Source organism: Gammaproteobacteria bacterium (assembly GCA_013214945.1).
Classification (GTDB): Bacteria; Pseudomonadota; Gammaproteobacteria; order Enterobacterales; family Psychrobiaceae; genus Psychrobium.
Genome location: JABSRT010000031.1, coordinates 1 through 45,360, shown reverse-complemented (window position 1 = coordinate 45,360; position 45,360 = coordinate 1). Strand labels below are relative to the sequence as shown.

The window sequence follows — 45,360 nt, the reverse complement described above, 5'->3', positions numbered from 1 at the left end:
CGATAAAGTCGAAAACACCGCCTATATTGTCTGTGCTGCCATCGGTTAATATATCATTGGGATCGAGTTGAGCACTCGCATTGTCGCTAAGTGACGCGATATTGCCTAGTTGCAAACAGCTCCCAAGCTCTCCTTCAACTAGGAACTGCTGTTGATTATCACCTGTTTGAGACAACATACTTTGAGACAATGCAGTTTGAGGCAGTATATTGCATGCGGTAATTGTATCTTGATAATCGGGAATGCCGTCACCGTCTTGATCAAAGTAACCCTCTTCGTTATCGGCAATGCCATCGCCGTCACTGTCCATTGTTGTTAGGGTAGGTAATGTATCAATTATTTTGACCGAGACAAAATCAGTGTTACTTAGCCCTTGAACATCGGTTACCGTAACGCTAACACGGTACAGACCCTTGCTTAAACTGGCAGGATCGAAGATATAAATTAGCTCATCTGACGATTGGTTAGTTAGGGAGAGGTCACTGTCGCTCCAGTCGATAACATGTTCATTGTCTGAGCTAGAATCGGGATCTGTAAACGACAAATTCACCGTTACTAAGCCATCAACTTGCGTTACGGTGAGTGTCTGAATACTGTTTTGTATTGCGCTCAGCGCAACCCTAGGAGCAATGTTTTCTTGTGAGATCAAAATCTGCTGACTAACTTTTTGACCTCGATTTAAACTGGGATCCAAAGTTATAATAATATCTTTATTGGGCTGCTCGTTCTCTGCGTTATTTTCTACATCGGTCTGACTATCGCGCAGTATATTAAAGCTTATCTCTGCTTCAGTGCCTGACTCAACAATAATATCGCCATCAGACAAATCATGATCTAAACCTGTCGTAGCACTGCCACTAACCGTATAAGGAATAGTGAGCGGATAAACTGGCGAGTGACCATTAAGCAAGACTTTAATGGTGACCCGCTCACCTTCAACCACCGTCTGATCTTTATCGAGCGATATCAGCGGACGAATATTTACCTGCTGCTCTGCACGGGCTGTGCGCCCCGCAGCATCTTTGGTTGTCCAAACGGCAACATTATTGCCGGGTTTATAAAAAGGTGTGCCATCAAGTAACACGGGTAAAGAGTTGCCCAAATAGTCAGTGGCGCTGGCAATGCCTAAATTAACTCGGGTATAAAGCGCGGTTGCATCGAACGATATTGCCTCAGGTAGACTCAGTTGAGGTGGTTCCTGTGATTCAAGTTCATTAGTGATTGGCGCATCGTTGCTATTGCTAATATTCAACGTAACAGTTGCGGCCTCGCCTAAAGCACCAAAACTGTCTGCAACCTGATAGCTAAAGCTATCACTGCCATTAAAGTTGGTCCGTGGGCTGTAATTAATTTTGCCGTCAACGACTTGTGCCTGACCGTTAGTAGGTTCATTAAGAATAACTAAAGAACCAGCATCTAACTGATCATCGACATCAATATCACTATCATTTTTTAATACATCGACCAATACAGGGCTATCTTCTTGAGATAACGCCAGATCATCATTGAGAGTTGGCAAATCGTTGACAGCATTGATAGAAATAGTGACAAGTGTACTAAGCGAGGTTGCACCCTGAAAATCAGCAACCTGATAGGTAAAGGTATCGGTGCCATTAAAATTGGCAAAGGGGGTATAAGTAATAACGCCATTGATGGTATCAACGCTGGTTTGACCATTAGTTGGTTGATTAAGTACCACAATACTAGAGGCAATTAAGAAACCCTCAGCATCGACATCATTGTCCAGAACCGCAATAACAATAGTGCCATCTTCATCAAGGCTGGCGGTATCTTCTATGGTGAGCGGGGGATTATTGATATAGGAGCCGTCTGAATTACCCTCAGACTCACTTTCAGACAACAAGGTTGCACCGTTAAGATCGAATTTTCCTAGGCTAATATCATCACTATTGACCAGTTGTTCGGTGATTTGATAACTAAACACTAAAGCTGATGTGCCACTGCCGCTGACATATTGCGCAATAATCTGTTTATTGCCAATAGTTAAGTGAAGTAAAGGTTGTCCTGTTACCGTGATATTATTAGCAAAGTTAACCGTAAAGTTAAGTACATCGCCAGTAAAATAACCGCCTGAATTTGGCATATCAACACTGACTATCTGTAATAAACTGATAAGATTAAAGGTGATTTTACTGGTGTCGCCAATATTGTTTAAGGGTAAATCATGCCAGTCACTAAACAGATAAGCACCCGTATCACTAACAAAACCACCATCGGACTCAAGTGCAACAAGTTCAATACCATTACGATCTATATCGTCTAAGGTCAAACTATAGTCAAATTTCCAGCTGGTTTGTGCGCCGCTAGCTGATGCATAATTTGCTAGTATTTCTCTTTCATTATCAAGTTTAATCCGTAACTTGGTACTGGCAGGATCTGAGGTCTGAACCGCCTGATCAAAATGCACCGTAAAGCTAATGCTATTACCGGTCACATAATCCCCAGCCACAGGCACGTCAACAGAAGTGACTTTGGGAATAATTGCTTCACCGACTAAAACCGCTGATGAATTATTACTAAGCAAGGTAACCTTAGACGTCAGGCTATTATTAACAAAATTAGTGTTTGCTACGGTTAATACATGACTGCCAACACTGTTATCTTGCGTTCCATCTAAGGTGCCGAATATGGTGGCATTATTAAGTTGAAAACTTTCGATCTTAATGCCGTCAGTATCAATATCGAAGTTGTTGATAGGGTAGTTAAAGTCAATACGGCCCTGACCGGCCGCAACAGCGTTGATAACATGAAGAGTATTATTAATATTGATTGTAAGCTGGGGCGTCCCCCCAGTTATTGCCACCGTTGAAATTCCTCTCCAGCGCAGGCTAAAAGTGAGCATATCACCGGGTAAATAAAGGTCATTATCGGGGAAATCGGCTATATTGCTATGTTCAATAAATACTGCTGAGAGATTAGCAACCTTGTCGACATTTAATTTTTCGTCACCGTTGGTTACTCCAAAGCTGCTCACTTCAAATTGATAAAAGCCATTAAAACCAATGTTGCCATCAAAATCAAAATCTTTAGCGGTCGGGGTATATGAAAATGTCACTTTATTAGCACTAATGCTTTGATATTCGGCATACGCGAGACCAGAATCGAGCGCCAAAATTAAATAAGAAGTGCTATCTTCAGCAGGGGTGTAGTTAATGCTCTCAGAAAAAGAAACCACAAACTTCAAAGAATCATTACTATTATAAGTGCCATTAGCCGGGCCACTAATGCTGGTGACAGCGGCCAAACTAGGCAAAGAAATGAATAATAAGAGGGAAAAAAAGTGAGAAATAAAGCGATTAACCAATGACACCTGATTTGTCACCGGCGTTATTAAGGATCTAGATCTGAAAAATGCGGTAAAAAACGCGATGAGCATATCTAAATCCCTTTATGATTATTTTTCTTTTGCCTTAGGCGCGATAACCTGACCTTTACTAAGACGAAAAGCACCCGACTCAATAGCCTTAAGCCCTTGTTTTGGCGCTTTTGCTAACTTGTCTCTGCCATTGTTAAGCGTTGCTTTGTATTTATCATGTTTGGCTTTTGCGAGAGCTAACACTTGATAATGATATTGGCCATCGACAAATCCGGTTTCATGGCTGAAGTTACCATTTTTATCACTCAGAATTAGTCCGTCTGCAGCATTTAACGTCACGGAATGATGATTAGCTGGTAACGCTGAAATAGTAATACCATTAGCGCCACCTGTTACCGTAGCGGCCATTGCAGGCATCGTCGGAAATAAAAAGGAAATAATAGAAAGGTGAATTATTGTCTTAAAAAAAATTACTTTTTTAAGACTGCTTTCCTTGCAATACATTAACTACTCCATTGTGTGTTTTTTCAGCGACCTAACATAATCTACACTACATGTTTTTTAAAATCAACAAGATAAAATTAGTGCGTTTAATTTAATAAAGTGTAATACTTCTGAAACGCTTGGAGCAGGCACAAAAGTTACCGAACCTAAAGGCACTGGAGTTATGGATGATGAATAAAAAGCTATTATCGGCGAGTACTGTACTTTGTGGTATTTTAGCGCTCGGTGGCATGTTAACGGTGAGTGGCCAGGCCAAAGCCGATCAACAAATACAAGATGACCTTATTGTTGACGGCAGCATCTGCGTTGGTTTGGATTGTGTCAACGGGGAAGATTTTGGTTTTGATACCCTAAGGTTAAAAGAAAATAATCTGCGAATAAGGTTTCAGGACACCAGCTCGTCAAGCTCTTTTCCAACCAGAGACTGGGAAATTACCATCAATGATTCTGTTAACGGTGGTGCAAATTATTTTGCTATTAAGGATGTAGACGCTGGTAAAGTTCCTTTTACCATACTTGCTGACGCTCCTAATAACAGTCTTTATGTGAGCTCTACTGGTCATGTCGGTTTTGGTACAACAACCCCGCTTGTTGATTTAAATGTAAAATCTGGCAATACCCCGACGTTAAGACTGGAGCAAGATGGCAGCTCAGGTTTTGCCGCACAAGCTTGGGATGTCGCGGGCAATGAAACTAACTTTTTTATCCGCGATGTTACCAATGGCAGTAAATTGCCATTTAGATTGTCACCAAATGCACCAAATTCCAGCATCCATATTGCAGCTAATGGTGATATCGGTTTTCAGACATCGACGCCAGATGGACAATTTGATGTCGCTCATAGTGCTGATGCCAACAATCATGCTTTTTTGATAGGTACAAATAGTGCTGTTGGTATAAATATTGATAATGGACAGATCCCTCAGGCTTGGTTAGATGTGCAGACTACCGGAGGTGTATCTAGGTTTGCAGTTGCATTTGATGGTAACGTTGGTATTGGTACAGTGAGTCCTACTGGGCGTTTTGATGTGAGAGATGTTGACAATACCCGATCCTATTTTAATGTAGATGCAACTGGCAATGTTGGTGTTGGCACAAATACACCTGAAGGCCGGTTTGAAATAAAAAGCACTGACGGCCTAACATCATTATTAAAGGTAGCTGAGGCAGGAGGACTAGTCGTCCCTGGCAATGATTGTACAACTGTTGATGACGTCACAACATGTACTGCAAGTGACATCGCAAGCATTACTTTAGCGAAATGGAAAATAGGAACAGTGAAACAAACCATAGGATCAGGAAGAAATGTGGTTGAAACTGGCTTTGATAATTTAGCTTTCTCATATGATGGTACCGAGGTATTAACCTTAACTCATACTGGTCTGTTGATTCAAAATGACTTATGCGAGGCTAGTGTTAATATTAATTGTGTTGCTAATATCGTATCCAGTAAATACCTGAAAAACATTTTCTCCCCGGTAGACGGCGCTGATATTCTTGACAAAGTCAGCTCACTGCCCATTTCAGTTTGGTCTTATAAAGAAGACGATGCTATTTTGCACATCGGGCCGATGGCCGAAGATTTCCATGCGACTTTTGGCTTAAATGGTGATGTCACCGACAAAATTGCGATAGTCGATGCGTTGGGGGTGGCGTTAGCGTCAATTCAGGCGTTACATAGCGAACTTAAACAAAAAGAGCTGGATATTCAGGCATTAAAACAAGATGTTGAAGAAATAAAACGACTATTGCAACAGCGCTAGTTCAACAGTCGTTAACATCGTATTCAGAATATATTGACGTCCAAAGGATAGTTTGATGCAACAGTTCCACTTTATCTCCGGGTTGCCCCGTTCAGGTTCAACCTTGTTGGCGGGGATTTTACGCCAAAATCCCGACTTTTATGCCGCGATGTCGAGCCCGGTCGCCTCTTTAGTCAATGGTTGCTTAGAGCAAATTGGTGCCAGTGGTGAGTTTTTTACTTTTTTTGATCAAGATAAGCGTAAAAATATCTGTCACGCTTTATTTAATGCCTATTATCAGGATAAAGATGACTACGCCACTATCTTTGATACCAATCGAATTTGGACCGCACGCTTACATCAGTTAGCAGAGTTATATCCTGATTTTAAAATGATTTGCTGTGTCCGAAATCCGGCTTGGGTAATGGACAGTTTTGAACGGATTTATCGTAAAAATCCTTTTGAATACAGCCGGATGTTTAATCCACAAACTCGGCAGACCGTTTATTCACGCTGTGACTCTCTGATCAACGGGGCTGGTATAGTCGGCAGTGCCTGGACCGCATTAAAAGAAGCCTATTATGGTGATTTTTCGGACAGGTTATTGTTAATTGATTATGACTTACTGGCGCAACACCCTCAGCGTACCCTTCAGTTACTTTATCAATTTATTGATGCGCCTTTATACGATGGCCATGATTTTGACAATGTACTCTATGAAGAAAATGAGTTTGATCAAACACTAGGTATTAAAGGCTTACATAGCGTTAAACGCAAAGTTGCCTTTAAGCCTCGGCGTAGTATTTTACCGCCAGATTTATTTCAAAAATACAGTGAAATGGTATTTTGGCAAGACAGCAGTGGTACCGCTGCCAGTGTGATTGCTGCAAAAACATAAGCCAGCGTATCAACGCAGCTAAGTAGTAACAAGGAAACGGTTGTTTTGGTCGAACCAAAGCACCGTGTAAGTCAAGGAGTAAGAAATGATAATGAACAAGAGTTTTCTAAACAGTATTACCGCTGCAATGTTGCCGTTAGGTCTGTTTACACCCGTTGCCCCTGCCATGGGCTATTACTCCTCTTTGAAGCCAATTATCGCAGCGCCTATGATGGTACCCACGTCGCGTAATGGTTTATCTGGCTCGCCGTCATTGCCGACAGCGCCGGTAGCAACACTCAGTGATTACGATTTTCCGCCAGCCCGGCTTTTAAGCCGCGCTACCCTGATACCACAAGTAGCAAAAAAATCAGCGAGCGAAATGCATAGCGAGCTAGAACTCGTTGCGGGTAATATTATTCGGGAATTAATCATTATTGATGCAGCCGTGCCCGATAAACATCTGTTTTACCAAAAACTTAAACCAGGGGTCGAGATTAGAGAGATTCAGTCTGACAGCAACGGTCTTGATCAATTAACAAATATTTTATCGCAATACCAAAATCTCGATGCCTTGCACCTGGTATCCCACGCCGATGATGGGGTGCTTTACTTGGGTAACAGCCAAGTCACAGAGCAACAGTTAACACAGCAAGTCGATGCGTTATCAGCCTTGGATAATGCCCTGAAAGATGGCGCCGACGTATTATTATACGGCTGTAACCTGGCTAAAGGAGATGCCGGTAAAAGCTTGCTGCAACTTATTTCCAGCGAGACTCATACCGATGTTGCCGCGTCCAATAATTTGACCGGAACAGCTCAATTGAACGGTGATTGGGAGCTGGAAATTCAGCAAGGAAATATTGAAACCCGACACCCGTTTAGTGAGCTAGCGCTAAAAGATTTTGATGATATTCTAGACTTTACCACTAGCTACAACGGTAATAATTTTTGCGATAATAATAGTAGTAGTTGTACAACGCCAGTCACTTACGGTGATTTAAGCCTGAGCGCCGAGAGCGGCAAAGTAAATGCCTTCAGCTCGAATAGCTTGTATAGCAACGATCCGACTACGACTAAATCTAAGGAGGTATTTACTTTTACCATTGGTGATACCAATGCCTTATCTAGCTTTCAGTTAGACTCCATCTCGCTTACCACCTTTACTGGCGGCGATGCCTGCGAGATTGTTATTGAAGGGTTTTATGCCGCTGATAATTCGGCAGGATCAAATATTTTTACCAAAACGGTGGGTAATAACGGCGCGGCGACAATAACGAATCTGACCGGTAAGGCATTGAACAAGTTTACTGTTACGATCTGTCCTAATGCAGAGGGAGCTTCAGGTAACCACGGTATTTCTGGTTTTACGTTATCTAATCATGTTGCAGCTTCTGCCGATACTGCTCCAACCGCCAGCGCTGTCAGTTTTTCAGGAGCGTTACAGGCCGGAGAGCAGTTAGCCGGCGCTTACACCTATTTTGATACTGACAGTGATACGCAATCCGATACTACCTTCCAGTGGTATGCGTCCGATAATGCCAGCGGCACCAACAAACTGGCCATTGTCGGTGCAACAAATCAAACGTTCACCTTAACGGCGACTCAGGTTGGTAAATATATCAGCTTTGAAGTGATTCCCGTTAATGCCAATGCCTCCGGTTCGGCGGTGACAAGTACGATAAATGAAACGGCTGTTATAGCAGGTAACACTGCACCGACCATATCTGGTGCTCCCGCCAGTGTTACCGTAACCGAAGATGAACCAAGCAACGTTAATCTTTCAGCGATGGCCTTTAGCGACGCCAATGGCGATGATCTGACGGTCACCTTGACAGCTGATGCGGGCACAATAGCTGCCGCAGGTGGCAATACCACGATTGATGGTGTCACCATTACCAATTCCGGTACAGCAACGATGACGCTGACAGGCACTGCGGCAAACATCAATACGTATTTAGATACCGTCACTAACATCCAATACACCACGGCTGCAAACGATACCACCACTCGCAATATTACGGTTAAAGCGAATGACGGAACCGCTGATTCAACCATTAGTAACATCATTGTAAATATCACTAACATTGCCGACATAACGTCAAATAGCGTTCCTGCCGATGGTACCTTTAGTGAAGGCGCTAATTTAGATTTTACCGTCACCTTTGATGAATCGGTAACCGTCACAGGCACCCCGCGCATATCCCTTGATATTGGTGGTACAACCAAATTTGCAACATACCTATCGGGCAGTCCGGGCACAACCCTGACTTTCCGTTATACCGTTGAATCAGGTCTTTCAGATGCTAATGGTATTACGGTCACTAATACCATCGATCTAAATGGCGGCACAATTATTGATACCGATGGTGGTGGCTCCGGCGCTGATCTCACTAACATTAATTTTGCCAGCACTACGGGTATTTTAATTGACAGTGTTGCTCCAAGCTTCGACGTCACTGCGTCTATCGGCAGCATCACAGCCACAGGTGCAACACTGTCAGTTGATTTAAACGAAGACGGCACCGTGGATTACGTCGTGGTTGCTGATGGCGCAGATGCTCCTACTTCAGCACAAGTAAAGGCAGGTAACAACAGTACCGGCACAGGCGCAATAACCTCTGGTAGTTTCACGACTTCCACGACCTCAGGCAGTCAAGCTTTTGCTGGTTTGGCAGGTAATACTCCATATGATATTTATGTAGCTGCTGAAGATAATGTAACGTCAACGAATCTTCAGGCCACCGCCACCAAGGTTGATTTCACAACAGCCAATACCACACCAACCATAATAGGTGCGCCAACGAGTATCACGGTAATCGAAGATGTACCGAGCAATGTTGATCTTTCGGCAATTACTTTTAGCGACGCCGATGATGACGCGCTAACGGTCACCTTAACAGTAGGTGCAGGCACCATCGCCTCTGCTGATGGCGATGACACAGTTGGTAGTGTCACAATTACCAATTCCGGCACAGCAACGATGACGCTGGCAGGCACTGCGGCTGACATCAATACGTATTTAGATACCGTCACTAACATCAAATACACCACGGCTGCAAACGATACTGACCCCGGCAACCTGGGCATAAAAGCCAACGATGGCACAATTGATTCTCCAACCAGAAACGTGACGATAAACATCACTGACATTGCAGATATAAGCTCAAATACGGTTCCCACCNATAGTACTTTTGGTANTGGCGCTAATNTAGATTTCACCGTCACCTTTGATGAAGCGGTAACCGTTACTGGCGTCCCAAGAATACTCATTACTATTGGTGGCGAAACTAAATATGCCACCTATTTTTCGGGTGATTCGACGACAACACTCACTTTCCGCTATGTCGTTGAAGCTGGCCTGACCGATGCCGATGGTATTGCTATGACGAGTTCGATAGACCCTAATGGCGGCACCATTATTGATACCGATGGCGATGGCTCGGGCGCTGATCTCACTAACATTAGCTTTGCCAGCACGACGGGTATTTTAATTGACAGTGTTGCCCCAAGCTTCGACGCCACTCCGTCTATCAGTAGTATCACTGCCACAGGTGCGACACTGTCAGTTGATTTAAACGAAGACGGCACCGTGTATTACGTAGTGGTTGCCAATGATGCAGATGCTCCTACTTCAGCACAAGTAATAGCAGGTAACGACAGTACCGGCACAGGCGCAATAACCTCGGGTAGTTTCACAACTTCCACTACCACCGGCAGTCAAGATTTTGCTGGTTTAGCAGGTAATACTCCATATGATATTTATGTGGTTGCTCAAGATAATGCAATGTCAGCGAATGTTCAGGCCACCGCCACCAAGGTTGATTTCACAACAGCCAATACCACACCAACCATAATAGGTGCCCCGACGAGTATCACGGTAATCGAAGATGTACCGAGCAATGTTGATCTTTCGGAAATTACTTTTAGCGACGCCGATGATGACGCGCTAACGGTCACCCTAACAGTAGGTGCAGGCACCATCGCCTCTGCTGATGGCGATGACACAGTTGGTAGTGTCACAATTGCCAATTCGGGTTCAACAGCCATGACGCTGACAGGCACTGCGGCTGACATAAATATTTACTTGGATACAGCAAGTAACATCAAATACATCACAGCTGCAAACGATACGGTCTCCGGCAACCTGACCATAAAAGCCAACGATGGCACAATTGATTCTTCAATCAGCAACGTGACGATAAACATCACTGACATTGCAGATATAAGCTCAAATACGGTTCCCACCTATAGTACTTTTGGTAGTGGCGCTAATCTAGATTTCACCGTCACCTTTGATGAAGCGGTAACCGTTACTGGCGTCCCAAGAATACTCATTACTATTGGTGGCGAAACTAAATATGCCACCTATTTTTCGGGTGATTCGACGACAACACTCACTTTCCGCTATGTCGTTGAAGCTGGCCTGACCGATGCCGATGGTATTGCTATGACGAGTTCGATAGACCCTAATGGCGGCACCATTATTGATACCGATGGTGATGGCTCGGGCGCTGATCTCACTAACATTAGCTTTACCAGCACTACGGGTGTGATAGTGGATGCATTGGCTCCAACGATCACCAATGTAACTATTCCCAACTCAGCCCACAAAGTGGGCGATGCCGTTACTGTTTCTATTGCGGCCGGTGAAGCCGGCCTTACCCTAGTGTCAGGTTCGGTCAATGGTGTCGGTGTTACTAGTTTTACTGACCTTACTGGAGGTAATTACTCGGCAACCTATACCATTTTTGATGGTGGCACTGATGTCGCCCCAGCCAGTAATGTCGCCGTTAGCTTCACCCTTACGGACAGCAGTGGCAATACCAGCAGCGCATTTAGCACGACGATTAACCAAGTTAGCGATGCGATTTATGCCAATCTGCCGGATATCAATTTAACCAGCAGCAGCGGCACTATTGCCGAAGATGGTGGCAGTGCAACTCTTACCGGAACTATTAGTGGTAGCCTTAATAATCAGTGGCCATCCACTATTACGGTCAATTTAGCCTATACCGGTACCGCAACGCCAGACACCGATTTCAGTAAATCTGACAGTTTTATTATTTCAGCGCTCAGCAACTCCGGCAATACCACGGTGACAGGCGTTGCTGATACTCACTATGATGCCGCTTCAGCAGAAAGCATCATTGTTAATATCGATAGCCTGTCACTAGGTAATGTAGGCACACCCAATCCGCAAACAATTAATATCACCGATGCTGAATCTGCGCCGAGGGTCACGCTGACAACAAGTAACGCCAGCATTGCAGAAAATGGTGGCACATCGAGCATTACCGCCGCATTAAGCAACCCCACTTATGCTGATGTTAGTGTAAACTTAACCTATAGAGGCTCAGCGGCCACCGATGGCAGTGATTACGCTACGCCCAGCAGTTCAATCATTATCAGCGCGTTAGGTCTTAATAATACAGCGGCAACAGGTATTACTGCGGTGGATGATGCCACCGCAGATGGCGACTTGAGCATATTGATTGAGGTTGACTCAGTCAGCGGTGGTAGCGCAACTGAAAACGCTGTCCAGCAACAAACAGTGACCATTACCGATAACGATGACCTTACGCCACCTGCTTTAACGGGCAGCACCCCTGGCCATAACGCCGTTAATGTCGCGATTAGTAATCCGGTGATTGGCTTAACCTTCGACAAGAATGTTGAGGCAGGAACGGGCAACATCAGTCTGATCCGGTTAAGTGATAGTAGTATTGTTCAGGCGCTGGCCGTTGATGGCTCTGATGTCACTCTGGTCAATGGGGATATTATCGCTAACTTTAGCATTACCCTGTTACCACAGGAACAATACGGTGTAAGAATCGACAATACGGCGGTCACCGACATGGCCGGCAATGCTTATGCGGGATTAGTTGAAACGGAACTCAGTTTTACTACGTTTAATACGGGGCCTGTTTCAGGTGATGATGTCGCCACTGTCGATGAAGACGCCAGTGTGCTGATAGATGTGCTGGCAAATGACAGCGACAGCGAAGGTTTGTTACAACCATCGAGCACCACTGTGGTAATTGCGCCGCTGAACGGTCAGACCAGTATTAATACTGCTAACGGCGTTATTACCTACACCCCGAATACCCACTATAACGGCAGTGATTCCTTTACCTATACAGTGGCCGATCAGTCGGGCGCAGTATCAGCGCTTGCGTCCGTGACTATTATCGTTAATGGTATTAATGATTTACCGACAGCGGTTAATGATTTAGTGATCACGACCGAAGATACCGATGTTAGATTCAGTATTTTGGATAATGACAGCGATATCGATGCCAGTGGCAATTTGGCGGTTAATACTATTGATCCAGCCAGTGTTAGCATAATTACGCCACCAGATTTTGGCGAATTAATTGTGGTGACCAGTACCATGGTTCTTGATGATTCGAGTTTAAGCGAAGGGCAGGTTATCTATAACCCTAATGCTAACTTTAACGGCAGCGACAGTTTTACCTATACGGTAACTGATACCCTGAGCGGCGTCAGTAATATCGCGACCGCCACCATTAGTGTTACCGGAACCAATGATACGCCAGTGGCTGTTGATGATACGGCGCAAACAGATGAAGACAGCGCGGTGGTTATCGACGTTCTGGGTAACGACAGTGACATAGAAGAAGGACTCGACAGCACCAGTATTGTTGAGGTAAGCGCACCACTGCATGGCGCGATCACGATTAACGCGGTCACCGGGGCGATTACCTATACACCGGAGCCAAATTTTCATGGTAGTGACAGTTTCAGCTACAGCGTGATGGATATTGACAATGCGACCTCCAATGCTGCGACGGTTTCTCTGATCATTAACAGCATTAATGATGCACCGGTCGCCGTCGACAATACCGTGGTGTTGTTTGAAGACACGACCAACCTGATTAATGCCCTAGGCAATGACAGCGATGTTGATACGGCTCTGGACAGCGGTCATATGATCGACCCGACTACTGTGGTGATTGTGGGCCAACCGACTTCGGGGCTGGTTAGTGTCAATAGTGTCAGCGGTGAAATAAGCTATATCCCGGCCGAGAACTTCAACGGCAGCGACAGCTTCACCTACACCGTTAAAGACAGTGCTAACTTGGTTTCGAACATCGCTACCATCAATTTAACCATCACTCCAGTTAATGATTTGCCGCTGGCCAATAATGATGCCGCCAGCCTGGATGAAGACAGCAGCGTTATTATCGATCTGCTGAGCAATGATCAGGACATCGATGGCAGCCTCGACCAGTCCAGCCTGAAGATTACACACAATGGCATTGCGTGCACCAGTTCACCATGTCAGCTAGGTTTTGGTACTGTGGTTGATAATCTTGATGGCACAGTGACCTATACGCCAAACGCCAACTATGTCGGCGGTGATGGCTTTAGCTATAGCATTGATGATAATGAGGCGGGCCGCTCGAATTCAGCCAGCGTGAGCATAAGTGTCAGCAATGTTAATGATGCGCCTGTTTTTGATAGTATATCGGTGACCAGCGCCACTGAGGACACGCTATATAGTTACAGCATCAGTGCCTCAGATATTGACCAAGATGGCGGACAGATCAGTGACAGCTTAAGCTTCTCGGTTACCGGCTTGCCGGACTGGCTGAACTTAACAGACAACGGAAATAACAGCGCCAGCCTTGCTGGTACGCCGCTCAATAACGACGTCGGCGAGCACAATATTGAGTTGATGGTGACCGATAGCAACAATGTGAGTGAGCTGCAAAGTTTCACAATTACAGTGACCAATACCAACGATAGCCCGATCATCGCTGATATCGGCGATAACACCGCCGCAGAGGATGGTGAATTTAGCTATACCCTCGACAGCGCTTTATTTAGCGATGTCGACAGTGGTGATAATCTGACTGTGACCGTCGAAGGTTTACCAACATGGCTGAGTTTTGACAGCGATACACTGACCTTCACCGGCATCCCGAGCAATGATGATGTTGGTGATGTCTCCCTGACGGTCAGCGTCACAGACGGTATCAGCGATCGGGTCAGCCAATTATTTACCTTAACCGTGGCTAATCAAAACGATGCGCCGCTGGCAGTAAACGACGCGGTTAGCCGCAATAATTGGCTAGCGGTCGATATTAATGTCTTGGCCAATGATATTGATGTCGATGGTGACAACTTAATCATTCTCGCGGCCAGTGTCGGATCTGGTTCGGTTACTTGGACAGATACGCTGCTAACATATACCCCGGTTGATGGCTTTACCGGCTCTGCGGTGATCGAATATCGGATTAGTGACAATAACGGCGGTGTCGATTCTGCGCTGGTCCATGTCGATATCGAAGTTCCCGACAATTTCTTTCCTGTGATTAGTGTGCCGGAAGATATCGAGGTAAATGCAAACGCACTGGCAACCCGGGTTGACTTAGGCGTGGCCACTGCGGTAGACCGCGCAGGCATTGCACTGCCTGTGTCATTGGTCGATGGCACGACTTTCTTCCAGCCAGGGGCAACCACTGCATACTGGCAGGCAACTGATAGTGAAGGTTTAACCTCAATAGCCAGCCAGCTGGTTAAGGTTAACCCGCTGGTATCGCTAGATAAAGATCAAACAGCGCTTGAAGGATATGCGGTGACTGTCGATATTCACCTGAACGGTCTGGCCCCGGTTTACCCGTTATCGATACCTTATACGGTAAGCGGCAGTGCAGAGCCGGGAGTTGATCATGATCTGCTCGACGGTGAAGTCGTAATCGAGTCGGGGACTGAGGGATCCATTCGTTTTAATGTGCTAAGTGATGGCGTGTCTGACAATCAAGAAACCGTGGTTATTGAACTCAGCGAGCTGATTAATCTTGGCAGCAACTCGGTTCATACCCTGACTATCAGCGAACAGAACATCGCACCAGCAGTCGAACTAACGGTTAGCCAGGCGGAAAGCGAACGTTTTTCGGTCAATCTTGAAGATGGTACTGTGGTAGTTGAAGCGCTGGTTATCCATCCCGATTCGGCGAATCAATATAGCTATCAGTGGTCCAATGCGGAGCAGTTATTAATAGATTCGGATAATATTGATGCCAGCTTTAGTTTTGACCCCGCAGGGTTAGCGATAGGGGTGTATCATCTCGAGTTGCTGGTAACGGATCTCGACGAGCCGACATTCACTGGTTTTGAACAGGTCACTATTTTGCTTGAGCAAAGCCCGACAATTCTGACGCAAAATGACTCCGATGCCGATGGTATTCCCGATAATGTCGAAGGCTTAAGTGATAGTGATAGTGATGGTATTCCTGACTATCTCGATGCGATTTCTGAGTGTAATGTTATTCCGGGATCATTAGATTCATCGAAGGATTTTCTGGTGGAAGGTGAACCTGGTGTCTGTCTGCGATTAGGAGATTTGGCGTTGACAGGGACCTCCGGCGGCACCCTGATTATTGACGGTGTAACTGCCGATCCTGATGCCAGTATTACCGGCGGGGTCTTTGACTTCATCGCCTATGAACTGCCGGAAGCTGGGCAAACGTATAAGATTGTATTACCTCAGTTACAGCCAATTCCGGCTAACCCAATATATCGCAAGACCAATAGCGATGGTCTGTGGGAGAACTTTGTCGAAACGAGTACAGATCAACTATGGTCGATTGCTGGTGAGCCGGGGTATTGTCCACCACCTGGTGATGATGGCTGGGAACAAGGATTAGTGGAAGGTTACTGGTGCGTTCAGCTGACTATAAAAGATGGTGGCGACAATGATGCCGATGGTCTGGCCAATAATACCATCGTCGATCCGGGCGGCGTGGCGGTTGCTGCTAGCAGCAATAATCAACCCGTTGCTAAGGACGACGTTGCTCAAACCAGCTTAAATACGCCATTAACCTTAGATGTATTGGCCAATGACACTGACGTTGATGGTAATGCGTTGGTGATAAACTCGGCTAATGCTGTCTTTGGCAGCGTCAGCATTGTCGATAACCAATTATATTATGAACCAACGTCCGGATTCTTTGGTGTCGACACCATAGTGTATGGCATTTCAGATGGCCAAGGGGGCTCGAACTCAGCGACATTGATAATGACTGTGGTACCCAATCAGGTGCCGGTTGTCGTTAATGATATTGCCAACACTGTCTCGGGTAAGAATCTGATAATAGAAGTGCTGGTAAATGACAGCGATCCGGAAGGTGACAATATTGAGGTCGTAAATGCCAGCGCCGAAAATGGCTTAGTCAGCATTAATGTCGATAATAGCCTGAGCTATGTATCAGATATTGGCTTTACCGGCACTGACACCATCAGTTATAGCATTCGGGATGCGCTTGGCGCCGAGGCCTCTGGGCTGGTTACCGTAACCGTAGCCACTTCAATGGTGAAGCTCAAAAACTCAGGTGGAGGGGCACTAACCTGGTTGTTACTGATTGCTTTTAGTCTGTTTATTTATCGCGGGGTCACTAATATGTTAAAGGGAATTCGTCAATGATCAATACAAAACACGTTTGCACTCTATTGGCGTTAATTGCCGTGTCATCAACGGCACAGGCTCAGGGCGGCGACGGCTCGAACTGGTATCTGACCGGCGTGATGGGCGCTGTATCCGGTAGCCGATCTGCGGGTAATATACGTCGTGATCTGGAAAATAGCGGAATCACGGCGACAGAGCTCAGTATTGATGACAATCGAACTGGCTGGACATTAAATATCGGTTATGAGGTAACAGAAAACCTTGCAGTTGAAGCCGGTTATATCGATATGGGCGATGTCAGTCTAACGCTAAATACCATGGTGACCGATGTTGATTTGTTTATCAACCAGGTTAAAAATGTTCATCCAAACTCGGCCGATGGTGTCACGCTGGCCGGGGTTTATCGTTACCATATTAACGACAAAATTTCGCTGTCGGGACGGCTCGGATTATTTCGCTGGGATGGTGATTTTGATGCGATTGCAATAGATAGCGGTGAAAAACTCGGCTCTGACGATAGCAGTGGTACTGATATGTTTTATGGCGTGGGCGGTGGCTTTAAAATGACAGATAAGCTGACTATTACCATCCAATGGCAACATTTTAAACTGGAGAAAGAAAGCTTACGGATGTTGTCAATCGGTGCTCGATACAGGTTTTAGAACACTCTGTTTTATAGTGCTTTTCTTTTCTATATTTGATACTCGGGTTATTGCAATTTGGCTTTATCATCGGTTTAGACTTAGCTCTCGTGACACTGAGGGATTTGCAGTAAGCTGAACTAAATCCCCCTGTTTCTATACTCTCAGCATCTTAATAATTTTTTCTTCGAGCTATAATATCAATGCTTTATAAGCTAGCCACTGACTAGTTACGGTTATTTTTTATGACGCAGACGACTGGCGTGCCATTTTGATGTTACGGAATAACGCCACAGTGCTCGGATTGAGGCATAACCTAGCAAGCTAGAAAAAATAGCGCAAATAAAGCAACCGACAATAAAGGCGGGGCCTATCGTCGTCAGACTTTCCATTAACCAAGACAAAGAAATTTCGAACGAAAATTCCTGTTGTTCAACCTGTAAAACAGAGGCACCAATTAGATAGGCACCATAAAACATCGGCGGCATTGTGAAGGGATTGCTAATCCAGACTAAAATTACTGATAGCGGTAAATTAACCCGAAAAAATACCGCGGCAAAGGCGGCCAATAGCATTTGCATCGGCACTGGCATCCAAGCACAAAATAGGCCAACCGCGAATGCGCCTGCGGCACTGCGGCGAGTCAGGTGCCACAGATTGGCATCATGGAGGTTCTCACCGAGATGACGCAGATGTTTATGCTCTTTTATTTTTTGAGGGTCGGGCATAAAACGTTTTAATGTTTTTCTTGGCATATACTTCTTCTAAATAACGTTGAGAGCTTATGGAACGCAGATTAATTGGCATCATATTAGGCATTGCATCGAGTCTGGTGTGGCCACATGTGCCCAGTCTCGCGACGCTCTTAATACTAGGCGCAGCTGGACTTTTATTGGCCAAATCTCAACCACTGCTCTCTAGTGTGTTGATTGGCATTAGTTATTGTGCTGCGCTAATTAATATGCAATTTAATGACATACAATATTTAAAACTGCAAAACTCTAGCATAATTGGCACCATCATTTCACTACCTGAGCAACGAAAATTTAACAACCGATTCTTTTTTAAGCTTTCAGAGATTAATACCCCCCATATTACACGTAAAAGTGCTGCATTATTACTGGTTTATTGGCCTGGCTCGCATCAATTAATGCAAGGTCAGCAATTAAAATTAACTATCGATATTCGCCCTGTTCACGGTTTGGCCAATCAAGGCGGTTTTAATTATCAAAAATGGCTGCTATCTCAAGGTATTGTTGCAACTGCCCGCGTCAGTAATGGCGTAATTATTAACCCAAAGTCACAAATTCGTGCCAGCTTAGTCGTTGAGCTTACACGTCAAGTGACGGATTTAAGCCATGGTCATTTGATCCGTGCCTTAGCGTTAGCTGATAAATCTGGCTTTAGCCGCCCTGATTGGCAATTACTGACAGCAACAGGAACTAGCCATTTATTTGCAATTTCAGGTTTACATTTAGCGATAGTATTTGGCCTCAGCTTTAGTCTGATGCGCTTGGCATTAAGCTGGAGTAGGGCGCTGACATATCATCAGCGGTTGGTGGTGATGACGATAAGTGCACTGTTAGTGGCGTTTTGTTACAGCTACCTGGCGGGTTTTAGCCTGCCGACGGTGCGGGCGCTAGTGATGTTATCGGTATTATCGGTTGTTGGTTTATTAGGACAACGAATGTCGTTGGTGCAGTTATTCATTTACAGCTTGGCCACAATTTTAGTGTTTGATCCGTTATCTGTGTTAGCTCTGGGTTTTTGGTTGTCGTTTGGCGCGGTATTCTTTTTGATGATATTGGTGTTTATTGTGATAAAACCAATACCAACAACAAAGAGTCGTTTTCATCGTTTTGGTCATAAAGTAGTGGCGTTAGCACAAATGCAGTTATGGTTATTTGGTGCGATGTGTGGTTTGCAATTGGTATTTTTCGCTGGGTTTTCTTGGGTTGCGCCGCTGGCCAATTTGGTGGCAGTACCAGCAATTAGTTTACTAGTGTTGCCCGTGATTATCTTGGGTTTGCTGGTATTGATACTATTACCTGAATTTGCCCTAGCGGGATTTTTGTTTGAAATTGCCGATAACTTACTTGAGCTGGTGTTTAAATATCTTGGTTGGTTAGCGAATTGGCCTGATGCTTGGGTTGCCAGCAGTAAAATACAATATTGGTTGTTTTTTATTGTATTGTTAGCAGTGTTGCTTAACTTAACGTTAATCAATACCCCGCGTTGGCGAATTGGTGCGGCGTTGGCTTCGTTATTGCTGACCAGTGGCGCGGTGACATTATGGCCGACACAGCAACCTGCGTGGTCGGTTCATTTTCTTGATGTCGGCCAAGGCAATGCGGCAGTGGTTATTCGAAATGGTCGAGCAATAGTGTTAGACACCGGAAAATCTCGAACTAGCAGCATCAGTAACTTGGTGATTTTACCTTTTTTGCAACACCAGGCTATTAATCAACTAGACTATGTCATTTTAAGTCATCAAGATAACGACCATGCGGGCGGCTGGCGAGAATTAATTAGTCATTTCCCTGCGGCTAAAATTATTAGTAACTGGCCCAATAAACCGCGCCAACAGGGAGTCACTCATTGCGCGAAATTGCAAAATAAACCACTGTTATGGCAAGGCTTAACATTATCTTTTGTGATGGCACCGCCAAGGTTGGCACGCAATGAGAACGATCGTTCTTGTGTTACCAAGGTCGCCGACAACGCGCATGCAGTTCTGTTTCCTGGGGACATTAGCCGAAAAATAGAAAATTATTTACAGCTTCAATCGGCTCAGCGCTGGCAAAGCGACATTTTGGTGGTGCCACATCATGGCAGCAAAACCTCCTCTAGTTTGGCATTTATTAACTTTATTGCGCCACAAATTGCGGTGGTAAGCGCGGGGCGGTTTAATCAATGGAATTTCCCAAAACCTGAGGTACTAGAACACTATAATCGAGCAGGTGTGAAAATGGTTAATACCGCGACAGATGGCCAAATTTCTGTCTTTTTTTATAGCGATGGTTCTTATGAACTTAAGCGTTATCGCACTGAAATTTCACCTTTTTGGTATAACAAGTACCGTAGCGAGTAATGCTTGGCATCATAGTGGCGTAAATAATCATCAAGAAAGGTTTATTCTAAGAGCTTGGCTAAGTTTCATTTGGTCATTGTCCTTGATGGCGCTAGAATAGAGGCGATTTTATTTGACGAGCCAATTTTATATGCCCGATGTTGCAACAATTCATTATAAAGACGTATTTTATCGCCTAATCAGTTATTTTAAAGCGTATAAAGCGGTATTAGCCGTCTCAGTTTTTGCATTGATAATCTACGGCGCAATCGATGCCGCAATGATTAAGCTGATCCAGCCGTTGATCGATAGTGGCTTTAGCAGTGCCGATGGTAGTATGTTAAAAATGGGTGCTGGCATTATTGTCGCACTTTTTCTCGTTCGTGGTTTGGCAAGTTTTGTCTCGGGATTCGGTCTCGCTTGGGTTAGCAACCATATTATTCAAAAAATGCGCCAGCAGTTATTTGATAAAATGCTGCAACTGCCCGTACGGTATTTTGACAAAAATAGTACCGGCAGTCTTATCTCGAAAATAACGTATGATACCGAGCAGGTGGCGCTAGCTACCTCGCAGGTTTTGGTGACCTTAATTCGTGAAGGCGTTACTATCCTCGGTTTATTGGCGTTAATGTTTTATGAAAGCTGGCAGTTATCTTTAGTGTTTTTCCTAATTGGCCCGCTGATCGGCATCGTAATTTCGGTGGTTTCTAAGCGGTTTAGGATTATCAGTCGCTCAATTCAAAATGCGATGGGCCAAGTGACCACATCAACCGAACAAATGCTTAAAGCGCAAAAGATTATCCTGGCTTTTTCTGGTGAAGAAAAAGAAGCGGCGCGCTTTGGTCAAATCAATAAAAACAATCGCCAACAGGCAATGAAGTTAGTGGTGGCAAAGGTAGCAAGTACGCCTTTAATTCAGTTTATTGGTTCGTTCGCCATCGCAATTGTGTTGTACATTGCCAGTTATGACCAAATGCGAGATACCTTATCCGCTGGGTCTTTCATTGCGATAGTGACGGCAATGGGCTCACTGATGCGCCCATTAAAACAGATTTCTAAAGTTAATGGTGACCTGCAGCGTGGTTTGACCGCCTGTGCCAGTGTCTTTGCATTGCTGGATCAAGAATCAGAACGCGACACTGGCACGGTTAATTTAGCACGCGCCAGTGGTGCACTTGAAATTAATAACCTGAGTTTTACTTACGATGGTCAAGAACAACCCGCGTTAAGCAATATTAATTTGTCGATTAAAGCAGGCCAAACTATTGCGTTGGTTGGGCGTTCTGGTAGCGGTAAATCGACCTTGGCTGATTTATTGATGCGTTTTTATGATTATCAAACTGGTCAAATACGCTTAGACAGCCAAGATCTTGGCCAATATCCATTATCTGTGTTGCGGCAACAGTTTGCATTGGTATCGCAGCAAGTGGTGCTATTTGATGACACCATCGCGAATAACATTAGTTATGGCGCGGTTGGTGCCGTAAGCCGTGAACAAATTGAAGCGGCTGCTGAGGCTGCCCATGTTGATGAGTTTGCGAAAAATATGCCATTAGGGCTTGATAGTCCGGTTGGCGAAAATGGTACCAACCTTTCTGGTGGCCAACGTCAACGTATTGCGATAGCAAGGGCCATTTTACGCGATGCGCCTATTCTTATTTTAGACGAAGCAACTTCAGCACTTGATACTGAATCGGAACGAGCTATTCAAAGTGCTTTAACGCGCTTACTTGACAATAAAACCTCAATTATCATTGCCCATCGTTTATCAACCATTGAACACGCCGATTGCATTGTGGTGATGGATCAAGGCCGGATTATAGAGCAGGGTTCACATCAGCAATTATTAGCTAAAGGCGGGGCGTATAGCCTATTACACAACATGCAATTTAGTGTGGAACAAGATTAATGAAGGCATTTATTGAACGGGCTTGGCAGCAAGGTCATGCTGTTATGTGGTTGTTGAGTCCTTTAACATTGCTCTATTGGTTAGTCACCGCTTTTCGACGCTCAGCATATCGCTGCGGCCTATTTCGCAGTGTTAACCTGCCAATTCCCGTCATTGTCGTGGGTAATATTACTGTCGGTGGCAACGGTAAAACGCCAGTGGTTATTTGGCTGGCGAAGTTACTGGCCAAACAAGGCAAGCGAGTTGGCATTATTAGTCGTGGTTATGGCGGCAGTGCGACCGAGGCAACTTTGGTTCAATCAACAACGCCGGTAACGATAACGGGTGATGAGCCTAAATTGATTGTCGCCAATACTGGCTGCTTAATGGCGATTGGCAGTGACCGTATTGCTGCAGCGCAATTAATAATTGCCCAAGCTAAGGCCGACGGTACGCCGTTAGATATTATTATTAGCGACGATGGTTTACAGCATTACCGGTTGCAACGAGATGTTGAAATTGCGGTTGTTGATGGCATGCGACGTTTTGGTAATGGCAAGTTATTACCGATGGGTCCGCTTCGTGAGCCTACAACACGCTTAAACTCGGTCGATGTCGTTATTTGCAACGGTGGTCAGCCTCTGGCTAACGAAGAGAGCTTAGCCTTGGTACCCGGTGCTGCGGTTCAACTATCGACAGGGCAAACAATGAGCGGCAGCTATTTTGAACAACAAGAAGTGATAGCGATGGCAGGCATTGGTCATCCGCCGCGTTTCTTTGAGACCTTGAGCAAGCTTAATATCGCCACTGTTCAACAAATTGGCTTTGCCGATCATCAAGCCTATACGCCTTCACAGCTAGCCGCACTTACCACGGGTTCTCAGTGTTTGTTGATGACCGAAAAAGACGCAGTAAAGTGTCAGGATTTTGCCCAAGATAATTGGTATTATCTACCGGTAACGGCCGAGGTCACGTTAGGTGCAACTGAAAAAATATTTAATAAATTAAAGGAAAGAGATTAATGGCATTTGATATAAAATTATTAGAAATAATTGCCTGCCCGGTGTGCAAAGGTAAACTCGATTTTAATCGTGATGACAACGTATTAATCTGTCAGGCCGATAAATTAGTTTATCCAATTAGCGATTCAATTCCGGTCTTGTTGGAAGAGCAAGCGACCCCACTACAGCAATAGTAGTGAATAAGGAGTAAGTATGTCATTTAGTGTGATTATTCCGGCTCGTTACCAGTCGAGTCGACTACCGGGAAAACCGCTGCTAGATATTGGCGGCAAACCAATGATCCAGTGGGTCTACGAACGAGCGCTTGAGGCTGGTGCCGAGCGGGTTATTGTCGCGACTGACGATCAGCGCATTGCTGACGTTGTCACCGCTTTTGGCGGTCAATATTGCCTAACTGGCAGTAACCATGAGTCGGGCACCGAGCGCCTTGGTGAAGTGATTGAGACTTTGGGTCTTGATTCTGATCATATCGTGGTTAATGTTCAAGGCGATGAGCCGATGATCCCCTTTGGCAATATTGCGCAAGTTGCGGCTTTATTGACCGACAACCCTGATGTGCCAATGGCAACATTAGCAGTACCAATTGACGAAAACCTCGATATTGATAATCCTAACGCGGTTAAAGTCGTGTGTAATAAACTGGGTCATGCTTTGTATTTTAGCCGAGCAGCTATTCCGTTTGACCGAGATGGCTTTCATCGTGGCAGCCCTGAAAAACTACGTAAAAATTACTTACGACATATCGGGATTTACGCCTACCGTGCCGGTTTTATTCGTCAGTACTTAACCATGGAACCCTCGCCACTGGAGCAAATTGAATCTTTGGAGCAATTACGGGTTTTATACCACGGTGAAAAAATTGCAGTAGGTGTCGCAGAGCAAGCGCCACCAGCAGGGGTCGATACTCAAGCAGATCTTGAACGAATTAGAATGCACTTTAATTAATTCAGGCCTACATTTTGTTTAGTGTTGCTAAGAGTTGTTTAGTACGGTTTAAATCATTTTAAACAAAACAGCACTGATTAAATGAATATTGTACGACAGCGTTATCGTCATTAATTTGATAACACTGTCGTCATTATTTTAGTCATTGACACAGCGCATTAGCGTTACTCCGCCAACGTTAGTCGAAAAGCCATATTCAGCATAAAACTCAGTCATTTCCGGCAAACAATACAACTCAAACTGTTTTACCTTCACCAAACGTGGGTGTTGCTTTATTAGCTCGATTAATTGTTTACCTAAGCCTTTACCGCGCTGACTATCGCAAACGATAACATCAAAAATAACCGCTTTATCAATAACCTGAGTACCGGATAAGCGAGTTTGCCCAATAACGCTATTTTAGCGCCTATCTGCGTTGTTTTTACTCCCAATAGCCAGCTATTACTTCGTGAAAACGCCTTGATATCCACTAAAATCGTGTCACTGGAAGTTAATTATATATGTATAATCTTAGTTTCAAGCTGCTACAAAACTCTTATCCAGAACTCCGGTTAAATAAAATCGGTGATCACGCGGGTAAAACCTACCATTTTTTTATCATCATCAATCAAACCGATAGATATTTGCGAGCCGTCGATACAGGCTTTAGTGTCTTGTAAACTGCGTTGATTGGCCCACCAAACTTGTTGGTATAGCTGATGTACTTGTTCGACCTGAGCATCTGAGAATTGATATATTACTAACATGCTTTACCTAAGGTTATTACAATAAATTGATAAAAAAAGGCCTGCTAACAAGGTAGCAGGCCTTTTAAATATACGCTATGTAATGCGTTAAGTGTTACGAGTTTTGGCGGTTGTCAATTAAGGTATTTAACACTGACGGATCCGCCAGCGTTGACGAATCACCCAGTTCATTAATTTCATTGGCCGCAATTTTTCGTAATACCCGGCGCATTATCTTACCTGAACGCGTTTTAGGCAAACCAGGAGCCCACTGAATCATATCTGGAGCAGCAATGGCACCAAGATCTTTACGGACCCATATTTTCAATTCTTTACGCAGTTCTTCGGTTTCTTCAACATCGTCATTAAGGGTAACGTAGGCATAAATTCCTTGGCCTTTAATATCGTGCGGATAACCGACCACGGCTGCTTCAGCAACTTGGCTGTGGCCAACCAGTGAACTTTCTACTTCAGCAGTGCCCATGCGATGGCCTGCGACATTTATCACATCATCAACGCGTCCTGTGATCCAATAGTAACCATCTTCGTCACGGCGGGCGCCATCACCAGTGGTATACATATTTTGGAATGTTTGGAAATAGGTCATCATGAAACGCTCATGATCGCCAAACACCGTGCGCATTTGTCCCGGCCAGCTGTCAAGAATAACCAACGAACCTTCTGCTGCACCTTCTAAAATTTGACCTTCAGCATCAACTATCGCTGGCTGAACACCAAAAAATGGTCGGGTTGCTGAGCCAGGTTTAGTTGCCGTGGCGCCAGGTAAAGGCGTAATTAAAATACCACCGGTTTCGGTTTGCCACCAAGTATCGACAATCGGGCTTTTTTCCTTACCAATCACTTGGTTGTACCAACGCCACGCTTCCGGATTAATCGGCTCACCGACACTGCCTAATACCCGTAATGAGCTACCGTCAAAATCATCGAAGTGCTTGGTGCCTTTTGCCATTAATGCGCGGATAAGGGTTGGTGCGGTATAAAGTTGATTGACCTTATGACGATCAATAATTTCACCTAAGCGGCTCGGCGACGGATAATTAGGCACACCTTCGTGAATAACCACAGTGGCGCCGTTGGCTAATGGTCCATAAACCATGTAGCTGTGACCAGTAATCCAACCGACATCGGCGGTACACCAATAAACATCGCCTTTTTTGTAATCAAATACATATTCATGAGTCATAGACGCATAAACCATGTAACCACCAGTACTGTGCAACACGCCTTTAGGAGTACCGGTTGAACCCGAGGTGTAAAGAATAAACAGTGGATCCTCGGCATTCATTTCTTCGGCTGGGCAATCGCTAGAAACAGAATCTGTTAACTCGTGCCACCAAACGTCGCGACCTTCAACCCACTCTATATCACCGCCGGTACGCTGTAATACGATGACGGTTTCAACAGTGGTTACTTTTGGATTAAGCAGCGCTTCATCAATGTTGCCTTTAAGTGGCACCATGCGGCCACCACGAGGGCCTTCGTCGGCAGTAATAATGACTTTGGCTTGGCCATCGATCACGCGCGATGAAATAGACTCAGAAGAGAATCCTCCAAAAATGATTGAATGAACCGCACCAATACGGGCACAAGCAAGCATTGCAACTGCGGCTTCAGGTACCATTGGCATATAGATAGAGACAATGTCACCACGTTTTACCCCTTTAGCTTTAAGGCCATTGGCAAATTTACAGACATCGTGGTGCAGTTCTTTGTAACTGACTTTACGTTGATCTTTGGCGTCATCACCTTCCCAAATAATGGCGATGTCGTCGCCGTTATTGGCTAAGTGGCGATCTAAACAGTTAGCAGAAGCATTGAGAGTGCCGTCACTGTACCAATTAATGCGAACATTTGGCGCCTCAAAAGAGGTTTCTTTAACCTTGGTATAAGGTTTTATCCAATCAATTCGTTTTCCGTGCTTGCCCCAAAAAACATCAGGATCATTAATCGATTGTTGATACATTTCGTCATATTGATCGTTATTTACCAGCGCGTTTAATTCAAAAGTCTTTGATACTGGGTATAGTTCAGAGGAGCTCATGGCCATTCCTTTTAGTTTTATTTATAGCTATTAAAGTATTTTTTTTGGGGAGCTCTAACCATTAGACATTGGTATATCAAATAGATATATATATATATTAAGATATAGTTCATTGTGTTAGATATTAGTTGAACCGTGATTAAGCGTTAGTATATATGGCTCTAATAGCCAGCTATCATCATGTAACCTGCCACTAAAGCTGGGCATAAATATAGGCTCAGGTAGGCTAGCAATAAAATAACTGTTATAAATAGCTAGCATGTCAAAGTCGCGAGGGTTATATACTGTGATCCTTGTAAATACTGCACGTCGTCGATTACGCTTATATAGTGTTCGATAAAAAGTCATTAATGATTGTTTTAATATTCACGTCAATTACGCAAAGATCAACACGAGGTTTGGATGGAAAATGGAGTAAGTTTTAATCGCAATGAGGCCATTGAAAAAGCCACATTGCTGTTTTTGGAAAAAGGTTACCATGCGACTTCAATGCGTAATTTACAACAAGCACTTGACCTGAGGCCGGGCAGCATTTACGCCAGCTTTGGTAGTAAAGAAGGTTTATTTAAAGAGGTACTACGTTGTTATGCCAAACGTAATTTAACCAGTTTAAAATATTGTATTGAGTCATCCGCATCCCCCTTAGGTGCATTAAAAATTTATATTGAAGAAGCGGTAATAGAAAGCGCTAATGGCACCGACACCGTTACATTGCCTAACTCAATGTGTTTATTGGTTAAAACTATTTCAGAGTTAACCGAAGAAAATCACCAATTGTTAACAGAGTCTAAGCGGCTACTGGAAATGATCCAAGGCGCATTTATTGTTTTGCTCACAGAAGCGCAGTCCGCAGGCCAGTTAGCTGCAGGCCAAGATCTTGAACGCTTAGCGCATTACGTGCAAATGCAAATTACAGGTTTACGAATTTATGCCCATACTAATGACAAGGCACGGGTCAACCAATTAATTTGTGATTTGTTTAATTCGATAAAAGCGAGTTAATTAGGTAGATTGCTGTCTAAACGTTACGGTTCGAGAACTGATGCGTTGTCTGTTTGCAATTTTTGATTTTATTGTTGCTAATACTTGAGCGAGTGAGGAAAGTAAGATGAAGTTATCAGCTGAACAATGCGTGTTAGTTATCGTTGATGTCCAAGGAAAACTTGCCAAGACAGTCCATCATCATCAAACGTTAGTGCCGGCTATTCACACGCTAATTGAAGCCGGATATTTATTTAATATGCCAATTTTGTGGCTTGAGCAATTACCGGAAAAACTTGGGCCGACATCTGAGCCCCTAATTGAGGTGATGAGTGAGCTATACCCGCACACGTCAGCCATTGCTAAATCTTCGTTTAGTGCGGTGGGTTGCATCGAATTTAGGCAACGTTTATCTGAACTGGGCCGTCGGCAAGTTATTTTAACTGGGCTTGAATCGCATATCTGTGTTTATCAAACGGCGCGAGATCTGCTTTGTCGCAGCTATGATGTTTTAGCCGTTATTGATGCTATTTCCTCACGAACAGAGCAAAACTATCAACTCGGGCTGAACAAAATGCAGCAACTGGGAGCCAGTTTAACCAGTATCGAAATGCTGTTGTTTGAACTGCAACAAGTTGCCACTGGCGATCGATTCAAACAACTTATTCGTTTAATTAAATAACAATAATTATCAATAATATTAATCAGCGTTGATTAATATTATTGATAACTCAAGCCAAATAGTTATTGCCCGCTAAGATGCTGGTTATCCTAGTATCGTCAGTAAAGACGTAATCAATCGAGCGCCTTGTACTCCTTTATTTTACCTATGCACAACCTCAACCCTCGTTTAATCTAATGCGCCCATATTTGTCTGATGCCCTGACTGCACTGCTCCTTACGATTGCTTGAACTATAATAAACGAAACTATCTTGTAAAGGAGCGCTTATGAACAAGCTATTAATTATCTTGGCTGTGATTTTTTCCGCGGCTATTGGTTATAGTTACTGGGATATAAATCCTTACAAGCCCGGCCAAGTGGTCGGTATTGCCACAGCAGATCCGACAGCTTATTTACTTGAAATGACCGAACACATTAGTTTGGCCACTCGACCTGAAGAAACGTTTCCGTTCCCTATTGCTATTGGCGAAATAGGTCCGGCTCAATCACTGTATTCTGGCCCCAAACAATACCCGTTTTATTGTATGAGTGATTGGTCTGGGCATGGACAGCCGGTGGTTGATAATCAAGTTGCTGAAGGGGTTAAAATATTTGCCCTTGATGCACACGGCGAAAATACTTCACGGGTGATAGGTTACAGCCGTGATTGTTCACTCGCTACGAAAATTAATTACTTTTACCGCAACAGCAGTAACCAAAAAATAGCAGCATATTCGACTGACAAGCCTCCCGCCGAGCAATCTATTAACCGAGTAATGATCAACGACCTGAGTGTGCCTGAAATTTACCGTGTTGAGCATGGCACCATTAACCGGTTCATTTATGTTATTGCGATGTTGGCCGATCCGGCGAAAGGCAGGCAGGACAAGTCGTTGTGGAATAACCGATTAGTTTATCAATTTCAAGGGGGATCCGGCATAGGTTTTCGCCAAGGCAAGGAAAGTGGCTCGCATATTATTAATAAACGTAGTGAGCAATTAAAATTGGGTTATGCGGTGATAACCTCTTCGGCCAATAAAACCAGTTATACCTACAATATGCTGCTGGCTGAAGATACGGCGATGCGGGTCAAACGACAATTTATTGCCTTGTATGGCGAGCCATTATACACGGTTGGCGTTGGGGGCAGTGGCGGCGGGTTATCTCAATATTTATTAGGACAAAATGGTACCGATTTGCTAGATGCGTTATTGCCGCTGTATTCGTATCCAGACATGATCAGTCAAACCATCTATGCACTTGATTGTGATTTGCTTAATACGTTTTACGCTTATCGGAGTGAGCAACCGAATCTATTTGACGATTGGACTTTACGTTCGGCTATCGAAGGCATGAATGCACGAAACTCTCATGATCAGAGAATTGGTTTTTTAACCCCAATGAATATGCTGTTAGATGGCCAGTGGCCACAAATGCCCAAAGGAAATAGTGAATGTATTAACGGATGGTTTGGCTTATCAACCTATATCAATAATCCGCTGCAGGGCTTTTTACGACCTTATTTTTCTCAAAATGTGCTTAAACAAGTTAAATGGAATTATTGGGAAGATCTAACCAGCATTTTTGGCCGTCGCAGTGACGGATTTACCAAAACGACTTGGGACAATGTCGGGGTACAATATGGGCTTGAGGCGTTAAAAAACGGTCGGATAAGCGTGGCAACGTTTTTTGACCTCAATAGTAAAATTGGTGGTTGGCGTGAGCAACCGATGCTGCAAGCTGAAAAAATTGGGATGTTACCGCTCATTAAATTACCACTGTGGCTGAGTTTATGGGGCAATCACAATGTAACCGAGCTGCGAAATGGCTTGGCTGCGCGCCACCAAGGCGATATCTCGGCGATTAATAGCGCCTATCGTTCGGGGCAGGTATTTATTGGGAAATTGACCTTGCCAACGTTAGATATTCGGCATTACCTAGAAGACGATCTCGATATGCACCATGTTTCGGCGTCTTTTAATACCCGATTACGGATCATGCAACAGCAAGGGCATGCCAATAATCAAGTGATTTGGGTTAGTCATAAAAACTTCACCCCTGTCGTGCGAGGTTTCGCAGTAATGGACCAGTGGATGGCAAACATCCGTCAGGATCCTGAGCACGACGTTGTCGCCAGCAAACCAGCCCAATTGTTAGACAGCTGCTTTGATGTTACTGGACAGCCAATAGCAACGGGCAATCAAGTGTGGGACGGTCAATGGAATGAGCAACCACCCGGAGCCTGCAACAAGGTATATCCGATGTATTCAACGGTTCGAATTGCGGCTGGAGCGCCATGGGAAGCGAGCATTTTTAAGTGCTATTTACAAGACGTTGAACAAGCAATAACTCAGGGAGTGTATGGCACTATCATGATGGAAAATCATTTAACCAAGCTAAAAGCTGTTTTCCCCGATGGTGTCTGTGATTATCATCAAGGAGATGCTGGCCGCCCGGTTATGGCAGGTATATTTCCATTCGACTATTAGCCAGTAGCAGCCCATTCTGGCCATTATCCTCCTAAAGTAGGATGTTTTCGCTGCCAAAGGACAATAGGATTTATTGTTGGCATAAGTTTAACTAAGAGTCCTAATATCAATTGTGTTGCGTATTTGCGCGAAGCTACTTTTTTGAGGTGAAATTATGATCTATGCATGTCCTGGCAGTGAAGGTTCGGTGATAACTTTTAAATCACGTTATGATAACTTTATCGGTGGCAAATGGGTTGCGCCAGTGAAAGGAAATTATTTTACTAATCTATCACCTGTTACTGGTGAAGCAATGTGTGAGATCCCTCGCTCTTGTGCATTAGATATTGAATTAGCTGTCGACGCAGCGCACAGCGCGAAAGCCGCTTGGGGCAAAACGTCGGTGACAGAACGTTCTAATATCTTGTTAAAGATCGCCGATGTTATTGAAGCCAATCTTGAAGTGTTAGCAGTCGCTGAAACTTGGGATAACGGTAAGCCAGTCAGAGAAACTTTAGCGGCTGATGTGCCACTTTGTGTCGATCATTTCCGCTATTACGCAGGCTGTATTCGTGCCCAAGAAGGCAATTTATCCCAAATAGATAACGACACGGTTGCTTATCATTTTCATGAACCATTGGGCGTTGTTGGGCAAATTATCCCATGGAACTTCCCTTTACTAATGGCCGCTTGGAAGCTCGCTCCTGCATTAGCAGCCGGTAATTGTGTTGTGCTTAAACCTGCAGAGCAAACTCCTGCAAGTATCTTGGTATTAATGGAACTTATTGGTGATTTGCTACCGGCTGGCGTACTTAATGTTGTTAACGGTTTTGGTAAAGAAGCTGGCGAAGCTTTGGCCACCAATACCCGTATTGCAAAAATAGCCTTTACTGGTTCAACGGCCGTTGGTTCTCACATTTTAAAATGTGCTGCTGAAAATCTAATTCCATCAACGGTTGAACTTGGTGGCAAATCACCAAATGTATTTTTCAGCGACATTATGAGTCACGAAGACGATTACCTAGATAAATGTGCTGAAGGTTTTGTTTTAGGCTTCTTTAACCAAGGCGAAGTGTGTACTTGTCCGTCACGTGCGTTGATTCAAGAAGATATCTTTGACGATTTTATTAAAATTGTAGTTGAAAAAGCGAATAAGATCATTCGTGGCAATCCGTTAGACACCGCCACTATGGTTGGAGCACAGGCGTCTGAACAGCAATTTGATAAGATCATGAGTTACTTGCAAATTGGTCGTCAAGAAGGGGCAAAAGTTCTAACTGGCGGAGATAAAGAATTGTTAGGTGACTCATTATCAACTGGTTACTACATTCAGCCAACTATTTTGCAAGGTGATAACACGATGCGGATTTTCCAAGAAGAAATTTTTGGTCCGGTCATCGCTGTAACTACATTTAAAGATGAAGCTGAGGCACTAGAAATCGCCAATGATTCTGCTTACGGACTGGGTGCAGGTGTATGGACCAGAGATGCTAATTTAGCTTATCGAATGGGTCGTGGCATTGAAGCTGGTCGTGTTTGGACCAACTGTTATCACTTGTATCCTGCTCATGCTGCGTTTGGTGGTTATAAAAAATCTGGGATTGGCCGTGAAACGCACAAGATGATGCTAGATCATTATCAACAAACCAAAAACTTATTAGTTAGCTACAGCACAAGTCCACTTGGCTTCTTCTAACAAGTTAGAGATGTAAACTGCGGCTGCCTCTGTCAACAGGGTCAGTCGCTTTTTTTGTTTTAAAGCAACCGAACTCTATGAACAATATTGGCTCTGTTGCACTAATACCAATTCCGTTAAATTAGTGGCCAATTTATTTACGAGGGAAAACGGATGATAACAAGGCATTTATTTATGTCTGTAGTTATTCTACATAGACTTTCCCTAGGGATTGGAAATAACGCGGTTATCATTTGTTTTAACCGTTAAGAATGATCAGTTAATTATCGGAATTGGTATAAAGTGTTGCCATTAGAACAGCAAGTCGCCGTAAATCCATCACTACTTCGGCGAACTTCCTCATGCCGCTGGCATGAGGGTTCTACCTACGTTCGAGGCTCTGCGCAGCATCTCGACAATTGCTGCTGCATTGTCCTAATATCTTACATCCGTGTAAGAACATGCTGCTCAAGCTTGATTTTTCTAACACCAACACTCTCAATCTACTAGGCACATAGCTACAGTTCAGGTCAACAGAGCTAACAACATTAGATAAGCTTCTAGTAAATATTGCCGTAACGCATTACTATCAGATTTCCCTGTAGCTTGTTCATTATTAAACAATAGTTAGGAATGGTTAGGATATATGCCAAAAACAATTACCGCGACCACGATATTAACCGACCCGCAACAGGCGGTGTCTGAACTGGCTAAAAAGTTAATTGACGCCGATCTATGCTTTGTGATTTTCTTTTGCTCAGCCAGTTACGATCTGAAACTACTCGAACAAGCACTTGGTGACACTTTTGGTTCATTACCAATAGTTGGTTGCACCACCGCTGGTGAAATATCAAGTGCGGGTTATAGCCAACATAGCATTGTCGCGATTGGCTTTAGTACGATGAATTTTTCGGTCAGTGTTGGTCTAGTTGCCTCATTAGAGCAATTTAATTTAAGTGCGGCCCAATCGCTGGTCAGTGATTTAACCAACCAGTGTCGTAAGCAAGCGGTAAGTGTTCTTAAACAGCATAGCTTTATGATGACTTTGCTTGATGGATTGTCATCGCAGGAAGAACGATTTTTAAGTATTTTGCATTCTGCTGCCAACGACATTCCACATTTTGGCGGCTCGGCGGCTGACGATATCTCATTAGCCAAGACTCATGTTTATTATCAAGGCCGGTTTCATCAACAGGCTGCTGTGGTCATCATGATTAATACCGATCTAGCTTTTGACGTATTCTCTATTAATCACCTTGAACAACCGGGTGAAAAGATGGTGGTGACTAACGCAGATCCTCAATTACGGACGGTTTACGAGCTTAATGGTCAACCGGCTGCGCTTGAATACGCCAGAGCGCATAATATTAGGGTCAAAGATCTTAACCCGAGTATTTTTGCCTTGCATCCTGTGGCAGTCAAAGTCGGCAGCCAATATTTTTTTCGTGCGATACAACAAGTTAATCATGCTGATAATAGTTTAAGTTTTTATTGTGCGGTTGATACGGGCATTGTGTTAACGGTGGTCAGTCTCGGGGATATCTTTGAACAATTAAAGGAAAAAATGGCGGCGATTGGTAAACGTTACGGTCCGCCCGAACTGGTGTTAAGTTGTGATTGTATTTTACGTCGGCTTGAAGTCGAGCAAGCAGGTTTGCAACCATTGGCACATGATATCTTTGGGCAATATAATATTGTTGGTTTTAATACTTACGGTGAACACTTTAACGGTATTCATTTGAATCAAACATTGACTGGGGTTTTCATCGCAGGAGCACGTTGTGACAACTGAAACACTTAGCGAACAAGTAACCAGACTCGAGCGTAAAAATGCCCAGCTTGAGAAAATTAATCGGGTGCTCATTGATCGGGTTGAGCAGGGCGGTGGTAACCAAAGCGACCCCTATTCAGCTTTTGAACACTCTGTTCAGCTGGCTGAGCAGGTCCGTGAGAAAACCCAAGCGCTTAACGAAACACTTGAGGCACTTGAGCGCAGTAATCTCGAATTAAAAAGCGCCAACCACCAAGCCAATATTTTTAAGCAACGATTTATCGATGCGATAGAAAGTATGTCTGATGGTTTTGTGTTACTTGACTGCGATGGTGTGATTATTTTACAAAACACCAACTTCACAAAATTTTGGAATCATTCTAATTTACCCGTAAAACAAGGGGTAAATTTTAAAGATTTTAAAGAATTGGCCAAAGTTCGAGGTATTATCAGTCAAGCATACCCAGGTGATAGTGAGAATAGTCCGGTTTATCAATTAAGCGATGGTCGATGGTTTCAGCTCAATGAACGCCGTACTCTCGAAGGTGGCTGGGTGATGTTATATACCGACATTACGGCAATAAAAACGGCTGAGTCGCAACGCTTTGATCAAGCAATGAGTCAAAAATCGCGCTTGTTACAGAACTTGGTCGATAACTTATCGCAAGGGGTGGTTTTACTCAATGGTTATGGCCAAATCGAAGTGTGGAACCGCCGTTTTGCACAAATGAGTAACTTGTCGGCCCAAATGCTGCAAAGTAGCCCCTCGTTAGCACAAATACAGCATCTTACCGAACTTGATTTGACCCCTAAAACAGGTAATAACGAAAATTTTGATTTACAAGTTCTGTCTAATGGCACAGTGCTCGAGGTCCGAGAGCATTTATTGATTAGTGGTCAACTGATTAAAACGTTTACCGATATTACTCAACGTCACCGATATGCCCAATCACTGGAAAGCCGTAAAAACTGGCTCACCTTAATCACCGATAATGTCCCGGCGATGATCGCTTACGTCGGCGCTGATCTTAAGTTTCAATTCATTAATAAAGGCTATCTCGACTGGTATGATTTGCCTGCAGGCAGCTTAGTCGGCGACAGCTTAAAAATGAGTCGGGTACTTGGTGATTATCACCTTCTAGAGCCCTATATCGCGCAGGCGTTATCAGGCCACAGTGTTAGTTTTGAAATAGAAGAGCGCACGAGTAACCGTGCCGTAAATTACTTGCTGAAATCTTACGTGCCCAATAAAGACAATACCGGCGCAGTATTAGGATTTTTTGTGTTAGTTCGTGATGTTACCGAGCGTAGAAACAGTGCTAAAGCGCTGCAACAAGCACATGACGAGCTAGAAAAACGGGTTGAACAACGTACGGCTCAGTTGCAGTTAGTTAATGATAAATTACTTAATGAAGTTGATGAACGCCGATTAGTACAGGCTAATTTGGTCAACGCTAAGCGCGAAGCCGAAGTGGCCAATCGATCTAAAAGTAAGTTTTTAGCGGCGGTTAGTCACGATTTACTCCAGCCACTAAATGCAGCGATGCTATTTTTAGGCGCAATGTCTGATGTTGCGGTCAAGCCCGATGTTGATAATTTAATTACTGGAGTCTCTAACTCATTATTGGATCTTGAAAATTTGATTGTTGGTTTGGTCGATATCTCAAAACTCGATGCCGGCATTGTGATTGGTGAACCGCATTCGTTTCGGCTATCACAACTGCTCGATAATTTGGCGGCTGAATACCGGCAGCTTGCCCCTAAATACGAAATAGACTTTAAATACGTTGCTTGTGATCTCGTGATCCATAGTGATAGTGCTTTGCTGGCCCGTATTTTGCGAAACTTGTTGTCCAATGCTTTTCGTTATGGTGACCAAGGTAAAGTTTTACTTGGAGTTCGCCGTCGAAAACACCATGTTTCCATCGAGGTTTGGGATAATGGGTTAGGGATCGCACAAAGTGAACTGGCCGAAATTTTTCATGAATTTAAGAGGCTAGAGGGCGCACACATCGCGTTTGGTAATGGACTAGGTTTGGGATTGGCTATCGTCGATAAGTTATCTGCAATTTTAAATCACCCAATCGATGTCCGCTCAACACTAGGTCAAGGCTCTGTGTTCAGTATTGAAGTGCCAATTGGTCAGCGAATTGCGAGCACTGCAGCGACGACTGATTTACCCGTAGCATTGAACTCTTTGACCAATGTTAAAGTTTGGGTGGTTGATAACGATCAGCAAATCTGCGATGCGATGGCTATTTTGTTGAAAAAATGGGGCTGTCAGGTCATCACGGCTTTAAGTGAAAAGGCGTTGGCCGAGCAAGTTAACATTGCTAATGCTCAGGTCGACATCTTGATAGTTGATTACCATTTAGCCCATGGCCGCACCGGATTAGCGCTGGCTGCGATTATTAATCAACAACGGGCTGCAGTAGTGCCCGTATTGATGATCACGGCTAATTACAGCCAACAGCTGCAAACTCAAATGAAAGACAGCGATATTTTACTGCTCAACAAGCCAATTAAACCAATGAAATTAAAAGCCGCGATGTTGCACTTATTAAATTAACGTTTCAGATACTGATTAAAATCAATATCAGTGCAACTAACTACGGCCTGAACCCGGTTATAGACGCCAAGCTTTTTCAAAATAACGGAAACATGCGACTTGACCGTCGTTTCAGATATATTGAGATCATCGGCGATTTGTTTATTGGCATGGCCTTTGGTTAAACACTTTAAGACCATTAATTGACGCCGAGTTAGCGAAGACAAGTTAACGTCGCTAACATGTTGCTGAGCATTGGTGAAAGAGTTGTATTCTTGTCCTGCACTGTCATCGCGGATTATCGCTGGTGGCAGATAAACATCACCAGCGAGTACGCTAGCCAGAGCATCAGCTATGGTCTCTTTAGATGACGACTTTGTCACAAAGCCGACAGCGCCATACGCAATAGTTTGTAAAATTATCTTTTTGTCTTGCTCAGCAGAAACAATAACCACGGGGATTGTTGGGCTTTGATTGCGCAAGCTAATTAAACCGTCGAAGCCGTTCATACCTGGCATATTCAAATCAAGTAAAATTAAATCTAACTCAGGGGTTTTGGCAGCAAAGTCGAGCGTTTGCTGCAAATCATTGGTTTCGAAGGTGACGCAATTATCAAAACGTAGCTTAATGATATTGACGATAGCATCACGTAATAATGGATGGTCATCGGCGATCAAGATGTTATACATTTAATATCCTAGTTGATAGTGCGTTGATATAAAGGGGTGATACCAATTACATTCGATCACTTCGTTGTTTAAACGTGAAATCGTGCAGTCACTTTATCGTATATATCGACAAGTTTGTTATTAGATATCGTATTTTATTGTTTTAAATCAATTAGTGTCAATCCGACCTTGGTTATAATTATTTATTTTAGCAAGCTAAAAATCGGATTTGGTAACGCCTTTTATGCCTCAAAAAGATTATGCACATCGTTCCTGTCGACTCAATAACAATTTGAGCTTATTAGCACTGTACTATCGAATTTCTGATGTTATTTCAACCTTACACCATTCGGTCGACTTTGTTCAAACGCGTAATAACTATGTTATTGAGCGGTTACAGCTGATGATTTTATTTTTTGTGATAACAGTACCATTGTCAGCGGTATTTGATTACTTTTTATTTGATCAAGTGCTGGCAAATCTATTAATGATTGATCGAATTGTGCTCTCTTTCAGTTTGTTAGGGCTAGTTGTGGTCATAAAACAACGGACAAGTATTTATGTTACTCGTCTATGTTTAGCGTTAGCCTTTTGTTTTCCGATGTTGTTTTACGTTGCCAGTACTGTCTCGCTTGAGGCTAATTTACCCACTACGGAAATCCCCGTTAGTTTTGTCATGATGCCATATCTTATTATTGCAATGCTCGGCCTATTCCCATTAACAGTTATAGGTGGTTTACTATTATTACTGGTTATTTTAGTGCCGATGTTGGTGGTTGAATTTGGATTAAATTCAACCGATCTAGTTGGTTTTAGCGATCAATTATGGTTATTTATCATGTTTGGCGGTATTAGTTTATGGTTGCAAACTGGGCAGTTAGTGATGTTAATGAAACTATACCGGGAGTCGACAGTCGATCCTTTAACCGGATTGATCAACCGGCGTGTGTTAATGCGTCAGCTCGAGCAGGTATCTAATCTTAAGAGCGAGAAGGCGAGTAACTATAGTGTGCTGATGTGCGACCTTGATCACTTTAAACGGATTAATGATGGCTATGGCCATATGATTGGTGACAAAGTGTTAGTGTTATTCGCACAAATATTAAAGACTCAACTACGCCAACTCGACATTATTTCTCGGGTCGGGGGGGAAGAGTTTTTTGTGGTCATGCCGAACATCAACGAACAACAGGGGGTAGAAATAGCTGAGCGAATAGCGTCTGTTACCCGTAATGCCTTGGTTGAATCAATCGACGGCCAAAAAGTGAAGGTCACTGTCAGTATCGGCGTTACCCAATACCGTCAAGGAGAATCGATAAGCTCGGTGTTTAACCGCGCCGATCAATTGTTGTATCGGGCTAAAACCTCAGGCCGCGATTCGGTTATGTGCGATCAGCAGTGCCAAAGCCCCTCAAGATCAATTGTGCCTTGTTCAAAAGTTGCGATCCCTGATGTCGCGTAACGTTGCTTGATATTTTTGCCGTTCGTACGCAATAAATGGTTATCGCTGACATTTATCCGGTGTCGAAACAGCGAGCAGGGTGCTGGTGACAACATGTTGGTCAGAGTCCGACGCAGACAAAGTTCGGTCACTCCGTTATTCTCGCTAAAGGCGCTATGGGGCACATAGCGCCTTAAAGTTTGTACCTAAAATTAGCGATGACTCATTACCATTTGTAATAGATATCCTAATTATTAACTTCCCCTCCTGCAAAGCGGACTATTCATTGTTTCGTTTTTATGACTGGTATGTACTTTGAAAACATGAGCTAGGATTAAGCCTTTATTATCGTTCTACTTTAACTAGTGCATGTAAAAATATGAGAGCTACACACTAATATATACATTTAACTTATTAATAATGTTATGTTTATGCGCGAGAATAACTTAAGCGTAGACGATGAATCGGTAAAAAATGGAGAAATAAATGGCTCAGGAAAGAATAATAATTTGCATACTTGATCACGCGTATGGCAACGACAAAGACAATGGAAAAGCAAGAGCCTTATTTGAAAAAATAGACGATGAATTACACCCCATAAACACAAAGGAACCTTTTTGCGAATCCGGTCATGTATTTATCATGAGAGGTTACGACGACATTCAAGAAACATATGGAGATGGTCTTTTTTTACTAAAATGCACCGAAAGTAGAAATATTATTAATGAAGGCGATTGCAAATATGTTAGTGCCTTTGAGCACGCTTCACCTATTCGTTCTAAATTTTCTGTTGCGGAAGTTTTTAAAGAAAAAGTACCAAGTTTATCTACCTCATACGTAATAACAGATAAAAGACCGTTGACACAAATAATTTTTTTGCAACATTTAGATGATTTACAAGGACCGTTCGTTGTATCTAAAGTTGAAGAGTCAAACAGTTCTACATTTAAGGTTTTCATTGAAACTCAATCTACAGACTACACATCTGAAAATAGAGAGACGTATATCCCTGCATACCATTACTCTGAAATGGATGCATCATTTGCATCAAATCTAATAGTGAACTTCAGATATGGAGCAAATAATATAGAGTTGGTTTGTGATGTAAAACGCCTGTTAAACATCACAAACAATACAGTTGACTATATGAGTGACGATCAAATTTTGTCGAAATACGGCCAGATATTGGTAAGTAACTCTCAGATACGAAACTTCACCAAAGGCATGATCCCTTTAATTAAAAGCCAAATATCTCGAACCAAAGAATATCGCGGAAATAAAGTACGTTTTGAGCGGTTCTTTGAGTTATTGACTATTCCTGGAGATGATGGTGAATGGGGTAGAATAAGACGTAGTTTAATGGATGAATTCATTAGTTCTGAACGCGGACAAAACATTGTCACTGACTTTATAGAAGGTAATAAAGATGATTATTTTCGTGATGAAAAGATAAAAGTAACTGAAGAACTCAACGAACAAACTTCAGAATTACGTTCTGATATAGACGCGCTCAAACTTAGCAAGTTATCTATTGAAGGCGAGATTCGTCAGAAGAGAAAAGAATTTCAAAATCTTGAATCAGATGACTACAAAGCTCAGCTAGCTGAAGAAGCCAGTAGCCTTATAAATGAAGACATCGAAAAGAAAAGACAAGAACTAAAAGAACTCAATGAAACTTTCAGTATAATACAAAAAAAATACAGTCACTTCGCGTCTGTTGAAGAGGCGGAAGCAAAGAAAGTTAACCTTGATGCATACAAAGATATCTTAAGAGGAGATATTGCAAAGCTAGAAAAACAAAATGAACAACTGAAATCTGATCTAACTGAAAGTAACCAGTTTTATGTTGATAAATTACTTTCAGTTAAGAATGAAGTTGATGTACTGACTGGCTCTAATAGACCAAAAGATGTTAAGGCAACTAACTACAGCGTACCAGCGGGTCTGGATATAATGAAATGGGGGGATAATTCCCAAGTTGAATACATCAACCAAATATCTGAAACCTTAAGTGACATCGGAAGAAAGACGGATTTCAACCAATTAGCTAATGTGGTGGTTACCATTGCGCAAAGCCAATTCACATTGTTTAGCGGATATCCAGGCACCGGGAAAACATCATTGGCTAAATTGATAGGTCAATCTATGGGGCTTGATAAACGTCTCCTAAATATACCTGTTGCGCGAGGTTGGACATCATCTCGAGATATGCTTGGTTTTTACAACGCACTTTCTCAATCCTTTGTTCCTTCATCCACTGGTTTGTATCATTTACTGGAGCAGATGCAAGATGAAGAAATTGAAAAAAAATCAGCACCAGCAATCGTACTTCTTGATGAATTCAATTTATCTCAACCAGAGCATTATTTCAGCCCATTTTTGGAAATGGCTGACGCTGAGTCTACTCGAACTATTTTCACAGGCGACCCAAGCAAACCAGAATTGTCAGTGCCAAAGCACTTAAGGTTTTTAGGAACAGTTAATCACGACGATTCAGTACAAATACTCACACCAAGAATGCTGGATAGAGCATCAATAATACATTTTGACGACATCGTGCAAGATGGTTCTGTTGTTGGCAACTTGCATGCAATAGATAATATCAATGTATCGTCAATAATATCAGGGCCAAAATTTATTGAGTTATTCGCAGCTACAATGCACACGTTGCCTGATAATATTCAAAATATTCTCGATAATATAATTAAAGTGCTCCATGACGACGATCCGAAGTTAGGTAATCAAGTCATCGTTTCTTACCGTAAGAGAAAAGCGATTAATGAATACCATAATGTAGCTTCTACATTGCTTATTGAGCGTAATCTTTATGCCTTAGATTATGCAGTTTGCCAACATGTAGTCCCTCTTTTAAGTGGCTATGGTGAGTTGTTTGGCCAGAGACTACATAAATTACTTGAAGCAATACCTGTCGAAATGGAAATGTCACGTAGACGCATTGATAGAATAATAATCAAGGGCGAATTAAGTCTATTTAGTTATGGAGCTTTTGCATGATTAAATGGAGTTTTAATGTAAGTAGGCAATACGAGTCTGCCACATATACTCCAAAGGAGGGTCAGATACTTCAGCTTAATGAAACCGATGTTGTTGAGATTGAAGTATCTATACCCCTTGAAGCAAAGGAATATGGCGAACCATACTTACTTATAGGTGATGTACCTGTAGAGATGATGCCTAAATCGATCACTGATACTCAATTGATATTCATTTCTGTAAATGACCCTAAAATTCATAGAAACCAACATTTCTACAATTACTTTGGCGAGAGTGATATATCCCTTTTCTTTAGAGATAACGCGGACATTTCTAACAAAATTACGGTAGATATAAAAGCAAGGAAAGCGAATGCGGAACTGGCATCATCAATGCTGAAATATATTTCAGACAATATGAATGACATGTTGATGCTTTGTTTTTCAAAATCATTTGTAGGTGGCGACTTTAATGATGACCAAAAAAGCACTATGCAGAAGGTATCGTTGTTACAGAAAATAATGGATTTCATGACTAAAAATAGAGGAACATTTGTTAGAGATCATAAGTTTGACTGGAAACAAAATATTGAAATCACTGAAAATGGTTCACCCACGGGGCCAGATAGTGTGTTTTGGATGCTGCAAAATTTGGATAAAATTGAGCCATCAGATAAGCAAAGTGCAAACCTTAAAATTAGAGAGCGATTATATAAAACAGATGTATCACCTCGGGAGTACATCTCTGAAAACCCTGATGTGTTTGAAAACCGAGTGGTTTATAGTTTTTTAAACGCAGCAAAATTTTTCGTCACTAGTTTAATAAAGAAAAACTCTGAAAACCTTACAGAAGGTCAAGGAAAGTACCTTGTAACAGATGATAGTGATAGTTATGTTTCTTTTGAAAATGCTTTAAAGGTTTATCGTCGAGCTATCATTAGTCATCATCTTTCTGAATTAAGACAGTTAAACAAATCGATTGACAGTTTTATTCACCTGTATAAAAAAACGTTAGGAATAAAGCTAATCAATGGCTTGCCTCCAAGGATGACGCCATATGTATTATCGAGACCTAGCTACAGAAACCTTTTTGAACAAGTACATAAGTGGTACTCGGCAGGCACACCTAACCTGAATAAAGATAAACTACTTATGGGGTTGAGAAATCTGTCTTCTATTTATGAATTAGTGAGTTTGCATATGCTCCACTCTACTATTCAAAATGAATTTGATATCACATTAAGAAATAAAAATTATCGTCATTACGATGATTCACTTCCTTTTAATGGGGATACTCAAGATCGACCAGAAGATCTTTCTTATAATTATTTTTATTATGAAGCTGGCGCATTATCTGTAGAGTTATTTTTTGAGCCTAGAATTTATATCTATAGGAAAGGCATTGCTCAAGTTGGTGATTTAATTAACGTAAGTAATAAAGATGACACTAAGTATGGTAAACATTATTACAAACCCGACTTTATTGTTAGGTTTGATCATGACGACTGGGCACAACCACTAGTTAATGTTTTAGATTCTAAATATACGGATCATAAAAACATTTTAAAGTATTCGCTCCCTGATACGGAAAATAAATACCTTCACGAAATTTTTCAAGTAAAAGAGGGTGGTAAACTTAAGGTGTCACCGATCAAGAGTTTATTGCTTTTGTATGCACACGGTTCAAGTAGGGTGGCATCTAAATTAAACAAACTCCACAGGGTAGATGGCGATATGCCTGTATACCCACAAGGAGCGGGTTTGAAATTGACTCCTGACGATAATATCCATTTAGGTAACTGGATGAATAAAATTTACCATGATCATAACTATGATAATGTAAATTGATTAAATTAGCCGGTGTATACCGGCTAATTATTGTCCTATGCCGAAAAAGTTAAATTTCAGACACCCATAATTTTTAGACGGCTAATTACTTTTTGTACTAGGCTAGAGTCCTACTAAACGAGAGTGGGAGTAGCATCATGGCTAGAGCGAGAGGAAGTCTCATCGATTTATCGGCGACACCTTATTATCACGTGGTTTCACGGTGTGTTCGGCGTGCATATTTATGTGGCGAAGACAAATACTCGGGTAAAAATTACAACCACCGACGACAATGGGTGTTAGACAAAATTCATCTGTTGTCTAGCATCTTTGCCATTGATATTGCCGCGTATGCGATTATGAGTAATCATTATCATCTGGTGTTACGCGTTGACCGTAGCCAAGGACTAGCATGGTCACAAGATGAAGTGATTGAGCGTTGGTATCGCCTTTATAATGGTAACGCCTTAGTTGATATGTATCGCAGTGGCATGATTGACGATGAAGCGAGCCTCAACAAGGTCGCTGAATTTACAGCGCTCTGGCGAGAGCGTCTGTATGACATTAGTTGGTTTATGCGCAACCTTAATGAATATATTGCCAGAGAAGCGAACAAAGAAGATAACTGTAAAGGGCGTTACTGGGAAGGACGATATTACTCTCAAGCGTTATTAGATGAACAAGCGTTGCTGAGTTGCATGATGTATGTTGATTTAAACCCCGTCCGTGCAGGTATGTGCGATGACTTAGAACATAGCGATTACACTTCCATCCAAACTCGAATTGCACAATACCAAAAGCACACAGAATCATCACAAGAACCTATCAACAGCAAACCGACTGACAAACCCCCAGAACAACCTCGCTATTTAATGCCCTTTGGCTCAAGCAAAGACAACAATGCTATCGCGTTTACACTGTACGACTATTTAGAACTTGCCGATTGGAGTGGGCGAGCGATACACCCCAATAAAGGTGGTTCGATTGGCGATACAACCCCAAAACTGATTGATAGGCTAGGGATTAGTCCAGACGATTGGATAGAAGTGATAAAGAACTTTAGGCGGCAATATGGTCA

At 43.1% G+C, this 45,360-nt stretch carries 26 protein-coding genes; 19 read left to right on the top strand and 7 right to left on the bottom strand.

What is annotated here, in order from left to right:
* Together HRU23_18415 and HRU23_18410 are read right to left on the bottom strand one after the other, a co-directional pair.
* Nucleotides 1-3,397 (bottom strand): tandem-95 repeat protein (locus tag HRU23_18415; protein ID NRA56118.1); only part of this gene is annotated, 3,397 nt, incomplete at its 3' end.
* An 18-nt stretch (nt 3,398-3,415) separates the two neighbouring features.
* Nucleotides 3,416-3,841, bottom strand: a complete 426-nt coding sequence (locus HRU23_18410) for a hypothetical protein (protein NRA56117.1) — start codon at nt 3,839-3,841, stop codon at nt 3,416-3,418.
* Between the two features lie 167 nt (nt 3,842-4,008).
* On the opposite strand from HRU23_18410, the gene HRU23_18405 reads away from it, so the two are divergent.
* The 4 genes from HRU23_18405 (at nt 4,009) to HRU23_18390 (ending at nt 17,557) form a co-directional block, all read left to right on the top strand.
* Nucleotides 4,009-5,604 carry a tail fiber domain-containing protein gene (locus HRU23_18405; protein ID NRA56116.1) on the top strand — a complete coding sequence of 532 codons (1,596 nt, stop codon included), beginning with the start codon at nt 4,009-4,011 and terminating at the stop codon, nt 5,602-5,604.
* Between the two features lie 55 nt (nt 5,605-5,659).
* A complete protein-coding gene (locus HRU23_18400) occupies nt 5,660-6,481 on the top strand; it encodes a sulfotransferase (protein NRA56115.1) in 822 nt (273 codons plus the stop codon).
* 85 nt (nt 6,482-6,566) lie between these two features.
* Nucleotides 6,567-16,913, top strand: a complete 10,347-nt coding sequence (locus HRU23_18395; protein NRA56114.1) for a tandem-95 repeat protein — start codon at nt 6,567-6,569, stop codon at nt 16,911-16,913.
* Nucleotides 16,910-17,557 carry a porin family protein gene (locus HRU23_18390; GenBank protein ID NRA56113.1) on the top strand — a complete coding sequence of 216 codons (648 nt, stop codon included), beginning with the start codon at nt 16,910-16,912 and terminating at the stop codon, nt 17,555-17,557. The genes HRU23_18395 and HRU23_18390 overlap by 4 nt, the downstream gene beginning before the upstream one ends.
* Nucleotides 17,558-17,772: 215 nt before the next feature.
* Here HRU23_18390 and HRU23_18385 read toward each other — a convergent pair whose 3' ends face one another.
* Nucleotides 17,773-18,291: a DUF2062 domain-containing protein gene (locus HRU23_18385; protein ID NRA56112.1), complete on the bottom strand. Its 519-nt coding sequence runs from the start codon at nt 18,289-18,291 to the stop codon at nt 17,773-17,775.
* Between the two features lie 29 nt (nt 18,292-18,320).
* On the opposite strand from HRU23_18385, the gene HRU23_18380 reads away from it, so the two are divergent.
* The 5 genes from HRU23_18380 (at nt 18,321) to kdsB (ending at nt 24,461) form a co-directional block, all read left to right on the top strand.
* Nucleotides 18,321-20,627, top strand: a complete 2,307-nt coding sequence (locus HRU23_18380) for a DNA internalization-related competence protein ComEC/Rec2 (GenBank protein NRA56111.1) — start codon at nt 18,321-18,323, stop codon at nt 20,625-20,627.
* 130 nt (nt 20,628-20,757) lie between these two features.
* A complete protein-coding gene (gene msbA, locus HRU23_18375; protein ID NRA56110.1) occupies nt 20,758-22,515 on the top strand; it encodes a lipid A export permease/ATP-binding protein MsbA in 1,758 nt (585 codons plus the stop codon).
* Nucleotides 22,515-23,516, top strand: a complete 1,002-nt coding sequence (gene lpxK, locus HRU23_18370; GenBank protein NRA56109.1) for a tetraacyldisaccharide 4'-kinase — start codon at nt 22,515-22,517, stop codon at nt 23,514-23,516. Before msbA ends, lpxK begins: the two co-directional genes overlap by 1 nt.
* The gene (locus HRU23_18365; protein NRA56108.1) at nt 23,516-23,689 is read left to right on the top strand and encodes a Trm112 family protein; all 174 of its coding nucleotides are present in this window, start codon (nt 23,516-23,518) and stop codon (nt 23,687-23,689) included. Before lpxK ends, HRU23_18365 begins: the two co-directional genes overlap by 1 nt.
* Before the next feature lie 19 nt (nt 23,690-23,708).
* Nucleotides 23,709-24,461, top strand: coding sequence for a 3-deoxy-manno-octulosonate cytidylyltransferase (kdsB, locus tag HRU23_18360; protein NRA56107.1), 753 nt, complete (start codon nt 23,709-23,711; stop codon nt 24,459-24,461).
* A gap of 138 nt (nt 24,462-24,599) precedes the next feature.
* On the opposite strand, the gene HRU23_18355 is transcribed toward kdsB, so the two are convergent.
* From HRU23_18355 to acs, 3 genes are all read right to left on the bottom strand, one after another.
* Nucleotides 24,600-24,851, bottom strand: coding sequence for a GNAT family N-acetyltransferase (locus tag HRU23_18355; GenBank protein NRA56106.1), 252 nt, complete (start codon nt 24,849-24,851; stop codon nt 24,600-24,602).
* A 161-nt stretch (nt 24,852-25,012) separates the two neighbouring features.
* Complete coding sequence (locus HRU23_18350; protein ID NRA56105.1) at nt 25,013-25,207, bottom strand: hypothetical protein; 195 nt, start codon at nt 25,205-25,207, stop codon at nt 25,013-25,015.
* A gap of 94 nt (nt 25,208-25,301) precedes the next feature.
* Nucleotides 25,302-27,248, bottom strand: a complete 1,947-nt coding sequence (gene acs, locus HRU23_18345) for an acetate--CoA ligase (protein ID NRA56104.1) — start codon at nt 27,246-27,248, stop codon at nt 25,302-25,304.
* A 402-nt stretch (nt 27,249-27,650) separates the two neighbouring features.
* On the opposite strand from acs, the gene HRU23_18340 reads away from it, so the two are divergent.
* From HRU23_18340 to HRU23_18315, 6 genes are all read left to right on the top strand, one after another.
* Nucleotides 27,651-28,250, top strand: a complete 600-nt coding sequence (locus HRU23_18340; protein NRA56103.1) for a TetR/AcrR family transcriptional regulator — start codon at nt 27,651-27,653, stop codon at nt 28,248-28,250.
* Between the two features lie 106 nt (nt 28,251-28,356).
* On the top strand, nt 28,357-28,911 hold the full coding sequence (locus HRU23_18335; GenBank protein NRA56102.1) for an isochorismatase family protein: 555 nt from the start codon (nt 28,357-28,359) through the stop codon (nt 28,909-28,911).
* A 267-nt stretch (nt 28,912-29,178) separates the two neighbouring features.
* On the top strand, nt 29,179-31,380 hold the full coding sequence (locus HRU23_18330; protein ID NRA56101.1) for a hypothetical protein: 2,202 nt from the start codon (nt 29,179-29,181) through the stop codon (nt 31,378-31,380).
* A gap of 154 nt (nt 31,381-31,534) precedes the next feature.
* Nucleotides 31,535-33,055 carry an aldehyde dehydrogenase gene (locus HRU23_18325; GenBank protein ID NRA56100.1) on the top strand — a complete coding sequence of 507 codons (1,521 nt, stop codon included), beginning with the start codon at nt 31,535-31,537 and terminating at the stop codon, nt 33,053-33,055.
* A gap of 625 nt (nt 33,056-33,680) precedes the next feature.
* Nucleotides 33,681-34,826 carry an FIST C-terminal domain-containing protein gene (locus HRU23_18320; GenBank protein NRA56099.1) on the top strand — a complete coding sequence of 382 codons (1,146 nt, stop codon included), beginning with the start codon at nt 33,681-33,683 and terminating at the stop codon, nt 34,824-34,826.
* Complete coding sequence (locus tag HRU23_18315) at nt 34,816-37,374, top strand: PAS-domain containing protein (GenBank protein NRA56098.1); 2,559 nt, start codon at nt 34,816-34,818, stop codon at nt 37,372-37,374. Before HRU23_18320 ends, HRU23_18315 begins: the two co-directional genes overlap by 11 nt.
* Here the strand turns inward: HRU23_18315 and HRU23_18310 are convergent.
* Entirely contained in the window at nt 37,371-38,042 is a 672-nt protein-coding gene (locus HRU23_18310) for a response regulator transcription factor (protein ID NRA56097.1), read from the bottom strand. The two genes, HRU23_18315 and HRU23_18310, sit on opposite strands and share 4 nt — an antisense overlap.
* A 223-nt stretch (nt 38,043-38,265) precedes the next feature.
* Between HRU23_18310 and HRU23_18305 the strand changes: the two genes are divergently transcribed.
* The 4 genes from HRU23_18305 to HRU23_18290 form a co-directional block, all read left to right on the top strand.
* Entirely contained in the window at nt 38,266-39,483 is a 1,218-nt protein-coding gene (locus HRU23_18305; GenBank protein ID NRA56096.1) for a GGDEF domain-containing protein, read from the top strand.
* Nucleotides 39,484-39,948: 465 nt separating this feature from the next.
* Nucleotides 39,949-42,477: an AAA family ATPase gene (locus HRU23_18300; protein NRA56095.1), complete on the top strand. Its 2,529-nt coding sequence runs from the start codon at nt 39,949-39,951 to the stop codon at nt 42,475-42,477.
* A complete protein-coding gene (locus tag HRU23_18295; protein NRA56094.1) occupies nt 42,474-44,303 on the top strand; it encodes a hypothetical protein in 1,830 nt (609 codons plus the stop codon). The genes HRU23_18300 and HRU23_18295 overlap by 4 nt, the downstream gene beginning before the upstream one ends.
* Before the next feature lie 137 nt (nt 44,304-44,440).
* On the top strand, nt 44,441-45,360 hold a 920-nt coding region (locus HRU23_18290; protein NRA56093.1), incomplete at its 3' end, for a transposase.

What these genes read in the sequence shown, in the direction of transcription:
- kdsB (NRA56107.1), top strand. Translation starts at nt 23,709, where the DNA reads ATGTCATTTAGTGTGATTATTCCGGCTCGTTACCAGTCGAGTCGACTA.
- HRU23_18365 (NRA56108.1), top strand. Translation starts at nt 23,516, where the DNA reads ATGGCATTTGATATAAAATTATTAGAAATAATTGCCTGCCCGGTGTGC.
- HRU23_18405 (NRA56116.1), top strand. Translation starts at nt 4,009, where the DNA reads ATGATGAATAAAAAGCTATTATCGGCGAGTACTGTACTTTGTGGTATT.
- HRU23_18380 (NRA56111.1), top strand. Translation starts at nt 18,321, where the DNA reads ATGGAACGCAGATTAATTGGCATCATATTAGGCATTGCATCGAGTCTG.
- HRU23_18320 (NRA56099.1), top strand. Translation starts at nt 33,681, where the DNA reads ATGCCAAAAACAATTACCGCGACCACGATATTAACCGACCCGCAACAG.
- HRU23_18400 (NRA56115.1), top strand. Translation starts at nt 5,660, where the DNA reads ATGCAACAGTTCCACTTTATCTCCGGGTTGCCCCGTTCAGGTTCAACC.
- HRU23_18330 (NRA56101.1), top strand. Translation starts at nt 29,179, where the DNA reads ATGAACAAGCTATTAATTATCTTGGCTGTGATTTTTTCCGCGGCTATT.
- HRU23_18410 (NRA56117.1), bottom strand. Translation starts at nt 3,841, where the DNA reads ATGTATTGCAAGGAAAGCAGTCTTAAAAAAGTAATTTTTTTTAAGACA.
- HRU23_18335 (NRA56102.1), top strand. Translation starts at nt 28,357, where the DNA reads ATGAAGTTATCAGCTGAACAATGCGTGTTAGTTATCGTTGATGTCCAA.
- HRU23_18325 (NRA56100.1), top strand. Translation starts at nt 31,535, where the DNA reads ATGATCTATGCATGTCCTGGCAGTGAAGGTTCGGTGATAACTTTTAAA.
- HRU23_18385 (NRA56112.1), bottom strand. Translation starts at nt 18,291, where the DNA reads ATGCCAAGAAAAACATTAAAACGTTTTATGCCCGACCCTCAAAAAATA.
- HRU23_18350 (NRA56105.1), bottom strand. Translation starts at nt 25,207, where the DNA reads ATGTTAGTAATATATCAATTCTCAGATGCTCAGGTCGAACAAGTACAT.
- HRU23_18310 (NRA56097.1), bottom strand. Translation starts at nt 38,042, where the DNA reads ATGTATAACATCTTGATCGCCGATGACCATCCATTATTACGTGATGCT.
- HRU23_18390 (NRA56113.1), top strand. Translation starts at nt 16,910, where the DNA reads ATGATCAATACAAAACACGTTTGCACTCTATTGGCGTTAATTGCCGTG.
- HRU23_18305 (NRA56096.1), top strand. Translation starts at nt 38,266, where the DNA reads ATGCCTCAAAAAGATTATGCACATCGTTCCTGTCGACTCAATAACAAT.
- HRU23_18340 (NRA56103.1), top strand. Translation starts at nt 27,651, where the DNA reads ATGGAAAATGGAGTAAGTTTTAATCGCAATGAGGCCATTGAAAAAGCC.
- msbA (NRA56110.1), top strand. Translation starts at nt 20,758, where the DNA reads ATGCCCGATGTTGCAACAATTCATTATAAAGACGTATTTTATCGCCTA.
- lpxK (NRA56109.1), top strand. Translation starts at nt 22,515, where the DNA reads ATGAAGGCATTTATTGAACGGGCTTGGCAGCAAGGTCATGCTGTTATG.
- acs (NRA56104.1), bottom strand. Translation starts at nt 27,248, where the DNA reads ATGAGCTCCTCTGAACTATACCCAGTATCAAAGACTTTTGAATTAAAC.
- HRU23_18300 (NRA56095.1), top strand. Translation starts at nt 39,949, where the DNA reads ATGGCTCAGGAAAGAATAATAATTTGCATACTTGATCACGCGTATGGC.
- HRU23_18295 (NRA56094.1), top strand. Translation starts at nt 42,474, where the DNA reads ATGATTAAATGGAGTTTTAATGTAAGTAGGCAATACGAGTCTGCCACA.